The organism is Streptomyces sp. NPDC041135 (assembly GCF_055592085.1).
The window spans coordinates 333112-386871 of the sequence record NZ_JBVIYZ010000005.1; the positions used below are offsets into that span (position 1 = coordinate 333112).

56 protein-coding genes, 2 pseudogenes and 1 riboswitch (2 of these 59 cut by a window edge) are annotated in these 53760 nt (G+C 73.3%); of the genes and pseudogenes, 29 read left to right on the plus strand and 29 right to left on the minus strand.

Going from position 1 to position 53760, the window contains the following annotated elements:
• Positions 1 to 147: the 3' portion of an ROK family protein gene (locus ACZ6CZ_RS15035; RefSeq protein WP_469019936.1), read on the plus strand. 1062 nt of this gene lie to the left of the window's left edge; 147 of the gene's 1209 nt are visible here — the last part of the coding sequence; the start codon falls outside the window, past its left edge; the stop codon is at positions 145 to 147.
• Positions 148 to 169: 22 nt separating this feature from the next.
• Here the strand turns inward: ACZ6CZ_RS15035 and ACZ6CZ_RS15040 are convergent, their stop codons facing one another.
• Positions 170 to 709 (minus strand): DUF4232 domain-containing protein, encoded by a 540-nt coding sequence (locus tag ACZ6CZ_RS15040; protein WP_469019939.1) that lies wholly within the window; start codon positions 707 to 709, stop codon positions 170 to 172.
• A gap of 33 nt (positions 710 to 742) precedes the next feature.
• A complete protein-coding gene (locus ACZ6CZ_RS15045; RefSeq protein ID WP_469019940.1) occupies positions 743 to 1063 on the minus strand; it encodes a hypothetical protein in 321 nt (106 codons plus the stop codon).
• A gap of 455 nt (positions 1064 to 1518) precedes the next feature.
• Between ACZ6CZ_RS15045 and ACZ6CZ_RS15050 the strand changes: the two genes are divergently transcribed.
• Both ACZ6CZ_RS15050 and ACZ6CZ_RS15055 read left to right on the plus strand, forming a co-directional pair.
• A complete protein-coding gene (locus ACZ6CZ_RS15050; protein ID WP_469019943.1) occupies positions 1519 to 2124 on the plus strand; it encodes an N-acetylmuramoyl-L-alanine amidase in 606 nt (201 codons plus the stop codon).
• Positions 2125 to 2185: 61 nt separating this feature from the next.
• Positions 2186 to 2389, plus strand: a complete 204-nt coding sequence (locus tag ACZ6CZ_RS15055; protein WP_469019947.1) for a DUF397 domain-containing protein — start codon at positions 2186 to 2188, stop codon at positions 2387 to 2389.
• A gap of 283 nt (positions 2390 to 2672) precedes the next feature.
• On the opposite strand, the gene ACZ6CZ_RS15060 is transcribed toward ACZ6CZ_RS15055, so the two are convergent.
• Positions 2673 to 3269 (minus strand): TetR/AcrR family transcriptional regulator, encoded by a 597-nt coding sequence (locus tag ACZ6CZ_RS15060; RefSeq protein ID WP_469019950.1) that lies wholly within the window; start codon positions 3267 to 3269, stop codon positions 2673 to 2675.
• Positions 3270 to 3332: 63 nt separating this feature from the next.
• Between ACZ6CZ_RS15060 and ACZ6CZ_RS15065 the strand changes: the two genes are divergently transcribed.
• Positions 3333 to 4211: an SDR family oxidoreductase gene (locus ACZ6CZ_RS15065; protein WP_469019953.1), complete on the plus strand. Its 879-nt coding sequence runs from the start codon at positions 3333 to 3335 to the stop codon at positions 4209 to 4211.
• 61 nt (positions 4212 to 4272) lie between these two features.
• Here the strand turns inward: ACZ6CZ_RS15065 and ACZ6CZ_RS15070 are convergent, their stop codons facing one another.
• The 4 genes from ACZ6CZ_RS15070 to ACZ6CZ_RS15085 form a co-directional block, all read right to left on the minus strand.
• The gene (locus ACZ6CZ_RS15070; protein ID WP_469019957.1) at positions 4273 to 7515 is read right to left on the minus strand and encodes an amidohydrolase family protein; all 3243 of its coding nucleotides are present in this window, start codon (positions 7513 to 7515) and stop codon (positions 4273 to 4275) included.
• Positions 7516 to 7756: 241 nt separating this feature from the next.
• The gene (locus ACZ6CZ_RS15075) at positions 7757 to 8572 is read right to left on the minus strand and encodes a DUF6207 family protein (protein WP_469019959.1); all 816 of its coding nucleotides are present in this window, start codon (positions 8570 to 8572) and stop codon (positions 7757 to 7759) included.
• Positions 8573 to 8583: 11 nt separating this feature from the next.
• Complete coding sequence (locus ACZ6CZ_RS15080) at positions 8584 to 9465, minus strand: SigE family RNA polymerase sigma factor (protein WP_469019962.1); 882 nt, start codon at positions 9463 to 9465, stop codon at positions 8584 to 8586.
• Positions 9462 to 9683 carry a hypothetical protein gene (locus tag ACZ6CZ_RS15085; RefSeq protein WP_469019965.1) on the minus strand — a complete coding sequence of 74 codons (222 nt, stop codon included), beginning with the start codon at positions 9681 to 9683 and terminating at the stop codon, positions 9462 to 9464. The genes ACZ6CZ_RS15080 and ACZ6CZ_RS15085 overlap by 4 nt, the downstream gene beginning before the upstream one ends.
• 592 nt (positions 9684 to 10275) lie before the next feature.
• Between ACZ6CZ_RS15085 and ACZ6CZ_RS15090 the strand changes: the two are divergent.
• Positions 10276 to 10626, plus strand: a pseudogene (locus ACZ6CZ_RS15090) (YhjD/YihY/BrkB family envelope integrity protein); the annotation flags it as partial.
• Between the two features lie 25 nt (positions 10627 to 10651).
• On the opposite strand, the gene ACZ6CZ_RS15095 reads toward ACZ6CZ_RS15090, so the two are convergent.
• Positions 10652 to 11449 (minus strand): SAM-dependent methyltransferase, encoded by a 798-nt coding sequence (locus tag ACZ6CZ_RS15095; protein WP_469019968.1) that lies wholly within the window; start codon positions 11447 to 11449, stop codon positions 10652 to 10654.
• A 446-nt stretch (positions 11450 to 11895) separates the two neighbouring features.
• On the opposite strand from ACZ6CZ_RS15095, the gene ACZ6CZ_RS15100 reads away from it, so the two are divergent.
• Complete coding sequence (locus tag ACZ6CZ_RS15100; protein WP_469020543.1) at positions 11896 to 13080, plus strand: phosphodiester glycosidase family protein; 1185 nt, start codon at positions 11896 to 11898, stop codon at positions 13078 to 13080.
• 27 nt (positions 13081 to 13107) lie between these two features.
• Here the strand turns inward: ACZ6CZ_RS15100 and ACZ6CZ_RS15105 are convergent, their stop codons facing one another.
• The 5 genes from ACZ6CZ_RS15105 to ACZ6CZ_RS15125 form a co-directional block, all read right to left on the minus strand.
• Complete coding sequence (locus ACZ6CZ_RS15105; RefSeq protein WP_469019970.1) at positions 13108 to 13302, minus strand: hypothetical protein; 195 nt, start codon at positions 13300 to 13302, stop codon at positions 13108 to 13110.
• 134 nt (positions 13303 to 13436) lie between these two features.
• The gene (locus tag ACZ6CZ_RS15110; RefSeq protein WP_469019973.1) at positions 13437 to 14519 is read right to left on the minus strand and encodes an acyl-CoA dehydrogenase family protein; all 1083 of its coding nucleotides are present in this window, start codon (positions 14517 to 14519) and stop codon (positions 13437 to 13439) included.
• Positions 14516 to 15700: an acyl-CoA dehydrogenase family protein gene (locus ACZ6CZ_RS15115; protein WP_469019976.1), complete on the minus strand. Its 1185-nt coding sequence runs from the start codon at positions 15698 to 15700 to the stop codon at positions 14516 to 14518. Before ACZ6CZ_RS15115 ends, ACZ6CZ_RS15110 begins: the two co-directional genes overlap by 4 nt.
• Positions 15697 to 16674 (minus strand): NADPH:quinone oxidoreductase family protein, encoded by a 978-nt coding sequence (locus ACZ6CZ_RS15120; RefSeq protein ID WP_469019979.1) that lies wholly within the window; start codon positions 16672 to 16674, stop codon positions 15697 to 15699. The genes ACZ6CZ_RS15115 and ACZ6CZ_RS15120 overlap by 4 nt, the downstream gene beginning before the upstream one ends.
• A gap of 86 nt (positions 16675 to 16760) precedes the next feature.
• Positions 16761 to 17333 (minus strand): helix-turn-helix domain-containing protein, encoded by a 573-nt coding sequence (locus ACZ6CZ_RS15125; RefSeq protein WP_469019981.1) that lies wholly within the window; start codon positions 17331 to 17333, stop codon positions 16761 to 16763.
• Positions 17334 to 17560: 227 nt separating this feature from the next.
• On the opposite strand from ACZ6CZ_RS15125, the gene ACZ6CZ_RS15130 reads away from it, so the two are divergent.
• The 7 genes from ACZ6CZ_RS15130 (at position 17561) to ACZ6CZ_RS15160 (ending at position 24458) form a co-directional block, all read left to right on the plus strand.
• Positions 17561 to 19099 (plus strand): ATP-dependent DNA ligase, encoded by a 1539-nt coding sequence (locus tag ACZ6CZ_RS15130; RefSeq protein ID WP_469019985.1) that lies wholly within the window; start codon positions 17561 to 17563, stop codon positions 19097 to 19099.
• On the plus strand, positions 19096 to 19575 hold the full coding sequence (locus tag ACZ6CZ_RS15135) for an NUDIX hydrolase (RefSeq protein WP_469019989.1): 480 nt from the start codon (positions 19096 to 19098) through the stop codon (positions 19573 to 19575). Before ACZ6CZ_RS15130 ends, ACZ6CZ_RS15135 begins: the two co-directional genes overlap by 4 nt.
• A 129-nt stretch (positions 19576 to 19704) precedes the next feature.
• Positions 19705 to 21090: an NADP-dependent succinic semialdehyde dehydrogenase gene (locus ACZ6CZ_RS15140; RefSeq protein WP_469019991.1), complete on the plus strand. Its 1386-nt coding sequence runs from the start codon at positions 19705 to 19707 to the stop codon at positions 21088 to 21090.
• A 25-nt stretch (positions 21091 to 21115) separates the two neighbouring features.
• Positions 21116 to 21352 (plus strand): DUF6213 family protein, encoded by a 237-nt coding sequence (locus ACZ6CZ_RS15145; protein WP_030967216.1) that lies wholly within the window; start codon positions 21116 to 21118, stop codon positions 21350 to 21352.
• A 253-nt stretch (positions 21353 to 21605) separates the two neighbouring features.
• Positions 21606 to 22718: a type III polyketide synthase gene (locus tag ACZ6CZ_RS15150; RefSeq protein WP_469020546.1), complete on the plus strand. Its 1113-nt coding sequence runs from the start codon at positions 21606 to 21608 to the stop codon at positions 22716 to 22718.
• Complete coding sequence (locus ACZ6CZ_RS15155; RefSeq protein ID WP_469019995.1) at positions 22715 to 23929, plus strand: cytochrome P450; 1215 nt, start codon at positions 22715 to 22717, stop codon at positions 23927 to 23929. Before ACZ6CZ_RS15150 ends, ACZ6CZ_RS15155 begins: the two co-directional genes overlap by 4 nt.
• Before the next feature lie 7 nt (positions 23930 to 23936).
• On the plus strand, positions 23937 to 24458 hold the full coding sequence (locus ACZ6CZ_RS15160) for a cupin domain-containing protein (RefSeq protein WP_469019998.1): 522 nt from the start codon (positions 23937 to 23939) through the stop codon (positions 24456 to 24458).
• 114 nt (positions 24459 to 24572) lie between these two features.
• Here ACZ6CZ_RS15160 and ACZ6CZ_RS15165 read toward each other — a convergent pair whose 3' ends face one another.
• On the minus strand, positions 24573 to 25799 hold the full coding sequence (locus ACZ6CZ_RS15165; protein WP_469020001.1) for an acyl-CoA dehydrogenase family protein: 1227 nt from the start codon (positions 25797 to 25799) through the stop codon (positions 24573 to 24575).
• 171 nt (positions 25800 to 25970) lie between these two features.
• Between ACZ6CZ_RS15165 and ACZ6CZ_RS15170 the strand changes: the two genes are divergently transcribed.
• Positions 25971 to 26615, plus strand: coding sequence for a TetR/AcrR family transcriptional regulator (locus ACZ6CZ_RS15170; RefSeq protein ID WP_469020004.1), 645 nt, complete (start codon positions 25971 to 25973; stop codon positions 26613 to 26615).
• 13 nt (positions 26616 to 26628) lie between these two features.
• Here ACZ6CZ_RS15170 and def read toward each other — a convergent pair whose 3' ends face one another.
• Complete coding sequence (gene def, locus ACZ6CZ_RS15175) at positions 26629 to 27183, minus strand: peptide deformylase (RefSeq protein ID WP_469020007.1); 555 nt, start codon at positions 27181 to 27183, stop codon at positions 26629 to 26631.
• A 151-nt stretch (positions 27184 to 27334) separates the two neighbouring features.
• Here def and ACZ6CZ_RS15180 point away from each other — a divergent pair, with 151 nt between their 5' ends.
• The 5 genes from ACZ6CZ_RS15180 to ACZ6CZ_RS15200 all read left to right on the plus strand — a co-directional run bounded on the left by ACZ6CZ_RS15180 (position 27335) and on the right by ACZ6CZ_RS15200 (position 31909).
• Positions 27335 to 28573 (plus strand): MurT ligase domain-containing protein, encoded by a 1239-nt coding sequence (locus ACZ6CZ_RS15180; protein WP_469020010.1) that lies wholly within the window; start codon positions 27335 to 27337, stop codon positions 28571 to 28573.
• 20 nt (positions 28574 to 28593) lie between these two features.
• Positions 28594 to 29322 (plus strand): type 1 glutamine amidotransferase, encoded by a 729-nt coding sequence (locus ACZ6CZ_RS15185; RefSeq protein WP_469020015.1) that lies wholly within the window; start codon positions 28594 to 28596, stop codon positions 29320 to 29322.
• Between the two features lie 211 nt (positions 29323 to 29533).
• Positions 29534 to 30559, plus strand: coding sequence for a 6-phosphofructokinase (locus tag ACZ6CZ_RS15190; RefSeq protein ID WP_469020020.1), 1026 nt, complete (start codon positions 29534 to 29536; stop codon positions 30557 to 30559).
• 105 nt (positions 30560 to 30664) lie between these two features.
• Entirely contained in the window at positions 30665 to 31615 is a 951-nt protein-coding gene (locus ACZ6CZ_RS15195) for a cytochrome c oxidase assembly protein (protein WP_469020023.1), read from the plus strand.
• A gap of 123 nt (positions 31616 to 31738) precedes the next feature.
• A complete protein-coding gene (locus tag ACZ6CZ_RS15200; RefSeq protein ID WP_469020026.1) occupies positions 31739 to 31909 on the plus strand; it encodes a hypothetical protein in 171 nt (56 codons plus the stop codon).
• A gap of 22 nt (positions 31910 to 31931) precedes the next feature.
• On the opposite strand, the gene ACZ6CZ_RS15205 is transcribed toward ACZ6CZ_RS15200, so the two are convergent.
• The 4 genes from ACZ6CZ_RS15205 to ACZ6CZ_RS15220 are packed head-to-tail and all read right to left on the minus strand — an operon-like array spanning position 31932 to position 36022.
• Positions 31932 to 33137: a sensor histidine kinase gene (locus ACZ6CZ_RS15205; RefSeq protein WP_469020028.1), complete on the minus strand. Its 1206-nt coding sequence runs from the start codon at positions 33135 to 33137 to the stop codon at positions 31932 to 31934.
• A gap of 55 nt (positions 33138 to 33192) precedes the next feature.
• Positions 33193 to 34905 (minus strand): sodium/solute symporter, encoded by a 1713-nt coding sequence (locus tag ACZ6CZ_RS15210; protein ID WP_469020031.1) that lies wholly within the window; start codon positions 34903 to 34905, stop codon positions 33193 to 33195.
• The gene (locus ACZ6CZ_RS15215; RefSeq protein WP_469020035.1) at positions 34902 to 35270 is read right to left on the minus strand and encodes a hypothetical protein; all 369 of its coding nucleotides are present in this window, start codon (positions 35268 to 35270) and stop codon (positions 34902 to 34904) included. Before ACZ6CZ_RS15215 ends, ACZ6CZ_RS15210 begins: the two co-directional genes overlap by 4 nt.
• Positions 35267 to 36022 carry a LytR/AlgR family response regulator transcription factor gene (locus ACZ6CZ_RS15220; RefSeq protein ID WP_469020040.1) on the minus strand — a complete coding sequence of 252 codons (756 nt, stop codon included), beginning with the start codon at positions 36020 to 36022 and terminating at the stop codon, positions 35267 to 35269. The genes ACZ6CZ_RS15215 and ACZ6CZ_RS15220 overlap by 4 nt, the downstream gene beginning before the upstream one ends.
• Positions 36023 to 36143: 121 nt before the next feature.
• On the opposite strand from ACZ6CZ_RS15220, the gene ACZ6CZ_RS15225 reads away from it, so the two are divergent.
• The 3 genes from ACZ6CZ_RS15225 (at position 36144) to rocD (ending at position 38845) form a co-directional block, all read left to right on the plus strand.
• Positions 36144 to 36629 carry an Lrp/AsnC family transcriptional regulator gene (locus ACZ6CZ_RS15225; protein WP_469020043.1) on the plus strand — a complete coding sequence of 162 codons (486 nt, stop codon included), beginning with the start codon at positions 36144 to 36146 and terminating at the stop codon, positions 36627 to 36629.
• 153 nt (positions 36630 to 36782) lie between these two features.
• Complete coding sequence (ddaH, locus tag ACZ6CZ_RS15230; protein ID WP_469020049.1) at positions 36783 to 37592, plus strand: dimethylargininase; 810 nt, start codon at positions 36783 to 36785, stop codon at positions 37590 to 37592.
• Positions 37592 to 38845: an ornithine--oxo-acid transaminase gene (rocD, locus tag ACZ6CZ_RS15235; protein WP_469020052.1), complete on the plus strand. Its 1254-nt coding sequence runs from the start codon at positions 37592 to 37594 to the stop codon at positions 38843 to 38845. The genes ddaH and rocD overlap by 1 nt, the downstream gene beginning before the upstream one ends.
• A 77-nt stretch (positions 38846 to 38922) precedes the next feature.
• Here the strand turns inward: rocD and ACZ6CZ_RS15240 are convergent, their stop codons facing one another.
• Positions 38923 to 40281 (minus strand): beta-1,3-glucanase family protein, encoded by a 1359-nt coding sequence (locus ACZ6CZ_RS15240; RefSeq protein WP_469020054.1) that lies wholly within the window; start codon positions 40279 to 40281, stop codon positions 38923 to 38925.
• A gap of 270 nt (positions 40282 to 40551) precedes the next feature.
• Here ACZ6CZ_RS15240 and ACZ6CZ_RS15245 point away from each other — a divergent pair, with 270 nt between their 5' ends.
• The 4 genes and pseudogenes from ACZ6CZ_RS15245 (at position 40552) to ACZ6CZ_RS15260 (ending at position 43251) form a co-directional block, all read left to right on the plus strand.
• Complete coding sequence (locus ACZ6CZ_RS15245; RefSeq protein ID WP_469020058.1) at positions 40552 to 41922, plus strand: lectin; 1371 nt, start codon at positions 40552 to 40554, stop codon at positions 41920 to 41922.
• Positions 41923 to 42173: 251 nt separating this feature from the next.
• Entirely contained in the window at positions 42174 to 42899 is a 726-nt protein-coding gene (locus tag ACZ6CZ_RS15250; RefSeq protein ID WP_469020063.1) for a lysophospholipid acyltransferase family protein, read from the plus strand.
• 75 nt (positions 42900 to 42974) lie between these two features.
• Positions 42975 to 43112, plus strand: a pseudogene (locus ACZ6CZ_RS15255) (NAD-dependent epimerase/dehydratase family protein); the annotation flags it as partial.
• A complete protein-coding gene (locus tag ACZ6CZ_RS15260) occupies positions 43102 to 43251 on the plus strand; it encodes a hypothetical protein (protein WP_469020566.1) in 150 nt (49 codons plus the stop codon). The pseudogene ACZ6CZ_RS15255 and the gene ACZ6CZ_RS15260, both read left to right, overlap by 11 nt.
• Before the next feature lie 57 nt (positions 43252 to 43308).
• Here ACZ6CZ_RS15260 and ACZ6CZ_RS15265 read toward each other — a convergent pair whose 3' ends face one another.
• From ACZ6CZ_RS15265 to ACZ6CZ_RS15295, 7 genes are all read right to left on the minus strand, one after another.
• Entirely contained in the window at positions 43309 to 44904 is a 1596-nt protein-coding gene (locus tag ACZ6CZ_RS15265) for an alpha/beta hydrolase (RefSeq protein WP_469020069.1), read from the minus strand.
• Positions 44905 to 45076: 172 nt separating this feature from the next.
• The gene (locus ACZ6CZ_RS15270) at positions 45077 to 45838 is read right to left on the minus strand and encodes an urease accessory protein UreD (RefSeq protein ID WP_469020549.1); all 762 of its coding nucleotides are present in this window, start codon (positions 45836 to 45838) and stop codon (positions 45077 to 45079) included.
• Positions 45835 to 46527, minus strand: a complete 693-nt coding sequence (gene ureG, locus ACZ6CZ_RS15275) for an urease accessory protein UreG (RefSeq protein WP_469020076.1) — start codon at positions 46525 to 46527, stop codon at positions 45835 to 45837. Before ureG ends, ACZ6CZ_RS15270 begins: the two co-directional genes overlap by 4 nt.
• 110 nt (positions 46528 to 46637) lie before the next feature.
• Positions 46638 to 47312, minus strand: a complete 675-nt coding sequence (locus ACZ6CZ_RS15280) for an urease accessory protein UreF (RefSeq protein WP_469020080.1) — start codon at positions 47310 to 47312, stop codon at positions 46638 to 46640.
• 10 nt (positions 47313 to 47322) lie between these two features.
• The gene (locus ACZ6CZ_RS15285; RefSeq protein WP_469020083.1) at positions 47323 to 49044 is read right to left on the minus strand and encodes an urease subunit alpha; all 1722 of its coding nucleotides are present in this window, start codon (positions 49042 to 49044) and stop codon (positions 47323 to 47325) included.
• On the minus strand, positions 49037 to 49348 hold the full coding sequence (locus tag ACZ6CZ_RS15290) for an urease subunit beta (RefSeq protein WP_469020086.1): 312 nt from the start codon (positions 49346 to 49348) through the stop codon (positions 49037 to 49039). Before ACZ6CZ_RS15290 ends, ACZ6CZ_RS15285 begins: the two co-directional genes overlap by 8 nt.
• An 11-nt stretch (positions 49349 to 49359) precedes the next feature.
• Complete coding sequence (locus ACZ6CZ_RS15295) at positions 49360 to 49662, minus strand: urease subunit gamma (RefSeq protein ID WP_469020089.1); 303 nt, start codon at positions 49660 to 49662, stop codon at positions 49360 to 49362.
• Between the two features lie 671 nt (positions 49663 to 50333).
• A riboswitch (cyclic di-AMP (ydaO/yuaA leader) is annotated at positions 50334 to 50532 on the plus strand.
• Positions 50533 to 50535: 3 nt separating this feature from the next.
• On the opposite strand from ACZ6CZ_RS15295, the gene ACZ6CZ_RS15300 reads away from it, so the two are divergent.
• Positions 50536 to 51009 carry a C40 family peptidase gene (locus ACZ6CZ_RS15300; RefSeq protein WP_469020091.1) on the plus strand — a complete coding sequence of 158 codons (474 nt, stop codon included), beginning with the start codon at positions 50536 to 50538 and terminating at the stop codon, positions 51007 to 51009.
• Between the two features lie 117 nt (positions 51010 to 51126).
• On the opposite strand, the gene ACZ6CZ_RS15305 is transcribed toward ACZ6CZ_RS15300, so the two are convergent.
• Entirely contained in the window at positions 51127 to 51615 is a 489-nt protein-coding gene (locus tag ACZ6CZ_RS15305) for an ATP-binding protein (RefSeq protein ID WP_469020094.1), read from the minus strand.
• 222 nt (positions 51616 to 51837) lie between these two features.
• Between ACZ6CZ_RS15305 and ACZ6CZ_RS15310 the strand changes: the two genes are divergently transcribed.
• Together ACZ6CZ_RS15310 and ACZ6CZ_RS15315 are read left to right on the plus strand one after the other, a co-directional pair.
• Entirely contained in the window at positions 51838 to 52698 is an 861-nt protein-coding gene (locus tag ACZ6CZ_RS15310) for a helix-turn-helix domain-containing protein (protein ID WP_469020099.1), read from the plus strand.
• Between the two features lie 9 nt (positions 52699 to 52707).
• A complete protein-coding gene (locus ACZ6CZ_RS15315; protein ID WP_469020103.1) occupies positions 52708 to 52932 on the plus strand; it encodes a DUF397 domain-containing protein in 225 nt (74 codons plus the stop codon).
• An 83-nt stretch (positions 52933 to 53015) separates the two neighbouring features.
• Here ACZ6CZ_RS15315 and ACZ6CZ_RS15320 read toward each other — a convergent pair whose 3' ends face one another.
• Positions 53016 to 53760, minus strand: the 3' portion of a protein-coding gene (locus ACZ6CZ_RS15320; RefSeq protein WP_469020106.1) for an 8-amino-7-oxononanoate synthase. 383 nt of this gene lie beyond the right edge of the window; only the last 745 of its 1128 coding nucleotides appear in the window; its start codon lies off the right edge, out of view; it ends in the stop codon at positions 53016 to 53018.

Sequence of the window (53760 nt, forward strand, 5' to 3'; positions counted from 1 at the left end):
GAGACCGAGCTGGCAGGGCGCACCGCCGGGCCGGCCTGCCCGGTCTCGGTGTCCCGGCTGGGACCTCAGGGGCCGCTGCTGGGCGCCGCGCACTCGGTCGTACGGGCCGTCCTGGACGACCCGGCCATGGTGGCGCAGCGGGCCTGACTCCCCCGCGCCACCGTCGCCGTCACGTGTCCTTCTTCCAGGGACCGACGGCGAGCTTCCCCGTCGTGCCCAGGTCCAGTTCCGGGGTCACCGTCACCGGATCGGCTCCGGGCCGGGCCCACACCCTGACGTAGGGCGCGTCGACCGGCGTGCCGCCGAGGACCGTGTTGCGCCACACCAGTCCCGCGTGCGCGCGTTCGCCCGGCGCGAGGGACAGCAGCCGCGGCGGACCGTCGGCTCCGGTGCCCGTGGCGACGGCGGAACCGCCGTGCGGCGTCCGTATGCCGGTGACGGGGGCGTGGTCCTCGCCGAGGACGCTGATCCGGGGATATCCGTCGAGCCGTTGAGCGGCTCTGCCGCAGTTCTCCAAGTGCAGGGAGACCACGCGCAGCCCCATCGCGGCGTCGCCGTCGTCGGCGTACACACGGATTCCCGAGCGCGGGCAGGGACCGCCCGGGGCGGGGGCCTCGGCGGACGGGACGCTTCTCACCTTCAGGATCTTCACCCGCGTCCAGGCGGATCCACCGGCGGACTGCTCGTCCGCGCCGAGGGTCCGCGTCACCGTCCGGCCGGGCTTCAGGTCGGCGACGACCTCCTACCCGGTGGCCTGAACGGCTCCGGAGCCGGACTGGAAGGCGACGGTGACGGTGTAGGTGAAGGGCACGCTCTCGCGGTTGGTCACCTGGAAGCGAGCGCACCGGCGGGAGCCGTCACCGGAATCGGTCATCCGCACCCCGCTCGTCTCCTCGGCGGTGGGCGTCCTCGGTGACGGTCGGTCGGCGCAGGTGCGATCACCGGTGGGCGCGGCAGCCGGGACGGTCTCCTGGCCGCAGGCGGTCAGGGTGAGCAGCCCGGTGAGAATGACGGCGGCAGCGAGTGCGGTTGCCGGGGACGGGCTGGTGCGGAAGTGACGCATGCGCCGAGTGGATCAGGCTGCGCTCCGCACGGCCATGTCGGAGCCCACCCTTCCGGTCACAGGGCTGTCACAACGGCGGTTCGACGGATGTCATATCTGACGTCGCGTCATGGCGATGGGCCGTCAGGTAGCGCATGGGAAACTCCAGTTCGTCCGATCGGGTGAGCGAGTTGTCCACAACACACGCCCCGTCCACGGAACCGCGCCGCGTCCTTCTGCCCAACCCGTCAGCGCCGTACCGTGATTCACGCGAGGCATTCGCCGGACGTCGGACCGGTGCCGCGGCCGGGATCCGGCCGGCGGGCCGGCACCTCGCGCCGCGGATACCGCGCGACCTCCGCACCGCCCGGCTCCGCCCCCACCGCCCAGCTCCACCCACCTGTGCACCGCCCAGCCCCTCCCCCATTCACGTCTCCCCCCACGCACTCTCCCCCACTCCTGAAAGGCACAAGCCGATGGACATGGACCGGGCCGAACGGCTTCTCAGCAGGCGACGCATCCTCAAGGGCGCGGCACTCGCCGCCGTGCCGTACGCGCTGTTCACCGATGTCCGCGCCGACGCCCGGGCCCAGGCCGTCGACTATCCCGCCGCCGAATGGCAGCCGGCGACCACCTCCAACTACACGGCGTCCAGCAGGCCGGACACCTACACGATCGACCGGGTGATCATCCACGTCACACAGGAGACCTACAGCGACACGCTGGCCATCTTCAGAAACCCGCAGAGAGCGGTGTCCGCGCACTACGTGGTCCGCTCGGCCGACGGACACGTGGCCCAGTGCGTGCGGGAGGCCGACGTCGCCTGGCACGCGGGGAACTGGGACTACAACACCCACAGCATCGGCATCGAGCACGAGGGCTGGGTGGACCAGCCCGCCTACTTCACCAACGCCCTCTACGAGCAGTCGGCGAAGCTGACGGCGGCCGTCTGCGCCGAGTACGGCATCCCCAGAGACCGGGAGCACATCATCGGGCACTACGAGGTGCCCGGCAGCGACCACAGCGATCCGGGGCCGAGCTGGGACTGGGTGCGCTACATCAGACTGGTCAACGTCGCCTAGGGCGTTGCAGGCCCTGGCCGACCACTGCCCCGACGTTTGTCCAGGCGAAGGAGGAAACCCCGTGCCGCTTCCGTCGACCGGATGGCACAGGAGCAGCCATAGCGGCGACTTCCAGAACGCCTGCGTGGAAGTCCGGGCAGTCGGCGCCGGCGCGCGTGTGCGCATCCGTGACTCGAAGGACCGGTCACGCCGCCCGCTGACGCCGGTCCCAGGACTGGGTCGTTGTCCCCACGGCCACGCCATGGGGCGGCCCGGCCCCGTGTGATGACGTGACGCGGGGCCGGGCCCGGGGCAGCGGCGGGCACGCTCGGGCCAGGAGGCCGTTCCGGGGCGGGAGCGTGCCCGCGCGCCCACACCCCTTCCTTCGCGCGTTCCGGGTTCCCCGGATGCACCGTGATGCGGACCTTCGCGGCCCGCCGGCCGCCCACTGACCACCGACCGGTTCGAACGCACAGGGGACGACGCCTACCTCACCACCGAACGGAACAGCTGTCTGGCCGTTCCTGCACTGGGGCCGCGAAGCCTTCTACGACGGGGAGCGTCGCCTGTCAGGGCAGTTGGGTGAACGCCTGGTCGGCATCGGCTACGGCTTCGGGGTGGACTTCGTGGGCGGTGCGACCGTCGGCGATCTTCTGCCAGTTGGTCCGGGCGAGCACCCGCTGGACCGCGAGTACCTGGGCGGCGAGCAGGCGTGCCTGGATGCCCCCGCCGAGGGCGTCCGCCAGTGCTTCCTCGTCCTCGAGCTGGTACCGCGTGAGCCGTCCGGCCAGGCTCGGTGTGCTGAACACCAGCCGGTGGAACGCCACCACCTCGGGGTGATCGCTGAGGCCGGTGACGGGGTCGTGCCGATCCAGGCCGGCCTGGAAGTGCCGGTGCAGCGCCGTCACCGGCTTGATGCCGGGCTCACGGTCCCGTACGACGCGTGCCGACTCGCCCTGGTGGTCCGCGAAGCGATACAGCACCAGGTCTTCCTTGGTGGGGAAGTACCGGAAGAGGGTCGGCTTGGAGATCTCGGCTGCCGCGGCGATGTCGTTGACCGAGACGCGGTCGAAGCCGTGCTCCAGGAACAGCGAGACGGCCGCGTCGCCGATGGCGTCGCGCGTCCGCTCCTTCTTGCGGGCACGCAGTCCCGTCGACTCGCTCATCCGACCATTGTAACAGTCATAACCGAGTTGCTTTTTTAACCCAGTAACGTTTTCATGGGCGGCATGAATCAGCTGGACATTCCTCCCGTGCTCGTCACCGGGGCGACGGGCCGGGTCGGCCGCCTCGTCATCGACCAACTCCTCGACGCGGGCGTACCGGTCCGCGCTCTCACTCGTCGCCCTGAGGCGGCGGCGACGCTGCCGGCGAAGGTCGAGGTCTTCGCCGGTGACCTCACGGTGCCCGAGTCACTCGACCCGGCGATGAAGGGCGCCGGCGCGGTCTTCCTCGTCTGGACCGCCCCACCTCGGACCGCGGAGGCAGTCGTCGAGCGGCTGGCAGCCCGCGTGCGGCGGATCGTCCTCCTCTCCTCCCCGCATCAGACGCCGCACCCCTTCTTCCAGCAGCCCAATCCCATGGCCGTGCTGCACGCCGGCATCGAGCGGCTGATCGCGGCCACCGGAGTCGAGTCGACGATCATCCGGCCGGGGATGTTCGCGTCGAACTCGCTGGCCTGGTGGGCGCCCGCGATCCGGGCCGGCGAAGTCGTCCGGTGGCCCTACGGCGCTGCCGAGTCGGCACCGGTCGACGACCGGGACATCGCAGCCGTCGCGGCGCGGACGCTCTACCGGGACGGATACGTCGGAGGCGACTACGTCCTCACCGGCCCCGAATCGCTGACCCAAGCCGCGCAGGTGGACGCCATCGGCGACGTCCTGGGGCGCCGGATCGCGTTCGAGGAGATGACGCCGGACGAGTTCCGAAGCCTGTGGGAGGGCACGGTGCCCAGGTCGGCCGTCGACATGCTGCTCGCCGCGTGGGGTGCGGCGGTCGGACAGCCCGCGTACATCACCACCGCGGTGGCCGACATCCTCGGGACGGCGCCGCGAACGTTTCGCCAGTGGGCCGTTGACCATGCCATCGCGTTCGCGGAGGCTTCGTGACCTCGCCGACCGCGACGTGCGCCCCATGCCGCGGTCCTCGGTCCGCCGCCGCCCGGCCGGTTCACTCGCCGGCGCAGCAGGAACCGCGCCGGAAGGCGTGGGCGACGTCCAGCCAGGACCCGTCCGCGGGCGCGGGGTGCGCGCGTTCCTGGTGGGCGGCGGTCAGGTCGGACAAGTGGTGCGGGATGCCGTCGCGCACGGTCAGCGGGATGTCGACGAGGGTGCCGAAGTCGGTGAAGGGGTCGCCGTCCACCACCGTGAGGTCGGCGATCTTCCCCGGCTCGGCGGTGCCGAGGTCGGCGTCGAGGCCGAAGACGCGGGCGGGGACGCTGGTCGCGGTGTGCAGGGCCTGGGCGGGGCTGAAGCCGTGGTCGTGCAGGGCGCGCAGCGCGAGGTGCAGGGACAGGCCGACGGGGACGAGCGGGGAGTCGGTGCCCAGCGCGAGGACGGCACCGGCGTCGGCGAGTCGCCGGTAGTCGGCCATCTCGACGGCGACGGCCCGCAGTTGCTCGGGCGTCGGCTCGGCGCGCACGCGTTCCCCGACGGCCGCGACGTCCCAGGGCGGCATCAGGGTGCGTACCCGGGGGTCGTCGGCGAGTTCGGGGTGGCCGCCGAGCAGGAACTGCGCGGAGAACGGCGTCATGATCAGGCTGAAGGCGCCGTCGGCGTAGTGCTCGACAAGGTCCTGGCGGACGTGGCCGAGCAGGGTGGTGGCGTGTCCCTGCGGCAGGCGCTGGGTCGCCTGGAGGTGGGTGGTCAGGTCCTGGCCGGACACCCGGCCGGGGAAGCACAGATGGCTGCCGCAGGGCACGCCCAGCCGGTGCGCCGCGGTCGCCGCCCGGGCCATGACCTCGCTGTCCGCCCGCACGTACGTCTTGACGAAGTCGACGTCCAGGGCGGTGGCCCGGTCCAGGGTGCGGCGCACACCGGAGCGGGTGCGGTGGGCCCGGCCCATGCTGTAGGCGGTGCGGGCGCCGTCGATGAGTTCGGCGCAGGCCAGCTGACGTGGGCCGAGCAGCTGTCCGGCCGCGGCCGCCTCCCTGAGCCGTACCGCTTCGTACAGCGGTGAGCCCAGGCAGGCGGTGGTGGTGATGCCGTAGGCCAGGGCGGTGAGGCTCTGCCGGGCTCCGTAGGTGGCGGCGTAGGGGTGGGTGTGGCTGTCGAAGAGGCCCGGGAGGACCGTGGACGCGGAGGCGTCGACGGTGCGGTGGCCGGGGCGGCGCCGGCGGTGGGGTTCGACGGCGGTGATGCGGGTGCCGGTGATGAGGATGTCCACGTCCGCGCGGGGTGCGGTGCCGGTGGCGTCCCAGAACTGCCCGGCGTGGATGCGCAGCCTGTCCCGGCTGCCGGTGGGGCGGCCGGTGGCGGGGCGGGGTGGGGGCAGGGTGCGGGTCCGGCCGTGGGCGGCGCCGGTTCCGTCCAGGGTGAGCAGGCGCAGTTCGCCGCGGGACAGGTACAGCAGGCTGCGGGCGTCACCGGCCCAGCCGGGGTGGTCGGCGGGTTCGTCGGTGACCCTGCGGGCAGGACCGCTGGGCGTGCCGTCGGCGGTGACGGGCAGCAGCCACAGGGCGGATTCGGCGACCAGGGCCATCCAGCGGCCGTCGGGCGACCAGACGGGCCCGGAGGCGACGCGGTCCGAGAGGGACTGGTGGGCGGCGGGCAGGTGGCGGCGTTCTTGGCCGGTGCGGGTGTCGATGACGCGGATGAGGTTGTAGCCCTCGCGGAAGCGCTGGTTGAGCCGGTTGCGGTCGCAGAAGGCGACGTGGCGGCCGTCCGGTGACCAGCTGGGCGCCCCCGGTGGTCCGTCGGCCGCCAGCGGCCGGGCCAGCAGCCGTTCCTCGCCCGAGGCCAGGTCGCGCAGCAGCAGGTTGCCCGCGATGTCGTGGCAGGCCAGCCGGGTACCGTCGGGTGCGGGAGCCGGGTGCAGGCGTCCGCCGCCGGCGACCGGGTGGTCGCCGCCGTCGTCCGGGCCGAGCCTGCGCACGGCCATCAGGCCGTCCCGGTCGGTGCAGTAGTACAGGCTGCGGCCGTCCGGGCTCCAGGCGGGCATCTGCACGTACTCGACCGGGGTGCCTTGCAGGAGCCGCCGGGCGGGGCCGCCGCCGAGGGGTGCCAGCCAGAGGGCGTTGAGGGCCGCGTAGGCCACCGCGGTGCCGTCCGGGGAGGGGGCCGGCAGGTGGATGCCGCGCACCGGCGCGGGGTCACCGGAGCCGGGTACCGGCCGGCCGGGCCGGGCGCGGGGCAGGGGCACCGGCATGCGGGCGGTGAAGGCGATCTCCTCCACGGCGGCCTTGGCGGCGCCGACGGTGCGCACGCGGGGGCGGCCGTCGCCCAGGTACAGCAGCCGGTCCTCGCCGAGCCAGCACGGGGGCGCGGCCGCGATGTCCTCGTCGTCGCTCAGGACCTGGCCGTCGACCATCAGCGCGACGCGTCCGGCGGGCAGGGACGCCGCGTCGGAGGCGCCGGTCAGGTGCAGGTAGGCGATGCGGCCGCCGGGGGACACGGACGGGCACAGCAGACGGCCCTCGGTGACGGTGCGGACCACCCGCGCCGCACCGCCGGTGGCGGGCACCCGCACCAGGGTGCGGCCGCCGTCGGTGCCGCCGCCGGGCGTGTGGGCGGCCCGGACGCAGACCAGTGAGCGTCCGTCGGGCCACCAGGCCGGGTCGAAGTCCTCGAAGGCGCCGCCCGTCAGCCGCACCGGGCGTCCGCCGTCCGGCGCCAGGGTCCACAGGCCGAAGGCGCTGCCCGCGGCCGGGTCGGTGCCCCGGTCGGAGGAGAAGGCCAGGCGGGTGCCGTCCGGGGACCAGGCGGTGCCGCGGTCGTCCCAGGGCCCGTCGGTGAGCTGCCGCAGGCCGCCGCCGTCCGGCCGCATCAGCCACAGGTGGAACCCGCCGCCGCGGTAGCCGCAGACGGCCACCCGGGTGCCGTCCGGTGACACGGCGGGCCGGGTCGCCTCCAAGGCGGGGTCCGTGAGCCGACGGGCCTCACCGCCGGTGCGGTCGATCCGCCACAGGACGCCCTGCACCTCCGCGATCAGCACCTCGCCGTCCCGGCAGGCGGTGACCGACCCGCCCGTCGCCTCGCGGTACGTCAGGACCCGGTGCTCCGCGCCGGCCCCGGAGCCGTGCTCCCCCACGCCCTCTCCTCCCGCACCCGCCGCACCCTGGCCCGCCGCGCCCGGGCCCGCTTCCGCCTCGGCCGTGCCGGTCCGGGCGGACACCGCGGCGGCCACCGTGGCGGAGACCGCCAGGAAGCCGCGCCGACCCAGGAATCCGCGCCGACCCACGAATCCGAAACCCACTGTGGCGTTCCCCTCTTCCTGTCGTGAGATCTTCCCGTCGTGAGAGCCGGGCGGTGCCGGGCTCGTGCTGCTGAACACCGCCGGTGACGGCCGGGTGACGCACCGGCGGCGTTCCGGTCCCCGAACGGAGCACACTCCCGTGAAGCACACTCCCGTCAAGGACACGTCCGCGCAGGACACTCACGAAGAACGGCCGGACCCCGCCGTACCGTGGCCCGGTCATGCCGTGCTCACGCCGCGCTCACCCCTTGGCGCCTTCCACGGCCGTGTCCCGGACGCGGCCCCGGTTGCCGCGCGGGCCGCGCCTGCGGCTGGGCAGGGCGGGGTTGAAGACCTGGGCCATGCGGCGGCTCCAGGGCGGCGTGGTGGCGAGGATGAAGCTGACGCGGTCGGCGAAGCGCGGTTCGGGCACCGGGATCTCGACGGTGGGGTGGCGCAGCCGGCCGTGGGTGACGGCGTGTGCCACGTAGTTGGTGATGGCGTCGGCCCGGTGGGTGCGCGGCCGCGGGCCGGGCGCGGTGAGGTGGCTGAGGATGCGCAGCACGGTGGGGATGCTGGCGTCGAAGCGGAAGCGGTGCAGGGGCGGGCAGACCCCGGTGACGGCGAGGGTGTCGCCGTCGGTGGCGGCGTCGAGGCCGGTCTGGTCGTACCAGAAGGCGGCGGCGTGGGTCTCGCCGCGGGCGTGGTGGTGCAGGGAGAGGCAGTAGGCGGCGGCGACGTGCCCGGCACCGGCGGCGTACTGCCACCAGAAGCGGGCGCCGTCCTCCACCCCGGCCAGGTGCAGCGCGCAGCCCAGCAGCCAGGCGCCGGGCGGTTCGGGGAGCTGGTCGGTGAGGAACTCCAGCGCGCCGGGGGCGACCGCGGTGACGACGACCTCGCAGAGGTGCTCCAGGTCGTCGGCGGCGGCGTCGTCACCGGCCGGGGTCTCGGGCGGCGGGGGCGCGGAGTCGGGCGTGAGGTCGAGGTAGGCGAAGTCCTCGTAGGCGACGGTGTCGGCGGGGACGTACGGGTGGTCGTGGAGGCGGGCGCGGGCGAGGAGGGCGTCGATGGGGGTCATGGCGGCTGGATTCACTCCCGGGGTGCGTGGAGGAGGCGGTGGAGGGCGGCGCGGGCGTGGTGGTCGACGGCGTGGGCGATGGCCGGGCTCAGGCCGAGGACGTCGGGGATCTGTTCCGGGGACATGGCGCACAGGTAGCGCAGGACCGCCACGTCCATCTGGTCGTGCGGGAGGCGGCCGATCGCGTCGAAGAGGTCCACCAGTTCACTGAGGACGATCAGGTGGCCGGGCTCGCCGTCGTGGACCTCGGCGGTGGAGAAGACGGCAGCGCGCAGGTCGGGGTGGCCCTCGTGGTGGCGCTGGGCGCGTGCCATGACGCGGGAGCGCAGCAGCCGCCAGGCGTAGCGGCGGATGTTCTCGCTGTGGGCGGCCTCGCTCCAGCACAGCCAGAGGATGTCGAAGGTCTCGGTGACGACCCAGCGGGCGCGGTGGTCGGTGAGCAGGAAGGCGCGGGCGTAGCAGGTGTAGGCGTCGGCCATGGCCTCGGTGAACGCCTGGTGGGCCAGGGGCGGGTGTTCGGGCTGGAGGGCGACCTGCTGTATGCAGTGCTCGATCCAGCCGGGTTCCTTGCGCGCCTCGCGGGCCGCCGCGGTCCACAGCCGGCGCATCGGCTGCACGGGCAGTCCCAGGGCGCGGATCACGCTGAAGGTGATCTCCCAGGCCGGGTAGTAGCCGTTGCCGCGCAGGAGTTCGCTGATGCGGGTCTTGGAGTAGCCGGAGCGGCCGACGAGGTCGTTCAGGGTCATACCGCTGGCGAAGAGGAAGCCGCGGACCGGTTCGAGCCAGGCCCGGTGCGAGAGGCCCGCGGTCTCGCAGATCGGGGCCGGTTTGCGGCCCCGCCGGCCGTAGGTGTCGGGTGGGGGCGGCTGGTCGGCGTCGGGGGACCAGATCATCGGGGCGGCTCCTGTCCGCCGGCGGCAGTGGGGCCGGGGGTGGCGGGTGGGCGGGAGCCGTCGGGCGCGGTCAGGGCCTGGACGATCTGCTGCACGAGCAGGCCCAGGGACGGGAGCAGGGCGGCCACGGCCGCGACCTGTCCCAGCACGGTCATCACCGTGCTCCACGTGAGGACCATCGCCAGGACGGCCATGGTCACCACCTTCTTACTCGACATCGCACTCGGTTTCTGTGAGCGGTTCACACACCAACAGCCCGTCCGTCCGGCGGTGCTGAAGCGCCGTCAGGTGGGCGACGCCAGCATGGCGCGCCCGTGGTGCGGGCCGCCACGTGATCAGGGGGTTGCGGAACAATGCCGGCGGTGGCGGTGGTGCGGCAGTGGTTCATCCCTTTGAGGGGGATCCATCACGTCTGCCCCTGCCCGGTGGCGCGTGCCCCATGATGGGAACCGAGGCGCCACTCGACGCCGCACCGGACCGTGCGGCCCCCTGTGCTGAAGAGTCATCCAAGAGGGGGCCGCACGGCTCGCCCGGCGCCGGGCGGACGAGGCGCCGCCCCCAGCTCCGGAGCAGGCTTCCGGCTCCCCCGTGTCCGGGACGGTGCGGGCACCGGTCGCGGGCAGTCGTACAGCAGCGGAGCGCCCGTACGAGCCCGGGCGGAGCAGCGGAAGGAGCCTGTGCGCGAGGGGAACCGCCGTCCACGTCCCGCAGACCAGGGACATGATCGGGGACGAACTCTCCGGCGACGAGGCGCTGACGGCGCTGCGCCGGTACGGGGGTGTGCGGCTGCTGACCGACTCGTTGGCCCCGCGGTGGTGGGCCGTCCTGGAGGTGCCCGTCGGCCTGGCGCCGGCCTGGATCGCCTCCGCGGTGATCCTGCGCCGGTCGCCCCGGCGCCGCCGGCCGGGCTGCACCTGGCCGGCGTTCGGCTCCGCCGTCCACCTGGTGCTGTGGGTGTCCGCGACCTGGCTGCCGGCGCTGTACGTCGGCATGAGCGGGGCGTTCGGCCCGGCGTACGGGCCGCTCACCGCCGTCGTGGCGCTGCTGCTGTGGGCGAACGTCACCGGTATCGCCCTGTTCCTCGGCATCGGCTTCGCCGCGCAGCTGGACGCGGCCAGGGCCGGTCTCGCGTCGGCGGTCCGGCCGGACCCGGGGCCGGGCGCCTGGGGACGCGGCCGCCCGCGGCTCAGCGGGTCTTGCGGGCCACGCCGCCGTAGAAGCCGATCTCGCCGGAGCGGGCCGGCGGTTCGGTGTCGGGGCGCCAGAAGGGAACCTGGGCCAGGCCGGGCTCGACGAGTTCGAAGCCGTCGAAGAACCGCTCGACCTCGGCGCGGGAGCGCAGGTTGAGGGTGGCGGTGGCCTTGGTGTAGACGGCCTGGGCGGCGCTGCGGTCGGCGAAGTCGTCGGTGGCGTGCGACAGCACCAGGAAGCTGCCGGCCGGCAGTGCGTCGCGGAGGGTGGCGACGACCTGCCCGGGCTTCTCGGCGTCGGTGAGGAAGTGCAGGATGGCGACCAGGAGCAGGGCGACGGGCCGGTCGAAGTCGATGACCCTGCGGACGTCGGGGTGTTCGAGGACGGCCCGCGGGTCGCGCAGGTCGGCGAGCACGATGCTGGTCGCGCCGGTGCGGCTGAGCAGCGCGTTGGCGTGGGCGTTGACGATCGGGTCGTTGTCGACGTAGGCGATGCGCACGTCCGGTGCCACCTGGTGGGCTATCTCGTGCACGTTGGGCGAGGTGGGCAGCCCGGTGCCGATGTCCAGGATCTGGCGGACGCCGCTGCGGACCACGTACCGCACGGCCCGCTGCATGAAGGCCCGGTTGGCCCGCACGCCGATGCGCACCTCGGGGGCGGCGGCGGCGACCTCGTCACCGGCCCGGCGGTCCACGTCGTAGTTGTCCTTGCCGCCCAGCAGGTAGTCGTAGATCCGCGCAGGATGCGGCCTGCTGGTGTCGATCTCCTCGGCGCCGAAGCCGTCCCGTCCCACGCTGCGCTCCTTTCCGCGGCCGTCACGGCCCCTGACCGTGCCCGGCTGCGAACAGCTTCGCACATCAACTTTTGTGCTCGTGACCGCAGTTGTCACAGCGGTCGCCGTCCCGAGCGGCCCGGCCGCGGACCCGGGTGCCGGACGCGGCCCTGAGCAGCCGTGGCGGCGGACCGTCCGGACGGCCGGCGGGCAACGGCGGAAGCACCCGAGGGGGTACGTTTCCTCACCCGTTCTCGCGTTGTCGGCGCCCGCGCACCCCGGAGGCCACCGCCGTCTGCTGCACTGGCCCCGGGTCCTGATGTGACGGGACATCAGACGGGACATCAGACAGGACATCGGACGAGACATCAGGGGGAGCGGTGACACGTCACGGACACCCGGCGGCGGGCGCGGCGGGCGCGGTGCGCCCCGGCAGGGCGGTGTGCCGGATCCTCGCGGCGCTCGGCGTGCTGGCCGGCGCGGCCCTGACCGGGGCGGCACCGGCCGGCGCGGCACCGGACGGCGCGGCGGGAGACACCCGGATCGCGCCCGGGGTCGGCTACCGGCAGCTGGACATCCCGGCGGCCAAGGGGGTCACGCACGCCCATGTGCTGAGCGTCGACCTCGGCAATCCCCACGTCCGCCTCGACCTGCTGCACCCGGGCGCGGTGGCCGCCCGGGCAGCGGTCTCACGGCTGGCCGACTCGGCGGGCGCGGTCGCGGGGGTCAACGGCGACTTCTTCGACATCAGCGAGACGCAGCACCCCGGCGTGGAGGCCACCGGCGCCCCCGTCGGACCGGCCGTCGCACACGGCCGGGTGCTCAAGGCGGCGGTGCCCGGCGGCCAGCGGTTCGGTCCCCCGATGCCGCCCGGCGCGACCACCGAGGACGTCTTCGGCGTCGGCACCGACCGCCGGGCCCGCCTGGACCGCCTCTCCCTGGCCGGCTCGGTCCGCACGCCGGAGGGGGCGCTGCCGCTGAGGGGGCTCGACCAGTACGCGCTGGCGCAGAACTCCGTCGGCGCGTTCACCGCCCGCTGGGGCAGCGTCTCCCGGGCGCGGGCCGTGTGCGGCACGGACACCGACCGGGCGGCCGCGTGCAGCACCGACACCTACGAGGTGACGGTCCGCCACGACCGGGTCGTCTCGGTCTCCGCCACCCCGGGCAGCGGCCCGATCGCGGCCGGCACCACGGTCCTGGTGGGCCGCGAGGCGGGCGCGCGGCAGCTGCGGAAGCTGACGGCGGGCGAGCGGGTGACGGTGCGCGCGCGACTGGTGGCGTCCGCGTCCAAGGTCGCCTACCGCTTCGCCATCGGCGGCTACCCGGTGCTGCGCGACGGGCGGCCGCTGCCCGGGCTCGACGACCGCACCTCCGCCGTCCGCACCGCCGTGGGCTACGCGGACGGCGGACGGCGCGTGCTGCTCCTCGCGCTGGACGGCGCCCCCGCCTACCGCAGCGGCCTGACGGTCGCCGAACTGGCCGCCGCCATGCGGAAGCTGGGCTCGGTGAACGCGTTCAGCCTGGACGGCGGCGGCTCGACGGAGCTGGTGGCCCGGGAGCCGGGCGCCGCCGCGGTGTCGGTGCGCAACCACCCGAGCGGCGGCGCCGAGCGCCCGGTGCCGAACGGCATCGGGGTGTTCTCGGCGCCGTGACCGCGTACGTCCCGTGACCTCCGTGCCTCAGGGCCGCAGGCTGCTCACCAGGTCGGCGGTCGCGGTGAGCCCGCTGTGGATGGTGGGCGCCATGCTCGTGCTGGCCAGGTAGAAGCCGAGCAGGATGCAGACCAGGGCGTGGGAGACCTTCAGCGCGCCGTTGCGCACGAAGACCACGGCCAGGATCGACAGCAGCAGCACCACAGAGATGGAAATGGCCATCGCGAACCTCCTCCGCCACGCCCGGATCGCGGCGTTCGGCCGCAAGTGTGGCGTAGCGGAGGGTTCGTCCGGGCGGCTGAGCCGTCCCCCGTTCGTGTGGTGTCGCGGCGGGACGGGCTCTCAGGGGGTGTGCGTCAGGGTGCCTGGAGGCCGACCAGCGCGGCCAGGGCCTCCCGGTGGGCGCCCGCGGTGCCGTAGGCGATGGAGTCGGCCTTGGCCCGCTTGAGGTACAGGTGGGCCGGGTGCTCCCAGGTCATGCCGATACCGCCGTGCAGTTGCAGCGCCTCCTCGGCGGCCCGGACGGCGACGGGCGCCGCGTAGGCCTGGGCGACGGCCACCCGGACGTCGGTGTCCTCGCCGGTGGCGAGCGCGTCGGCGGCGGCCCGGGCGGCGGCGCGCAGGTGGACGGCCTCCAGCCACAGCTGGGCGAGCCGGTGCTTGAGCGCTTGGAAGCCGCCGACCGGCCGGTTGAACTGGGTGCGCTCCTTCAGGTAGCGCACCGTCTCGGTCAGGGCCCAGTCGGCCAGGCCCAGTTGCTCGGACGCCAGCAGTCCGGCCCCGGCCCGCAGGGCGCGCCGTACGGCGGGTTCGGCCTCGCCGAGGCGGCGGCCCTCCGCGCCGTCGAGGACCACGCGGGCGACCGGCCGGGTCAGGTCGAGGGACACCTGCGGGCTGACGGTGGCGGCGGAGGCGGCGACCGCGTAGAGGCCGCCGTCGTCGGCGGGGACCAGCAGCACGTCGGCGCCCGTGGCGTCGGCGACGCCGGTCAGCTCGCCGTGCAGCCGGCCGCCGTCCACCCGTACGACGGGGACGGGGGCGCCCGGCGCGGTGTGCAGGCCGACGGCGAGCGCGCCGACCGAGGTGGCGGAGGCCAGGTCGGCGAGCAGGTCGTCGGCGCCGCACGCGAGCAGCGCCTCGGTGGCGACGACGGCACTGGTCAAATAGGGCACGGGGGCGACGGCACGGCCCAGCTCCTCCAGCACGACGGCCGCCTCGCGGTGGGTGGCGCCCTGGCCGCCCAGTTCCTCGGGCACCAGCAGCCCCGCGAGGCCCATCCCGCCGGCGAGCGCCTTCCACAGCGGTACGTCGTGCGGGGTGCCGGACTCGGTGCGGGCGATCACACCGGCCGCGTCGCAGTGGTCCGTGAGCAGGTCACGGACGGCGGCGCGCAGCGCCTCTTCCTCCTCCGAGTAGAGGAGATCCGGTTCGGTGCTCATCGGGCGAGGTCCTTCCAGGCGACGTCCTTGTCGGTGCGCGGCTCGGCGGGCAGGCCCAGGACGCGCTCGGCGACGATGTTCAGCAGGACCTCGCTGGTCCCGCCCTCGATGCTGTTGCCCTTGGAGCGCAGGTAGCGGTACCCGGCGTCCCGGCCGGTGAAGTCGACCAGCTCCGGGCGGCGCATGGTCCAGTCGTCGTACAGGAGCCCTTCCTCGCCCCGGAGTTCCACCTCCAGGCCGCTGATCTCCTGGTTGAGGCGGGCGAAGGCGAGCTTCATGCCGGCGCCCTCGGGGCCGGGCTGGCCGGCGACGAGCTGCTGGCGCAGGCGTTCGCCGGTGAACCGGGCCACCTCGGCCTCGACCCACAGCTTCAGCAGGCGCTGGTGCAGGTCGTGGGTGCGCAGCTCGGGACGCTCGCGCCAGGTCCGGGCGACGGGGCCGATCATGCCGCCCTCGCGGGGCAGCCGCATGCCGCCGATGGCGACGCGCTCGTTGTTGAGGGTGGTCTGCGCGACCCGCCAGCCCTCCCCGACGGCGCCGAGCCGGCGGGAATCGGGAATGCGCACGCCGGTGAGGAAGACCTCGTTGAACTCGGCCTCACCAGTGATCTGGCGCAGCGGCCGGACCTCCACGCCCGGGTCGGTCATGTCGCAGAGGAAGTAGGTGATGCCCTGGTGCTTGGGGACGGCCGGGTCGGTGCGGGCGATCAGGATGGCCCAGCGGGCGACGTGGGCGCTGGAGGTCCACACCTTCTGCCCGTCGACGACCCAGTCCCCGCCGTCCTCGCGGACCGCCCGGGTGCGCAGCGCGGCCAGGTCGGAGCCGGCGCCCGGCTCGCTGAACAGCTGGCACCACACCTCCTCGCCCGTCCACAGCGGCCGCAGGAAGCGGCGCCGCTGCTCGTCGGTGCCGTACTTGAGGATGGTCGGCGCGGCCATGCCGAGGCCGATGCCGATGCGCCGGGGGTCGTTGTCGGGGGCGCCCGCGGCCTCCAGCTCGGCGTCGACGACCGCCTGGAGGGAGCGCGGGGCGCCGAGTCCGCCGAGCCCCTCCGGGTAGTGCACCCAGGCGAGCCCCGCGTCGAAGCGGGCCCTGAGGAAGTCCAGGCGGGCGGTGCCGGCCGGCGGATACGCGGCCAGCAACTCGGCCGTGCGGCGCCTGAGTTCGCTCGCGTCGGTCATGCGGCGGCTCCGTTCTGCGACGAGGGGACGACGGCCACCCGGCCGGTGGTCACGCCGTCGGCGACCCGCTGCACCGCGGCCGGCGCCTCCTCGAGGGGCACCCGCTCGCTGACCAGCGGCTTGATGGCACCCCGGGCGGCCAGCTCGGTCAGCTGCTCGTGGCAGTGCCGGACCAGCTCGGGGTTCTTGGTGTTGTACAGGCCCCAGTGCAGGCCGAGGATGGCGTAGTTCTTCACCAGGGCGTGGTTGAGCGCCGGGCTGGGGATGGTGCCGCTGGCGAAGCCGACGACGACGATCCGGCCCTCGAAGGCGACGGTCTTGGCGGACTGCGCGTAGGCGGCGCCGCCGACGGGGTCGTAGACGACGTCGGCGCCCCGGCCGCCGGTGGCCTGCTTCACCGCGGCGACGACGTCGTCGGCCCGGCGGTCGATGACCACGTCGCAGCCCAGCTCGCGGGCCACCGCGGCCTTGTCCGCGCCGCCCACGACCCCGATCACCGTGGCCCCGGCCGCCTTGCCGAGCTGGACGGCCGCGCTGCCGACCCCGCCGGCGGCGGCGTGCACGAGCAGCGTCTCGCCCGCTTCCAGGCGGGCCCGGCGGTGCAGGCCGAACCAGCCCGTCTGGTAGCCGATGTGCAGCGCGGCGGCCTCGGCGTCGTCCAGCGATCCGGGCGCGCTCAGCAGGGCGGCGGCGTCGGCGACGGCGTACTCGGCGAAGCCGCCGTGGGGCAGCGCCGGGGTGGCGATCACGCGGCGTCCGTCCTCGGTCTCGCCGCAGATCTCCACGCCCGGCGTGAAGGGCAGCGGCGGCCGCACCTGGTACTGGCCGCGGCACAGCAGCGCGTCGGGGAAGTTGATGTTGGCGGCGCGCACCCGGAGCAGGACCTGGCCCTCGCCGGGCGTCGGCCGCTCCACCTCCGTCAGCCGCATCACCTCGCTCGGCTCGCCGTTCTCGAACACCTGCCATGCCTGCATGCGGGGCCTCCACGGGACTGCGTCGTCTGACCGGGGTCCCCCGCATACTAAGCGGTCGCTTGCCCATCCGGGAACAGTAGCGTGGGTCACTTCCGGGCGGGGCGCGCCCGTACGTGCATCCGCTCGCCCTGTGCACCGAACAGACTCAGGAACTCCACCGGCCCCTCCCCCGTCGACCCGAACCAGTGCGGCACCCGGGTGTCGAACTCGGCCGCCTCCCCGGCCGCCAGCACCACGTCGTGCTCGCCGAGCACCAGCCGCAGCCGCCCGGAGAGCACGTACAGCCACTCGTAGCCCTCGTGGCTGCGGGGGTCCGGCTCCTGGCTGCGCCGCGGCTCCAGCACCTTGAAGGCCTGGAGCCCGCCGGGCTGGCGGGTCAGCGGCCAGAAGGTCCGCCCGTGCCGTTCGAGCGGCTTGGCCCGCACCCTCGGGTCCCCGACCGGCGGGGCGCCGACCAGCTCGTCGAGCGGCACCTGGTGGGCCTGGGCGATGGGCAGCAGCAGTTCCAGGCTCGGTCTGCGCAGTCCGGACTCCAGCCGGGAGAGGGTGCTGACCGAGATGCCGGTCGTCTCCGACAGCGCCGCCAGGGTCACCTCCCGGTCCTTGCGGAGCCGGCGCAGCCTCGGGCCCACGCCCGCGAGAACGTCGTCGGTGGTCATCGCCCCATTGCAGGTTCGGCAAACCGGTTTGTCAACGCGGCAGCGGCGGGCGGTCACCGCGGCCTCTGGGCGACGGCCGCCGTGCGGGACCGGCGGGCGGCCGCCGTGCGGGACGGGCGTGCGGCCGCTGCCTTCGGCCGCACGTGGCCGGGCACGCGCGGCGCACGCGGAGGGGCCGGTGCCGTCGTGCGGGTGTAGGACCGGCGCCCGCGGTGCACCATGACTGCATGCTGCTGACCCGGCTCGCCCACGTGTCCCGGGAGGTGGCCGCGACGGCGGCCCGGTCCCGCAAGACCGACCTGCTCGCGGAGCTGTTCCGGGAGACGGAACCGGCCGACGTGCCGATCGTCATCCCCTATCTCGCGGGACGGCTGCCGCAGGGACGGCTGGGCGTCGGCTGGAAGGTGCTCGGCCGGCCCGTCCCGCCCGCCGCCGAGCCGACGCTGACCGTCCGCGAGGTCGACGCGGCGCTCACCGAGCTGGGCACGGTCGCCGGACCCGGCTCGCAGACGGAGCGGACCCGGCTCGTCGGCACGCTGATGGGCGCCGCCACGGAGGAGGAACAGCGCTTCCTGCTCGGCCTGCTCACCGGCGAGGTGCGGCAGGGCGCCCTGGACGCGGTCGCCGTGGAGGGCCTCGCCCGGGCGACCGGGGCGCAGGCGGCGGACGTCCGGCGGGCGGTGATGCTGGCCGGGTCCCTGCAGTCGGTGGCCGAGGCGCTGCTCGCCGACGGACCGGGAGCGCTGGACCGCTTCCGTCTCACCGTCGGCCGGCCGGTGCTGCCGATGCTCGCGCACAGCGCCTCCTCCGTCGCCGAGGCGGTGGAGAAGCTCGGCGCGTGCGCGGTCGAGGAGAAACTGGACGGCATCCGGGTGCAGGTCCACCGGGACGGCAGCGCCGTACGGGTCCACACCCGCACCCTCGACGACATCACCGACCGGCTGCCGGAGGTGACCGCCGCCGCGCTGGCGCTGACGGACGACCGGTTCATCCTGGACGGCGAGGTGATCTCCTTCGACGCGACCGGACGGCCCCGCTCCTTCCAGGAGACGGCGGGCCGGGTCGGTTCCCGGGTGGACGTGGCCCGCGCCGCCGGGGAGGTGCCCGTCGCCCCCGTCTTCTTCGACGCGCTCGCGATCGGCGGCCGGGACCTGCTGGAGCTGTCCTTCGCCGAGCGGCACGCCGAGCTGGCCCGGCTGGTGCCGGAGCCGATGCGGGTGCGCCGCGCCCTGGTTTCCGGCCCCGGTGACCTCGAACGGGCGGAGCGCTTCCTCGCCGACACCCTCGACCGGGGGCACGAGGGCGTGGTCGTCAAGGCGCTGGACGCCCCCTACAGCGCGGGCCGGCGCGGCGCGTCCTGGCTGAAGGTCAAACCCGTGCACACCCTCGACCTGGTCGTGCTGGCCGCCGAGTGGGGCCACGGCCGCCGCACCGGCAAGCTCTCCAACCTGCACCTGGCCGCCCGCAACGCCGACGGCACCTTCGCCATGCTCGGCAAGACCTTCAAGGGCATGACCGACGCGATGCTCACCTGGCAGACCGAGCACCTGCGGACCCTGGCCGTCCGGGAGCACGGCTGGGGGGTGACCGTACGCCCCGAACTCGTCGTGGAGATCGCCTACGACGGGCTCCAGCGCTCCACCCGCTACCCGGCCGGCGTCACCCTGCGCTTCGCCCGCGTGATCCGCTACCGCGAGGACAAGCGCCCCGAGGAGGCCGATACGGTGGAGGCCCTGCTGGCAGCACACCCGGAGGTCGCCCCATGACGGTGCGCAGGGCGAAGCGCAGTGCGGGACTGCTGCTGCACCGGCGCGGCGAGGACGGCACCGAAGTGCTGCTCGGCCACATGGGCGGTCCGTTCTTCGCCCGCAAGGACGCCGGGGCGTGGACCGTCCCCAAGGGCGAGTACGAGCCCGGCGAGCCCGCCTGGGACGCGGCCCGCCGCGAGTTCCAGGAGGAGCTGGGGCTGCCGCCGCCCGACGGGGAGGCCGTACCGCTGGGTGAGGTGGTGCAGCGCAACGGCAAGATCGTCACGGCCTGGGCGGTCGAGGGGGACCTCGACCCGGCGGCCGTCTCGCCCGGCACCTTCTCCATGGAGTGGCCTCCCCGCTCCGGGCGCACGCAGGAGTTCCCCGAGCTGGACCGGGTGGCCTGGCTGGGCCTGGACCGGGCCCGTGCCGTGATCGTTCCGGCCCAGGCCGCGTTTCTCGACCGGCTGGCGGAGCACTCGGACGGAGCGTGAGCCCGAGGACGCGCCGGGCACCGGCCCGGGGCGTCCCCGGACGCGCGCCGCCCCGCACGGCCCACGCGTTGCGGCCGGACCGGCCGCGCGCGAAGGTCGTAGCACAGCCCGCTTTGACGGAGGTCGGCCATGCCCATCGCGACGGTGAACCCGGCGAACGGCGAGACGCTCAAGAGTTACGAACCCATGGACCAGCAGGAGCTGGAGCGGCGGCTCCAGCTCGCCGAGGCCACCTTCCGCACCTACCGGACGACCTCGTTCGACGAGCGCGCCCGGCTGCTGAACCGGGCCGCCGACCTGCTGGAGGAGGACCAGCGGGAGATCGGCCGGGTGATGACCACCGAGATGGGCAAGCCCGTCCGGCAGGCCCGGGCCGAGGCCGCCAAGTGCGCCAAGGCGATGCGCTGGTACGCCGAGCACGCCGAGGCCCTGCTGGCCGACGAGGAGCCCGCCGAGGCGGACGTGCGCGACTCGGGGGCGTCCCGGGTGCGGGTGCGCTGCCGGCCGCTGGGACCCGTCCTCGCGGTGATGCCGTGGAACTTCCCGCTGTGGCAGGTGGTGCGCTTCGCCGCGCCCGCGCTGATGGCGGGCAACGTCGGCCTGCTCAAGCACGCCTCCAACGTCCCCCAGACCGCACTGTACCTGGAGGACCTCTTCCACCGCGCCGGCTTCACCGAGGGCTGTTTCCAGACCCTGCTGATCGGCTCGGGCGCGGTCGACGACCTGCTGCGCGACGAGCGGATCAAGGCGGCGACCCTCACCGGCAGTGAGCCCGCGGGCCGGGCGGTCGCCTCCACCGCCGGCGAGATGATCAAGAAGACGGTGCTGGAACTGGGCGGCAGCGACCCGTACGTCGTGATGCCCTCCGCCGACCTCGACCGGGCCGCGCGGACCGCGGTGACCGCCCGGGTGCAGAACAACGGGCAGTCGTGCATCGCCGCCAAGCGGTTCATCGTCCACACCGACGTGTACGACGCGTTCGTGGAGCGCTTCGTGCGGGGCATGCAGGCGCTCACGGTGGGTGACCCGCTGGCCGAGGAGACCGAGGTCGGGCCGCTCGCCACCGAGCGCGGCCGGGCGGATCTGGAGGAACTGGTCGACGACGCCAGGCGCGGCGGGGCGCGGGTGCTGTGCGGCGGGGAGCGGCCCGACGGGCCGGGCTGGTACTACCCGCCGACGGTGCTGGCGGGGATCACCCGGGAGATGCGCGTCCACCGCGAGGAGACGTTCGGGCCGGTCGCCACGGTGTACCGGGCCGGTGACCTGGACGAGGCGCTGCTCATCGCCAACGACTCCCCGTTCGGGCTCAGTTCCAACGTGTGGACGCGCAAGGAGAGCGAGGTGGACCGGTTCGCCCGGGACCTGGAGGCGGGCTCCGTGTTCGTCAACGGGATGACCGCCTCGCATCCGGCGTTCCCGTTCGGTGGCGTGAAGGCGTCGGGGTACGGGCGGGAGCTGTCCGGGCACGGAATCCGGGAGTTCTGCAACATCACCACGGTTTGGCACGGTGCGTGACCGTCACGCGGCTACCATCCCGTTTGTGAACCGCGAAGTGACTCTCCCTCTGATCGTCGACGACCGCGGTACCTTGCAGGTGGCCGCGGCCGATGTCAGCAAGCTGCTGCGGACCGTGGGCGGCCGGTGGCTGCATCTGGTCGAGGCCGGGGAGGAGGGGCTGGACGAGGACACCGTCGCCGCTCTGACCATCGAGCTGGCGAAGCTCGCGGACCGGATCGACGTGGCGTGCATCGCGCACAGCAGCGGGACCACTCCGTAGGACGGTGACGTTCCGTGTGCGGGTCCCTCGGGCCGGCCGTCCGGGTTCCACGGCGGGCGGCTCGCGCGAGTTGCCCGCCGGGCTCCGCTCCAGCGGCCCGGCGACCGTTCCCGCCTCGGTGTTCTTCTCCCTGCGGGCCCGCCGGCCGCCGTTCCGGCCTCGCTCGGGGGTCCCCGAGTTGGAGTAACCCGACGCGAGATCTTCGCCCTCCCGGGTGATCGTGGACGAACCACCCCTTGAGGTGAACCACCTTCTGACCGGCGGGCACCAGCCCGCAGGACGGCGAAAGCAGGCACGGTTCATGGCGACTTTGTGCAGACCCTCGGTGTCGGTTCCGGAGCACGTGATCACGATGGAGGAGACGCTGGAGCTGGCGCGCTCCCACCACGAGGACCACCCACAGCTGCCGCTCGCCCTCCGGCTGATCGAGAACACGGGCGTGAAGACCCGGCACATCGTGCAGCCGATCGAGGAGACCCTGAAGCACCCCGGCTTCGAGGACCGCAACAAGCTCTACGAGGCCGAGGCCAAGGCCCGGGTCCCCGCGGTGATCCAGCGCGCGCTCGACGACGCGGAACTGCTCACCACCGACATCGACGTGATCATCTACGTGTCGTGCACGGGCTTCATGATGCCCTCGCTCACGGCCTGGCTGATCAACGAGATGGCCTTCGACAGCACCACCCGGCAACTGCCCATCGCCCAGCTGGGCTGCGCGGCCGGCGGCGCCGCGATCAACCGCGCCCACGACTTCTGCACGGCCTATCCCGAGGCCAACGCGCTGATCGTGGCCTGCGAGTTCTGCTCGCTGTGCTACCAGCCGACCGACCTCGGCGTCGGCTCGCTGCTCTCCAACGGCCTGTTCGGCGACGGCATCGCCGCCGCCGTGGTCCGCGGGCGCGGCGGCACCGGGGTCCGGCTCGAGCGCAACGGCTCGTACCTGATCCCGAAGACGGAGGACTGGATCGCCTACGACGTGCGGGCGACCGGGTTCCACTTCCTGCTGGACAAGCGGGTGCCCACGACCATGGAGCCCCTCGCCCCGGCGCTCAAGGACCTCGCGGGCACCCACGGCTGGGACGCCTCCGACCTGGACTTCTACATCATCCACGCCGGCGGCCCCCGAATACTCGACGACCTGAGCACGTTCCTGAAGGTCGAACCGCAGGCCTTCCGGTTCAGCCGGGCCACGCTCACCGAGTACGGCAACATCGCCAGCGCCGTCGTCCTGGACGCGCTGCGCCGGCTGTTCGAGGAGGGCGGCGCCGAGGACAACGCGCGCGGACTGCTCGCCGGGTTCGGACCGGGCATCACCGCCGAGATGACCGTGGGCCGCTGGAGCCGTCAGGACGGCAGGGCGTCATGACGGACGAGACGCTCACCGAGACCCTGCCCCCCATCCGGCTCTGGCCGGCGCTCGACCTGGCCGGGGCCGACTTCGACCCGGTGCTGACCGAGCTGATCCGGGAGGGCCCGGTCACCCGCATCCAGCTGCCCAACGGCGAGGGCTGGGCCTGGCTGGTCACCCGGTACGACGACGTGCGCTCGGTGGCCAACGACCCCCGCTTCAGCCGCGAGGCGGTCATGGACCGGCCGGTCACCCGGCTCGCGCCGCACTTCATTCCGGACCGCGGCGCGGTCGGCTTCCTCGACCCGCCCGACCACACCCGGCTGCGCCGCTCGGTGGCCGCGGCGTTCACCGCCAAGGGCGTCGAGCGCGTCCGGGACCGGGCCCGCGCCATGCTGGACGAGCTGGTCGGCGAACTCCTGCAGGACGGGCCGCCCGCCGACCTGACCGCGGCGGTGCTCAGCCCCTTCCCGATCGCGGTGATCTGCGAGCTGATGGGCGTCCCGGCCGGCGACCGGCACAGCATGCACAGCTGGACGCAGCTGATCCTGTCCTCCGCGCACGGCAAGGAGGTCAGCGAGCGGGCCAAGCGGGAGATGAGCGCCTGCTTCCGCGAGCTGATCGGGGCGCGGGCGGGCAGTACGGGCGAGGACGTCACCTCGCTGCTCGGCGCGGCCGTCAGCGGCGGCGAGGTGACCCTGGAGGAGGCCGTCGGGCTCGCCGTGCTGCTCCAGATCGGCGGCGAGGCGGTGACCAACAACAGCGGGCAGATGTTCTACCTGCTGCTGAGCCGTCCGGAGCTGGCCGAGCGGCTGCGCGCCGAGCCGGCGATCCGCCCCCGCGCCATCGACGAGCTGCTGCGCTACATCCCGCACCGCAACGCGGTCGGCCTGGCCCGGATCGCCCTGGAGGACGTGGACATCGGGGGCGTGCGCATCCGGGCGGGCGATCCCGTCTACGTGTCCTACCTCGCCGCCAACCGCGACCCGGACGTCTTCCCCGACCCGGAGACGATCGACCTCGCCCGCGGCCCCAACCCGCACGTGGCGTTCGGCTTCGGCCCGCACTACTGCCCGGGCGGCATGCTGGCCCGGCTGGAGTCGGAGCTGCTGGTCGACGCCCTGCTGGACCGGGTGCCGGGTCTCCGGCTCGCCGTGCCGCCGGATCAGGTGCCCTTCCGCAAGGGCGCGCTGATCCGGGGGCCCGAGTCCCTTCCGGTGACGTGGTGAGCGCCCCGTGACCGGGACCGAGGGGCTGCTGGTGCCGCCGGGGCACGGCCGGGTCGTCCGGACGCCGGCCCAGCGGGTGACGTACAAGGTCACGGGCGCGCATTCGCGGATGGCCTCCACCTTCGAGGTGGAGGTCCCGCCCGGCTTCGACGTGGGCGCCCATGTGCACACGCGCAGCGAGGAGCTGTTCTACGTGCTGGAGGGCGAGCTGGACGTGCTCGCCTTCGAGCCCCGCATCCGCACCCCCGACAACTGGCAGGAGTGGGAGTCCAGTTCGGGCAGCCGCGTGGTCCGGGCGACTGCGGGCACCGTCATCGTGGTACCGCCGGGGTGCCCGCACGCGTTCGCGAACCCGACGCGGAGCACGGCGAAGATGTTCTTCCAGGCGTCTCCCCCGCCGGACCACGAGCTGTACTTCGAGGAGCTGCTGGCGCTCCTGGCCGACGGCGGGCCGCCGGACCAGGAGGCGATCGAGGCCCTGCGGGCCAAGTACGACATCGAGCAGCTCACCCCGCTGAGACACCGGTGACCGTCCCGGCCCCGGCCGGGGGGGGAGACGCGTGATCCGGTCCGCGGTGAGTCCGCGGACCGGATCAGGCATGCCGCTTCCGCTGGCGTTTCCGGTGCGGCGGGCGGCGGGCGGCTAGCGGATCGGCATGCCGGCCAGGGTGCGGGCGATGACCAGGCGCTGGATCTCGCTGGTGCCCTCGAAGATCGTGTAGATCGCGCTGTCGCGGTGCATCCGCTCGACCGGGTACTCGCGGGTGTAGCCGTTGCCGCCGAGGATCTGGATCGCCTGCGCGGTCACCTTCTTCGCCGTCTCGCTGGCGAACAGCTTCGACATCGAGCCCTCGGCCGCGGTGAACGGCTTGCCGTTGACCGCCATCCAGGAGGCCCGCCACACCAGCAGCCGGGCGGCGTCGATCTGCGTGCGCATGTCGGCGAGCTGGAAGGCGATGCCCTGGTTGTCGATGATCGGGCGCCCGAACTGCTCGCGGGTGCGGGCGTAGTCGAGGGCGACCTCGTAGGCGGCCCGGGCGGTACCGACGGCCATGGCTCCCACGGCGGGCCGGCTCGCCTCGAACGTGGCCATCGCCGCGTTCTTCACACGCTCGCCGCCCGTCCGCGCCCGCTCCCGGGCCCGGGCCAGGCGCTCGTCCAGCTTCTCCTTGCCGCCGAGCAGGCAGGAGCCGGGCACGCGGACGCCGTCCAGGACGACCTCGGCGGTGTGCGAGGCGCGGATGCCGTGCTTCTTGAACTTCTGGCCCTGCGCCAGTCCCGGGGTGCCCGGCGGGACGATGAAGGAGGCGTGGCCCTTGGAGCCCAGCTCCGGGTCGACGACGGCGACGACGACGTGGACGTTGGCGATGCCGCCGTTGGTCGCCCAGGTCTTCGTGCCGTTGATCACCCACTCGTCCGTCGCCTCGTCGTAGACCGCCCGGGTGCGCATGGAGGCCACGTCGGAGCCGGCGTCGGGCTCGGAGGAGCAGAACGCGGCGACCTTGACGTCGTTGGCGTCGCCGTACATCTGGGGGATCCAGGTGCCGATCTGTTCCTCGGTTCCGTTGGCGAGAACGCCCACGGCGGCCAGACCCGTGCCCACAATGGAGAGGGCGATGCCCGCGTCGCCCCAGAACAGCTCCTCCATGACCATCGGGATACCGAGGCCGGTGGGGTCGAAGTACTGCTGCGCGTAGAAGTCGAGGGAGTAGATGCCGACCTTCGCGGCCTCCTGGATGACCGGCCAGGGAGTCTCCTCACGCTCGTCCCATTCGGCGGCCGCGGGGCGGATCACGTCGGCCGCGAAGCCGTGCAGCCAGTCCCGGACCTCCTTCTGTTCGTCGTTGAGCTCCATGGTGAACTCGGCCATGTCCCCTCCAGCGGCGGAACGTGCGATGTTACTAGCGGTAACCTGAGTCTGTTACCGACCGGTAGGAAAAGTCAACTCCCGATGAGCCCTCGGCATCCCGTTCGATCCGGCGGGCGGGGTCAGTGTTAGTTTGCGCAGGCGTCACCGAATCAGCACGGGTGGGGAGAGCACATGGACACCACGCAGCGGACCGATCAGCAGCGGTCCGCCGACCGCCGACGGCGGGAGCTGCTGGAGGCCGCCGACCGGGTGGTGCTGCGTGACGGCCCCCAGGCCTCGATGAACGCCATCGCGGCCGAGGCGGGCATCACCAAGCCCATCCTCTACCGCCACTTCGGCGACAAGGGCGGCCTTTACGCGGCCTTGGCCAAGCGGCACACCGACGCGCTGCTCGACTCCCTGCGGGCCGCGCTGGACGCCCCGGCCGAACGGCGGCAGCGGGTCGAGGCCACCCTCGACACCTACCTCGCGGCGATCGAGGCCCGCCCCCAGGTGTACCGCTTCCTGATGCACCCGGCGGAGGGCGGCGGCGGCCCGGACCAGGGGTTCGACGTCGGCAAGCACTCGGCGCCGCTGCTGCGGCGGATGGGCGAGGAGCTGGCCCAGGTCATCGGGGAGCGGCTGGACCTCGGGCCGGGCAGCCAGCAGCTGGCCCGGGTGTGGGGCCACGGGATCGTCGGCATGATGCACGCGGCCGGCGACTGGTGGCTCGGCGAGCGGCCGTGCTCGCGGGCCGAGTTGGTGCGCTCCCTCGCCGACCTGCTGTGGGGCCGGCTGGCCGCCGCCGGTGACCGGACGGGCGGCCCCGGCTTCTGACTTCGGGACCCGCTCAGGCGGGCCCGCTCCCCCGGTGCCAGCAGGCCCGCCGCACCTGGCGTGCGAGGCGGCGCCGGCGGCCGCCGGTGAGGCGGTCGGAGTAGACCGTGCCCGCCAGGTGGTCGCACTCGTGCTGGAGGCACCGGGCGAAGAACCCCGTGCCCTCGACGGTCACCGGTTCCCCGGCCGCGGTGAACCCCTCGACGACGGCGTGGTCGTGGCGCTCGGTCCCCGCCTCCAGACCCGGCAGGGACAGACAGCCCTCGGGGCCCCGCAGCACCAGGCCGTCCGCCGCCACCAGGCGGGGGTTGACGACGTGGCCCAGGTGCCGTACATCCTCGTCGTCGGGACAGTCGAAGACGAACACCCGCAGCCGCTCGCCGACTTGGTTCGCGGCCAGGCCCACTCCCTGCGCCGCGTACATCGTGGCGAACAGGTCCTCCACCAGCCGGGCGAGGGCGGGACCGAAGTCGGTGACCTCCGCGCAGGGCGCGTGCAGCGCCGGGTCGCCGAGCAGGGTGAGGGGCCGGACCCGCCCGCGGGCGCCCGGGATGGAGCGGTGTCGCATGACCGTAAGGGTACGGTTCCCTCGGCCCCACGCCCGCCGCGCTGGCGTGGGCCGGGATTCGGGTGTGCGAATGGATCTCGATAGGCTGAGGTCCACACCACGTTGCCGGATGGCTCAGGCGCGGCGCGTACGCAAGGAGGAGCGAGAACTGATGGCAGGCAACTCGGACCCGCTCACGCCGCGGGCCAAGCTCGCCGTGACCGCGGGCAAGGCGGTGGCGGCCGCTTCGCGCGCCGCGGGGCGCGGCAGCGGATCCGTGATCGGTGGCCGGGTGGCGCTCAAGCTCGACCCCGACCTCCTCGCCCGGCTCGCGCAGAACCTGGACGTGATCCTGGTCTCCGCCACCAACGGCAAGACCACGACCACCCGGCTCATCGCGGAGGCGCTGGGCGCCGCGGGGCCGGTCGTGTCGAACGCGCTCGGCGCCAACATGCCGGCCGGGATCACCTCGGCCCTCGCGGGCGGTTCCGACGCGAAGTTCGCGGTCATCGAGGTCGACGAGAAGTACCTCGCCGGGGTGGCCCGCGACACCGACCCCAAGTGCATCGCCCTGCTCAACCTCTCCCGCGACCAGCTCGACCGGGCCGCCGAGACGCGGATGCTGGCCGAGAACTGGCGCGAGGGCCTGGCCGGCTCCAAGGCCGTCGTCGTCGCCAACTGCGACGACCCGCTGGTGGTGTGGGCGGCGTCCTCCTCCCCCAACGTGATGTGGGTGGCGGCCGGTCAGATGTGGAAGGACGACGCCTGGTCCTGCCCGTCCTGCGGCGGTGTGATGCAGCGCCCCGGCGAGGACTGGTTCTGCGGCGAGTGCGGCTTCCGCCGGCCCACCCCGACCTGGGCGCTCTCCGGCGACCACGTCCTGGACCCGCACGGCTCCGCCTGGCCGATCCACCTCCAGCTGCCCGGCCGCGCCAACAAGGCCAACGCCGCCTCCTCGGCGGCCGTCGCCGCCGTCTTCGGGGTGCCGCCGCAGGTCGCCCTGGAGCGGATGTACCAGGTGCAGGCGGTCGCCGGACGCTACGACGTGGTGCAGTTCCTGGAGCGCGACCTGCGCCTGCTGCTGGCGAAGAACCCGGCCGGCTGGCTGGAGACGTTCTCCCTGATCGACCCGCCGCCCACCCCGGTGATCCTCTCGGTGAACGCGCGCGGCGCCGACGGCACCGACACCTCCTGGCTGTGGGACGTCGACTACACGCGGCTGACCGGCCACCCGGTCTTCGTCATCGGCGACCGGAAGCTGGACCTCGCGGTCCGTCTGGAGGTCGCCAACCAGCACTTCCAGGTCTGCGAGAACCTCGACCAGGCCGTCCAGGCGGCCCCGCCGGGCCGTATCGAGGTCATCGCGAACTACACCGCGTTCCAGGACCTGCGCCGCCGCGTCGGCAACTGACCCCGAAGGACCATCACGTGATGAGTGACAACCAACTGCGGCTGGTGTGGATCTACCCCGATCTGCTGAGCACCTACGGCGACCAGGGCAACGCCCTCGTCGTGGAGCGCCGGGCGCGGCAGCGGGGCCTGGACGTGGCCCGGCTCGACGTACGCAGCGACCAGCCCATCCCGACCTCCGGCGACATCTACCTGATCGGCGGCGGCGAGGACCGGCCGCAGCGGCTGGCCGCCGAGCGGCTGCGCCGTGACGGGGGCCTGCACCGGGCGGTGGAGAACGGCGCCATCGTCTTCTCCGTCTGCGCCGGCTACCAGATCCTCGGCCACGAGTTCATCAACGACCTCGGCCAGCGCGAGCCGGGTCTGGGCCTGCTGGACGTGGTGTCGGTGCGCGGCGAGGGCGAGCGGTGCGTCGGTGACGTCCTCGCGGACATCGACGGGCGCCTGGGCCTGCCCCAGCTGACCGGTTTCGAGAACCACCAGGGCGTCACCCACCTCGGCCCTACCGCGCGCCCGTTCGCCCAGGTCCGACTGGGCCGGGGCAACGGCACCGGCGACGGCACGGAGGGGGCGTACAACGACACCGTCTTCGGCACGTACATGCACGGCCCCGTGCTGGCCCGCAACCCGCAGATCGCGGACCTGCTGCTGAAGCTCGCCCTCGACGTGAACGCGCTGCCGCCGGTCGACGACCGGTGGTACGAGGCGCTGCGCGGCGAGCGCATCGCCGCCGCCCAGCAGCCCGCCTGACGTGCGCGTCCAGGGTCGCTGAAGCGGCCTTCTAGCGCCCTCCGGCAGCTTGGTCCCGGGCCCGCCTGACGACTCTGCCGCTCACATGGGCGGACGCGTCCAGCAGGCGGACGCCCGGTACGGAGCCACCCCCACACGCCGGTAGGGTGGCCGGGTTCCAGCCGGACAGCGTGGTCCGGTCCCCGGCCCACGTCGAGAAGGTTTTCGGGCTATGCGCATTGGTGTCCTCACGTCCGGCGGCGACTGCCCCGGCCTGAACGCCGTCATCCGGTCCGTCGTGCACCGTGCCGTCGCCGACCACGGCGACGAGGTCATCGGCTTCCGGGACGGCTGGAAAGGTCTCCTTGAGTGCGACTACCTCAAGCTCGACCTCGACGCCGTGGGCGGCATCCTCGCCCGTGGCGGAACGATCCTCGGTTCCTCCCGGGTCCGCCCGGAGCACCTGCGCGACGGGGTGGAGCGGGCGCGCGGCCACGTCGCCGAGCTGGGTCTCGACGCGATCATCCCGATCGGCGGTGAGGGCACGCTGAAGGCGGCCCGGCTGCTGTCGGACAACCGCCTGCCGATCGTCGGTGTGCCGAAGACGATCGACAACGACATCGCGGGCACGGACGTCACCTTCGGCTTCGACACGGCCGTCACCGTGGCGACCGAGGCCCTGGACCGGCTGAAGACCACCGCCGAGTCGCACCAGCGGGTGCTGATCGTGGAGGTCATGGGCCGGCACACCGGCTGGATCGCGCTGCACTCGGGCATGGCGGCCGGCGCCCACGCCATCGTCGTACCGGAGCGGCCGTTCGACATCGACGAGCTGACCGCGAAGGTCGGCGCGCGGTTCGAGGCGGGCAAGCGGTTCGCGATCGTGGTCGCCGCGGAGGGCGCCAAGCCGAAGCCCGGCTCGATGAACTTCGACGAGGGCGGCAAGGACGTCTACGGCCACGAGCGCTTCGCCGGCATCGCCCGCCAGCTCTCCGTGGAGTTGGAGCAGCGCCTCGGCAAGGAGGCACGGCCGGTCATCCTCGGCCATGTGCAGCGCGGCGGCACGCCGACCGCGTACGACCGGGTGCTGGCGACCCGGTTCGGCTGGCACGCGGTGGAGGCCGTGCACCGCGGCGAGTTCGGCCGGATGACCGCGCTGCGCGGCACGGACATCGTGATGGTGCCGCTGGCGGAGGCCGTGGAGACGCTGAAGACGGTGCCGCAGGAGCGGTACGAAGAGGCGGAGTGCGTGCTGTAGGACCGCCCCGCGCGAAGCCGCCCCCGGTCACCGCCGTGACCGGGGGCGGCTCTAGTCTTGGGGGCGGACAGACACGTACAACCCCCACGAATCAGGAGCCGGCGGATGGATCACAGCGGGCACGGCACGATGACGGATCTGCCGCCGTTCACGCTGGGGCGAGGGCTGGTGTGGTCCGCGGACCCGTTCTTCCTGGTCGCCTGTCTGGTCGGTCTCGGCCTGTACGCCTGGGGTGTGGTGCGGCTGCGGCGGCGCGGTGACGCCTGGCCGGTGGGCCGCACGGTGTCGTACACCGCCGGCGTGCTGACCGTGGCGCTGATGATGTGCACCCGGCTCAACGACTACGGCATGGTCATGTTCAGCGTGCACATGGTGCAGCACATGGTGATCAGCATGCTGTCGCCGATCCTGGTGCTGCTGGGCGCGCCGGTCACGCTGGCCCTGCGGGCGCTGCCGGCCGCGGGCCGGGGCCGCACGGGGCCGCGGGAGCTGCTGCTGGCCCTGCTGCACAGCCGCTACATGCGGATCGTCACGCACCCGGCGTTCACGATCCCGCTGTTCATCGCGAGCCTGTACGCGCTGTACTTCACGCCGATCTTCGACTTCCTGATGGGGTCCAGGACCGGACACCTGGCGATGATGGTGCACTTCCTCGCCGTGGGCGTGGTGTTCTTCTGGCCCATCATCGGCGTCGATCCGGGCCCGCACCGGCCGGGGTACCTGATGCGGATGCTGGAGCTGTTCGCGGGCATGCCGTTCCACGCGTTCTTCGGCATCGCGCTGATGATGGCGTCGACGCCGATGGTGGAGACGTTCCGCGACCCGCCCGGCTCGCTGGGCATCGACGCGCTCACCGACCAGAACGCGGCCGGCGGCATCGCCTGGGGGTTCAGCGAGATCCCGTCCGTGCTCGTGCTGGTCGCCCTGCTGTTCCAGTGGTACCGCTCCGAGCAGCGGCAGGCCCGGCGCACCGACCGGGCCGCCGACCGCGACGGCGACCGGGAGCTGGAGGCGTACAACGCCTACCTCGCCTCCCTCAACGCCCGCGAGGGCTGAGCGCCCCGCTGACCGGCCGGTCGCGAGCTGTCTCACCCGTCCGGTGCCGTGCGGGCGCGGATCGGGGCACCATAAGGGGGGACGCACCCTGCGGAGGGTGCCGTCCTTGAGGAGGGTGTCGCGATGCCCGGTTCGACGGACGGATCGACCAGGACCATGGGGGTGCTCACCCTCGGCGGCCTGGTGGCGGTCACCGCCTACACGGTGGCGCTCGGCAGCAACGGCTGGCTGTGGTTCGGCTGGGTGGTGCTGGGCCTGATCACGCTGGCCATGGTGATGACCCGGACGACCTGAGCCGGCCGCCCCCCCCGGCCCGTCAGCCCGGTGCGAGCCGGGTGCCGGAGTGCACGCCGGGCTGGTACTTGGGGAGCCGGACGGTGATCCGCATGCCCGCGCCGACCGCGGTCTCGATGACGAGGCCGTGGTCGTCGCCGTACACCTGGCGCAGCCGGTCGTCGACGTTGGACAGGCCGATGCCGCCCGAGGGGCTGGCCTCGCCGGCGAGGATGCGGCGCAGCTGGCCGGGGTCCATTCCGGCGCCGTCGTCCTCGATGACGACCACGGCCTCGGCGCCCGCGTCCCGCGCGGTGATCTCGATGTGGCAGGTGCCCGCCTTGCCCTCCAGACCGTGCTTGACGGCGTTCTCGACCAGCGGCTGGAGGCACAGGAAGGGCAGCGCGACCGGCAGTGCCTCGGGCGCGATCTGGAGGGTGACGGCGAGACGGTCGCCGAAGCGGGCGCGGACCAGGGCCAGGTAGTGGTCGATGGCGTGCAGTTCGTCGGCGAGGGTGGTGAAGTCGCCGTGCCTGCGGAACGAGTAGCGGGTGAAGTCGGCGAACTCCAGCAGCAGCTCGCGGGCGCGCTCGGGGTCGGTGCGCACGAACGAGGCGATCACCGCGAGCGAGTTGAAGATGAAGTGCGGGGAGATCTGTGCGCGCAGGGCCCTGACCTCGGCCTCGATCAGCTTCGTCCGGGACCGGTCGAGGTCGGCCAGCTCCAGCTGGACGCTCACCCAGCGGGCCACCTCACCGGCCGCCCGGGCCAGCACGGCGGACTCGCGCGGGGCGCAGGCGACGAGCGCGCCGTGCACCCGGTCGTCGACGGTGAGCGGGGCGACCACCGCCCAGCGGGCCGGGCAGTCGGGGTCGGCGCAGGCCAGCGGGAACGCCTCGCCGCGGCCGGTGTCCAGCGGGGCGGCGAGCCGGTCCATGATCTCCGCGCGGTGGTGGCCGCCCACGCCGTCCCAGACCAGCACCTCCTCGCGGTCGGTCAGGCACAGCGCGTCCGTGCCGAGCAGGGTGCGCAGCCGGCGCGCCGACTTCCGGGCGGTCTCCTCCGTCAGGCCCGCCCGCAGCGGGGGCGCGGCGAGGGAGGCGGTGTGCAGGGTCTGGAAGGTGGCGTGCTCGACGGGCGTGCCGAGCCCGCCGAGGCTGCGCGGCCGTGCGGTGCGCCGGCCGAGCCAGAATCCCGCGGCGAGCAGCGGCAGCACGGCGACGCACAGGCCCGCGAGGAACCCGGTCACGCGGCCGCCCGGGCGGGCTCGGGGAGCGCGGGGGGCGAGGGTGCGCGCCGGGGTGTCACGCCGGTACCTCCGCGCGCAGTTCCTCCGGGAGGTGGAAGCGGGCCAGGATCGCGGCCGTGCCGGGCGGCACCCGGGCGGGGGTCGCCAGGGACACCACGACCATGGTGAGGAAGCCGAGCGGCACCGACCACAGCGCCGGCCAGGCGAGCAGGGCGTGCAGCGGGCCGGTACCCGGCAGGCCCGCCATGGTCGCGGCGACCGCGAGGAAGGCGCAGCCACCGCCCACCAGCATGCCGGCGGCCGCGCCGGGCGGGGTCAGCCCGCGCCACCAGATGCCGAGGACGAGCAGCGGGCAGAAGGACGACGCCGAGACGGCGAAGGCGAGCCCGACGGCGTCGGCGACCGGCATCCCGCCGACCACCGCGCAGGCCGCGAGCGGCACCGCCATGGCCAGCACCGTGCCGAGCCGGAAGTGCCGTACGCCGCGTGCGGGCAGCACGTCCTGGGCGAGGACGCCGGCGACCGCCATGGTCAGCCCCGACGCGGTGGACAGGAACGCGGCGAAGGCACCGCCCGCCACCAGCGCCCCGAGCAGATCGCCGCCGAGCCCGCCGACCAGCCGGTCCGGCAGCAGCAGGACGGCCGCGTCGGCGTCGCCGGTGAGGGCCAGGTCGGGGGTGTAGAGGCGGGCGAGGGCGCCGTAGGCGGGCGGCAGCAGGTAGAACGCGCCGATCAGGGCCAGCACGGCGACCGTGGTGCGGCGGGCGGCGACCCCGTGCGGGCTGGTGTAGAAGCGGACCACGACGTGCGGCAGGCCCATCGTGCCGAGGAAGGTGGCGAGGATCAGGCCGTACGTGGCGTACAGCGGGCGTTCCTCGCGGGCCGCGGCGAGCGAGGTGGACATGCCGCCGCCCGTGCCCCGGTCGGCGGCCGGGACGGGAGCGCCCGCGGCGAAGGCCAGGCGGGTGCCGGCGGCGACGCGGTGGGTGCCGGCGGGCAGCCGCAGCCGGGTGCCGTCGTGCGGGCGGCCGTCGACGGTGCCGGTCACGTCCACGGTCAGCGGGCGGTCCAGGCGCAGGTCGACGGTGTCCTGGACGCGGACGGCACGGCGTTCGCGGAAGGCGGCCGGTTCGTCGAAGGCGTGCCGGGGCGCGCCGTCGCCCTGCCAGGCGAGGACCAGGAACAGCGCGGGCACCAGCAGGGCGGTGAGCTTGAGCCAGTACTGGAAGGCCTGCACGAAGGTGATGCTGCGCATGCCGCCCGCGGCGACGGTGGCCACCACCACGACGGCGACGACGATCCCGCCGAGCGGGCCGGGGGCGCCGGTGAGGACGGCCAGGGTCAGTCCGGCGCCCTGGAGCTGGGGCAGCAGGTAGAGCCAGCCGACGCCGACGACGAAGGCGCCCGCGAGCCGGCGCACCGCCCGGGAGGCCAGCCGGGCCTCGGCGAAGTCGGGCAGGGTGTACGCGCCGGAGCGGCGCAGCGGGGCGGCGACGAACAGCAGCAGCACCAGGTAGCCGGCGGTGTAGCCGACCGGGTACCAGAGCATGTCGGGGCCCTGGACGAGGACCAGCCCGGCGATGCCCAGGAAGGAGGCGGCGGACAGGTACTCGCCGCTGATGGCGGCCGCGTTGAGCCGGGGGCCGACGGTGCGCGAGGCGACGTAGAAGTCGGAGGTGGTCCGGGAGATGCGCAGGCCGAAGGCGCCGACGAGCACGGTCGCCACGACGACGAGGGCGACGGCGGGCACCGAGAAGTTCGGGTTCACCGGTCCTCGACCAGCCGGACGAAGTCGCGTTCGTTGCGTTCGGCGCGGCGCACGTACCAGCGGGCGAGCAGGATCAGCGGGCCGTAGAGGCAGCAGCCGAGCACCAGCCACTCCAGCCGGCGGGCCTCGGGGGCGGCGGCGAAGACCAGCGGGAGCGGGCCGACGAGCAGCACGAGGACCGCGAGGACGGCGAGGGCGGCGCGCAGCTGGGTGCGCATGAGGGAGCGGACGTAGGTGTGTCCCAGGGGGGTCTGCTCGTCGATCTCGGTGCGCGGGCGGTGGTGGCCCGGGGTCCGCCGGGTGCGGCGGGGCGGTCCGGTGACGGTGACGCGGCGTTCGGCGGGCCCGGCGGGCTGTCCCCTCATCCGGCGCTCCGGCGCAGCAGCAGGTCGCGCAGCTCGCGGGTGTGGCGCCGGCTGACCTGGAGTTCCTCGCCGCCGATGAGGACGCTCACGGTGCCCGCGTCCAGGCGGAGTTCGCCGATGTGGCGCAGGGCGACAAGGTGGCGGCGGTGGATGCGGACGAAGCCGCGGGCGCGCCAGCGGTCCTCCAGGGTGGACAGCGGGATGCGCACGAGGTGGCTGCCGCGGTCGGTGTGCAGGCGGGCGTAGTCGCCGCGGGCCTCGACGTGCGTGATGTCGTCGACGGCCACGAAGCGGGTGACGCCGCCGAGTTCGACGGGGAGGTGGTCGGGGTCGGGTTCGTGCACGGGTATCGGCGGTGCGGCGCCGCGCAGTTCGGCGGCCCGCCGGACGGCCTCCGCCAGGCGCTCCTTGCGGACCGGTTTGAGGACGTAGTCGACGGCCTTCAGGTCGAAGGCGCGGACCGCGAAGTCCTCGTGCGCGGTGACGAACACGACCAGCGGGGGCCGGGCGAAGCCGGTGAGCAGCCGGGCCAGCTCCAGGCCGTCGAGGCCGGGCATCTGGACGTCGAGGAAGACGACGTCGACGGCCTCGGGACCGGCCGGCCCGGACTCCAGGGCGCGGGTGATGCGGCGCAGGGCCTCGGTGGCGTCCCCGGCGCCCTCGACGCTGCCGACGCGTGGGTCGGCGCCGAGCAGGTAGAGGAGTTCCTCCAGCGAGGGGCGTTCGTCGTCGACGGCGAGGGCGCGCAGCATGAGGCTGGAGTGTAGGAGCAATCGGCGGCGCGGGACATGGCGCTGCACGGGTACCGGCCCTGCGCCACGCGGCCGGCGGCACGGTCCGGGTGCGGGCGCCGGCGCTGGATACAGTGCCCGCATGAACAGCAGGGCCGCCCCTTTCGACGACCTCGACCGGAAGATCGTCACCGCGCTGATGGCGAACGCCAGGACCAGTTTCGCCGAGATCGGCGCGGCCGTCGGGCTGTCGTCCACGGCGGTGAAACGGCGGGTGGACCGGCTGCGGGAGGCGGGTGTGATCACCGGGTTCACGGCGACGGTGCGGCCGTCGGCGCTGGGCTGGCGCACGGAGGCGTACGTGGAGGTGTACTGCGAGGGCGCGGCCCCGCCCCGGCGCCTGGCCGAGGTGGTGCGCAACCATCCGGAGATCACGGCGGCGATGACGGTGACGGGCGGCGCGGACGCGCTGCTGCACGTGCGGGCGCGGGACGTGGAGCACTTCGAGGAGGTGCTGGAGCGCATCCGCGCCGAACCGTTCATCCGGAAGACGATCAGCGTGATGGTGCTGTCCCATCTCCTCCCGGAAAGCCCGGAGGCGGGCGCGACGCACCCGGCGCCGGAGTAAACCTCGCGGCGCGCAGCACTGCTGCGTCGTCGCCGCGGACAACGCAGCGATCATGCGCACACGCGCAGCTCTGCGTCCTTGTCGGCCGTCGTCACCGCTTCCTACGGTGGTGGCACCCTCAGTGACACCGCAGGAAAGCGGAGGAACCCCTCTGTGCCCGACACCCGTGTGCCGCGCCCCCGGCGCTTCCTCGTCTGCGAACCCAGACACTTCGCCGTGCAGTACGCGATCAATCCCTGGATGCGTCCCGACACCCCCGTCGACGTCGACCTCGCCCGGGAGCAGTGGCAGGCGCTGATCCGCGCCTACCGCGCCCATGGGCACACCGTCGACACCCTCGATCCGGTGCCCGGCCTGCCGGACATGGTCTTCGCCGCGAACTCGGCGTTCGTCGTCGGCGGCCGCGTCTTCGGCTCCCTGTTCCACGCCCCCGAGCGGCGCCCCGAGTCGGTCCACTACGACACCTGGTTCACCCGGGCGGGCTACACCGTGCACCGCCCCGCGTCGGTCTCCGAGGGCGAGGGCGACCTGGTGTGGACCGGGCGGTACGTGCTCGCCGGCACGGGATTCCGCACCACCCGGGAGGCCCACCGGGAACTGCAGGAGTTCCTCGGCCACCCGGTGATCAGCCTGACGCTGGTGGACCCGTACTTCTACCACCTGGACACGGCGCTGTTCGTCCTCGACGACGACAACATCGTCTACTACCCGGAGGCGTTCACCCCCGGCAGCCGCGAGGTGCTCGCCCGGCTGTACCCGGACGCGGTGCTCGCCGGCCGCGAGGACGCGATGACGTTCGGCCTCAACTCCGTGTCCGACGGCCGCCATGTCTTCATCGCACCCCGGGCCGAGGCGCTCGCCGCCCGGCTCACCGACCACGGCTACGTCCCCGTCCCCGTCGACCTCTCCGAGTTCCACAAGGCCGGCGGCGGCATCAAGTGCTGCACCCAGGAGATCCGCTGATGACCGCACCCGCCCGCTCCCGCACCTCCGCCGACCTGATCCGCGCGGAGGAACCGGTCCTCGCGCACAACTACCACCCGCTGCCGGTGGTGGTGGCGCGCGCCGAGGGCACCTGGGTGGAGGACGTCGAGGGCCGCCGCTACCTCGACCTGCTGGCCGGCTACTCCGCCCTCAACTTCGGCCACCGCCACCCGGCGCTCATCGAGGCCGCGCACCGCCAGCTGGACCGGCTGACGCTCACCTCGCGGGCGTTCCACCACGACCGGCTCGCCGGGTTCGCCGAGCGGCTCGCCGCGCTGACCGGCCTCGACATGGTGCTGCCGATGAACACCGGCGCGGAAGCGGTGGAGAGCGGCATCAAGGTCGCGCGGAAGTGGGCGTACGACGTCAAGGGCGTCCCCGCCGACCGGGCCACCATCGTCGTGGCGGCGGACAACTTCCACGGCCGGACGACGACGATCGTCAGCTTCTCCACCGACGAGACGGCCCGGGCGGGCTTCGGCCCGTTCACGCCCGGCTTCCGGATCGTGCCGTACAACGACCTCGCCGCGCTGGAGGCGGCGGTCGACGAGACGACGGCGGCGGTGCTGCTCGAACCGATCCAGGGCGAGGCGGGCGTCGTCATCCCCGACGACGGCTATCTGGCCGGGGTGCGGGAGCTGACCCGCCGCGCGGGCTGTCTGTTCGTCGCGGACGAGATCCAGTCGGGCCTGGGCCGCACCGGCCGCACCCTGGCCGTCGAGCACGAGGACGTCGTCCCGGACGTGCTGCTGCTGGGCAAGGCGCTGGGCGGCGGGATCGTGCCGGTGTCGGCGGTGGTGGCCCGGCGGGAGGTGCTGGGTGTGCTGCGGCCGGGCGAGCACGGGTCGACGTTCGGCGGCAACCCGCTGGCGGCGGCGGTCGGCACGGCGGTGGTCGAGCTGCTGGAGACCGGTGAGTTCCAGCGCCGGGCGGCCGAACTGGGCGTGATCCTGCGGGACGGGCTGACCGCGCTGACCGGCCGGGGCGTGGTCGGCTTCCGCTCGCGCGGTCTGTGGGCGGGCGTGGACGTGGACCCGGCCCTCGGCACCGGCCGGGAGGTCAGCGCGCGGCTCATGGAGGAGGGGGTCCTGGTCAAGGACACCCACGGCTCCACCATCCGGCTGGCGCCGCCGCTGACCATCACCGCCGACGAGCTGCGCTCCGCGCTGGGCGCGCTGGAGAAGGTGCTCGGTGAGGCGGACAAGGGGGACGGGGTGAGCGGGGGGAGCTGAGACACGGTCCGTGCGGGGCCGGCGACACCGTCCGGTGCGCCGGCCCCGCGGTCAGCCTCGCGGCCCCGGTGGGGTCGTCACCAGCCGACGGCGACCAGCAGCCACTGCGGGCTGCCGTGGGACACGAAGGAGGACTGACCCGCCACGTCGTCGTAGGGGAAGCCGTACGCGAGGTGGTTGATGGCGTTGTCGTGCCAGAACTTGGCGTAGTAGTTCGCCGGGGCGGCCTTGTAGTACTGGCTCGGGTCGGCCTGCTGGGAGGCCGGCAGCGTGGCCACGTGACGGTTGAGGGCCGCGCACATGTCCGGGTTGCCGGCCAGGGAGGCGGCGCAGCCGAAGATGTCGGAGGTGGCCGCGTTCACGCCGACGGACTGGGCGTAGGAGGTGAAGTAGCCGGCGTTGGCCCCGCCCGCTCGGAAGCTCGGGTCGCTGCCGGGGGCGATGATGCGATACGGGGCCTGGGTCTGGGCCAGCACCTTGAACTGGGACGGGACCGCGTCGGTGAAGCGCTGGAACGTGGTGGCGCGGTCCTCGGCGAAGGTCTGCCGGTTCTCGCCCACCTCGACGTCGTAGCCGTCCTTGGCGTGCAGCCGCATGGCGAGTTTCAGGCCGAAGGCGTCGACGCGTGTGGTGTTGCCGTTGAAGACGTTGTTGCCGACCGTGAACTCGATGAAGTCGTAGTAGGGACTGTTGGGCGAGCCCAGGTAGAAGTACATGCGGCCCGCGGAGTTCGCCGGCATGTCGAGGTAGGGCTGTTCGGCGATGGAGTGCGTCTGGCCGTTGAAGCTCCAGTAGACCTGGCTGTCGGGGTACTTGCCGTTGGTGCGGTTGAGGATCTTCACCTCTACGGCGTTCTGCGCGGGCGGGATGTCGCTGGTGCCGCCCCAGAAGTCGTCCGGCGGGGTGGTGCCGCCGCCGGGACCGTAGACCTGGAACTCCCAGAGGGAGTAGCCGTACGGGGTGGCCCGGGCGGTCCCGTAGAGGCGCACGTACCGGCCGCTGCCGGTGACGGTCAGGTTCTGGGTGCCGCCGGTGGCGTTCGTGGTCGAATAGGCCGTCGTCCAGGTGGCCCCGTCGGTGGAGGTCTGCAGCTGGTAGGCCTTGGCGTAGGCGGCTTCCCAGGTGAGCGTGACGCGAGTGATCTGCTGGACGGAGCCGAGGTCCACCTGGAGCCATTGGGGATCGGCGAAGGCCGAGGACCAGCGGGTGCCGGAGTTGCCGTCGACAGCCGCGGTCGCGGGGAAGGACGCGTTCTCGGTGGAGGACGCGGTGGCGGGGCGCCCTTGGGACAGCAACTGGTCGGCGGCCCGTGCGGGCGAGGGCGTCACGGCGAGGAAGCAGGCCGCGATCAGGGCGATCACCAGGACCGCCACCGTGCGGGGGCGCGCCGGGCGGGCTGCCGGTCTGCGCCTGAGCGCAGGGGAGGAAGACTGCATGGGGGATCTCCGGATGCCGGGTGGGCGGGCGTGAGGGCTGGCGGAGCAGCAGGGGCGAGAGCGCTCTCAGGGTTTGTACTCCGACCTCTACCAGGCGTCAACAACTCGGCGGGCGGACGGACTTACTTCCTGCACGTCTTACTTCATGGCTTGACGGAACTGGTCCGTACCTTTAGTTTCTCCGGGCGACCCCACTCCCCCCATGCGCTCGGCCGTTCGCGAGGCGAACGCGGCCCGAGCACCCCACCCCCCACGGAAGGCCGCCCCGCCATGGCCAGAGCCAGGTACTTCCCCGCATGCGCCGCCCTGTCGGTCTCCGCGCTCACCCTGTCCGCCGCGCTGCTCAGCGCTTCACCCGCCCAGGCCGCCACCGGCGCCATCACGGGCCTCGCCGGCAAGTGCCTCGACGTCGCCGGCGCCAACTCCGCGGACGGCACACCCGTCCAGCTCTACGACTGCAACGGCACCGGCGCCCAGCAGTGGACGGTCGGCGGCGACGGCACGATCCGCGCCCTCGGCAAGTGCCTCGACGTCACCGGCAACGCGACCGCCGACGGTGCCAAGGCGCAGCTGTGGACCTGTACCGGCGGCCCCAACCAGAAGTGGACCGTCAGCGCCGCCCACGACATCGTCAACCCGCAGGCCGACAAGTGCCTGGACGTCACCGACAACAACTCCGCCAACGGCAGCCGCGTACAGATCTGGACCTGCGGCGGCGGCGCCAACCAGAAGTGGAACGCCCCCGCCTCGGACACCACCCCGGCGCCCGCCGCGCCGATGGCCGTGGCACCGTACCTCTACAACGGCTGGGGCAGCCCGCCCAGCCCGACCACGATCACCAACGCCACCGGCGTGAAGTGGTTCACCCTCGCCTTCGTGCTCAGCAACGGTTACTGCAACCCGCAGTGGGACGGCAGCCGCCCGCTGACCGGCGGGGTCGACCAGCAGACGGTCGCCACCGTGCGGGCCAACGGCGGTGACGTGATCCCGTCCTTCGGCGGCTACAGCGGCAACAAGCTGGAGAGCTCCTGCTCCAGCGCGGGCGAACTCGCCGGCGCCTACCAGAAGGTCGTCAACGCCTACGGTCTGAAGGCGATCGACATCGACCTCGAGGCCGACGCCTACGGCAACGCCACCGTGCAGCAGCGCACCGTGGACGCGCTGAAGACGGTGAAGGCCAACAACCCCGGCCTGAAGGTGTACATCACCATCGGCACCGGGCAGTCCGGCCCGGACACCGGCCTCATCAACCGGGCCGCCGCGTCCGGGCTGAGCGTCGACGCCTGGGCCATCATGCCGTTCGACTTCGGCGGCGCCGGACAGAACATGGGCAACCTCACCACGCAGGCCGCCGAGGGCCTGAAGAACGCGCTCAAGAACGCCTACCACTACAGCGACGACCAGGCCTACCGCGACATGGGCATCTCGTCCATGAACGGAATCACCGACAACAACGAGACCGTCACGGTGAACGACTTCCGCACCATCCTCGCCTACGCCCAGCAGCACCACCTGGCCCGGCTGACCTTCTGGTCCGCCAACCGCGACCGCCCGTGCACCGGCGGCCCGGCCGACAGCTGCTCCGGCGTCTCCCAGTCCAACTGGGACTACACGCGGGTCTTCGCCTCCTACACAGGCTGACACCCCGGCCGTCCCGACCTCCGCAGCCCGTCCGGGCACCGGTGGCGGTCAGAGATCCGGCCCCGTCCGGCGACGCCGGACGGGGCCGGATCTCTGACGTGCCCTCAGCCGACTCGGCGCCGGGGCAGCATAGGACCGCCCGAACACGGTTACAGATGACGGCAGGCGCACATCGGTCCACGCCCGTGATCCCCGTGTCGGCCTGGGGAAACGCCGGTCTCCTACGGAGCCGGTCGAGTGAGGAGAGAGCCGTGTTCTACTACCTGCTCAAGTACGTCCTCCTGGGGCCCCTGCTGAGGCTGCTGTTCCGCCCCCGGATCGAAGGGCTGGAGCACGTCCCCGCGACGGGCCCCGCCATCGTCGCGGGCAACCACCTGTCGTTCTCCGACCACTTCCTGATGCCGGCGATCCTGAGGCGCCGGATCACCTTCCTCGCCAAGGCCGAGTACTTCACCGGCCCGGGGATCAAGGGCCGGCTGACCGCGTTCTTCTTCCGGGGGGCCGGGCAGATCCCGGTGGACCGGTCGGGCAAGGACGCGGGCCGGGCGGCGATCCGCGAGGGCCTGTGCGTGCTGGACAAGGGCGAGCTGCTCGGCATCTATCCCGAGGGCACCCGCTCCCACGACGGCCGGCTGTACAAGGGCAAGGTCGGCGTCGCCGTGATGGCCCTGAAGGCCGGCGTCCCGGTCGTGCCCTGCGCGATGATCGGCACGTTCGAGGCGCAGCCGCCCGGCAAGGTCGTCCCGCACATCCGCCGCGTCGGCATCCGCTTCGGCGAGCCCCTCGACTTCTCCCGCTATGCCGGCATGGAAGGCGAGAAGACCGTCCTGCGTGCCGTCACCGACGAGATCATGTACGCCGTCCTGGCGCTGTCCGGGCAGGAGTACGTGGACCGGTACGCGGCCGACGTCAAGGCGGAGCAGGCGGCGGCCAAGGGCGCGCGGGAACGCCGGTTCCCCCGGACCCCCCTCGGCTGACCCGGGGCCCGTGCGGCCCCGGCCGTCGGCAGAACAGCCCCGGCCCCCGGGAGGCGGTCACCGTACGGTCGGCGCATGAGGCGCGCTGTGGTGATCGGGGCGACCGGACAGGTGGGGCGGCCGGTGGTGGACGCGCTGGTGCGGGACGGCCGGGAGGTGACGGCGGCGTCGCGGAGCGGGGGCCGGGACGCGGCGTGGGGTCGTGTCGTACGCCCGCGGCCTGCCGCAGACCGTGGACTGGCCGCGCGGTGAACTCACCGCCCGGGACCGGCGCTCCCGCTTCCCGGTGCCGGCGCGCGCCTGTCCCGCCCTCGTCGACTACGCGGCCGAGGACGCCTGGCCGGGGGCATGAGGAAGGGGCGGCCGTGGAGCACGGCCGCCCCTTCCTCACCGCTTGCGGACCGGCCGGTTACGGCTGGGGCGTCGCGTGCGGCGCGCAGGTCACGTCGGCGGTGTCCAGCTTGCCGGTGAGCAGGTAGGTGTCCACCCGCTCGTTGATGCACGGGTTCACCAGACCGGTGACGCCGTGCGAACCCGCGCCCTGCTCGGTGATCAGGCGGGAGCCCTTGAAACGGCGGTGCAGGTCGACGGCGCCCGGGTACGGCGTGGCGGCGTCCCGGGTGGACTGCACGATCAGCACCGGCGGCAGGCCCCGGTGCGTCCCGACCTCCACGGGCGACTGCTGCCTGACCGGCCAGGTGGCGCAGGGCAGGTTCAGCCAGGCGTTGGCCCAGGTCATGAACGGGTAGTCCCGGTTGAGCCGGGTGTTGTCGCGGTCCCAGGTGCGCCAGTCGGTGGGCCACTTGGCGTCGGTGCACTCGACGGCGGTGTAGACGGCGTTGCCGTTCTCCGCGGAGATGTTGCCCGCCGTGTCCGACAGGTCGGGAGCGGCGGCGTCGACCAGGGCCTGGGTGTCGCCGGCGACGTACTTGGCGAACACGGTGGCGACCGGCACCCACGAGGAGTCGTAGTACGGGGCGCTCTGGAAGAAGGAGATCAGCTCGGCCGGGCCGACGACCCCGCCGATCGGGCTCTGCTTCGCGGTGGCGCGCAGCCGCAGCCACTGGGCCTGGACGGCGGCGCGGGTGGTGCCGAGGTGGAAGGCGGCGTCGTTCTTCGCGACCCAGTCCTCCCAGTCCTTCCAGCGGCCCTCGAAGGCGACGTCCTGGTCCAGGTTGGCCTCGTACCAGATCTTCTCGCGCGAGGGGTCGACGACGCTGTCGACGATCATGCGGCGGACGTGACCCGGGAACAGGGTGCCGTAGACGGCGCCCAGGTAGGTGCCGTAGGAGACGCCGAGGTAGTTGAGCTTCTTCTCGCCCAGCGCCGCCCGGATGACGTCCAGGTCACGGGCGCTGTTGGGCGTGGTCATCTGCGCCAGCATCGCGCCGCTGCGCTCGTGGCAGCCGTCGGCGTACTCGCGGGCGAGCTTGCGCTGCGCGCGCTTGTCGGCCTCGGTGTCGGGGACCGGGTCGGCCTTGGGCGCCTTGACGAACTCCTGCGGGTCGACGCAGGAGATGGGGGCGGAGTGGCCGACGCCGCGCGGGTCGAAGCCCACGAAGTCGTAGGCCTTGGCCGCGTTCGCCCACAGGGCGTTCTTGGTGGTGACCCGGCGCGGGAAGCGCATGCCGGAGGCGCCCGGACCGCCGGGGTTGTAGACCAGGGCGCCCTGGCGCTCGCCCGCGGTCCCGGTGCTGCCGACGCGGTCCACGGCGAGCTTGATCTGCTTGCCGTTCGGGTGGGCGTAGTCCAGGGGTACCGAGACCCAGCCGCACTGGATGGGCTTCTCCAGTCCCCAGTCGGCCGGGCAGTCCTGCCAGTCGATCCCGGCCCGGGCGGCCCGGGCGGCGGCGACCTCGGCGCCCCGGGCTTCGCGGTCCCGGCCGTGCCGGCTGTCCGCGCTGGCCGCGGGCGCCGTCACCGCGCCGGCTATCAGCGTGGCCGTGACCAGCGCTCCCGCCGAACCGAGCGCCAGCAGGCGGCTTTTCGGTCTGTTGTCCCTCAAGTGGGCTCTCCCCGTACGTCGTTGCGAATGGCCAGGGGGCATCCTCGCGGCTGTGAGCCGCCTGAGAACAGGGGTCGTGGCCCTTCTTTGCCAATCCGATAAGCGGACGGTCGGGTACCGCTGAGCGGAGTGCCGCGGAGTGCCGCGGAGCGCCTCGGATCACCGGCCCGGATCACCCGCCCAACTGTGCCAGTGCCTCGTCCAGGGCGCGGCGCAGCCGCAGGGCGTCGGGTGCCACGCCGCTCACCAGCACGGCGGGCCCCGCGAGCGGCATGACCGAGACGGACTCCCCCAGCATCCGCGCCGCCACCGGCTCACCTGAGAACTCGGGCCGCAGGACGAGCAGTTGCCCGACGGCCCGGTGTCCCGCGAGCACGGCGGGACCGTCCCAGCCGCCCGGCGCGCCGGGCCCGCAGGCCAGCTCCTGGTCCAGCACGGTCCGTCCGCCGACCCGCACGGTGAGCCTGCCGGCGAGCCGCCCGGGCTGCTCCCCGGCCCGGCCCAGCACCTGTTCCTCGCGCAGCACCAGCCGCGCCGCCGGGCCGGCCTCGACGCGGGTGACGACCTTCAGGTCGCTCCCGGCCGCGCAGATCAACTGCTCAGGCAGCCAGTGCAGTTCGCCGCCGTCCGCCACGGTGAGCCGTACGTCGTAGCGGGCGCCGCCCTTGGCCTGGCCCGGCAGCGCGATGGTGGCGGCCGCCGACCCGACGTGCAGCCGGGCGCCCGGTCCGGCCTCGGCCTCCAGGGTGAAGCGGTCGCCGCCGAGCGGGCCGCTCATCGCCCCGACGACCATGACCCGTGCCTCGCCACCGGTGGCCCGGGTGCGGCGCGGCGCCAGCGGGCCGGCGCCGTCCAGCACGGGCAGCGCCGTACCGCCGCGTCCGTCGGCCCGGGCGACGATCCGGGCACTCGCCCGTACCCCGGTGGCCGTCATGCCGTCCACGCGGCGAGCCGCTCCCGCACCCAGGCGGCCACGTCGGCGACGGTGCCCCCGCCGCGCAGCGACTGGAGGACGACGGGCAGTTCGGCGCGCTGCGCCTTGGCGTCGGCGGCCATCCGGGCGAGGTCGGAGCCGACGTACGGCGCGAGGTCGGTCTTGTTGACGACGAGCAGGTCGGCGGTGGTCACGCCGGGGCCGCCCTTGCGCGGGATGTCGTCGCCGCCGGCCACGTCGATGACGAAGATCTGCGCGTCCACCAGGCCCTTGGAGAAGGTCGCGGTGAGGTTGTCCCCGCCGGACTCGACGAGGATGAGGTCCAGCGGTCCGACGGCGTCCTCGAGGTCCTCCACCGCTTCGAGGTTGGCGGAGATGTCGTCCCGGATCGCGGTGTGCGGGCAGGCTCCCGTCTCCACGGCCGTGATCCGCTCCGGGGGCAGGACGGCCTCCCGCAGCAGGAACTCGGCGTCCTCCCGGGTGTAGATGTCGTTCGTGACGACCGCGAGGGACAGCTCCTCGCGCAGGGCGCGGCAGAGGGCGGCGACGGTCGCGGTCTTCCCGGAACCCACGGGGCCGCCGAGCCCGATACGGAGGGCGCGGCGGGAACCGTCGGGACGGCGCGCGTCCGCGCCGACGGCGGCGGGGCCGTGGGGGTGGGCGGTGGTGTGGCTGTGGTCGAGGTGCATGTACGGCTCCTGACGGCGGGGGGAGTCACGGGGACGCGAAGGTGAGGGGGTGAGAGATGGCGGACCCTGGTGGAGGGCGGGGTGGGTGGGCACCGGGAGGCGGCGCCCCCTTACGAGGCGAACAGCCGTACGGGCCAGTCGGCGTGCCACTGCGCGCCGATCTCCAGCAGGGGCGCCGAGGCGGCCGGCAGTGCGTCGAGGTCGCCGTCGGCCGCCTCCCGCGCCGCCTCCACCGCCCGGTCCGCCACCAGGTCCAGCTCCGGGGCCAGCCGGGCCAGCACGGCGGTGGCGTCGAACGGATCGAGGCTCAGCAGCCGCACGGTGGCCGTCGCCGGGCCGCTCACGCTCTCGTACACGGCGCAGTGGGCGGCATCCTGCGGCCCGAGTCCGGCCGCCCGGGCGGCGAGCCCGAGCACCACCGGCTGATGCGCGCCCTTGGGGAACGCCCGACCCAGCGCCTCGAGTTCGGCCGACGGCCACGCGGTGCGGGCGGCCCGCAGCAGCTGCCGTCCGAGCCGGCGCGCGGCGGCCCGCAGGGCGGGTGACGGGGTCCGCGCGTCCGCCGCCGCGTCCAGCTCCGCCGGGGAGGCGCCGAGTGCGGCGGCCGCGGCCAGCGCCGCGGCGACCAGACCGGCCGTGTGCAGCCGTCCCCGGCAGAACTCCTCCAGGCTCGCGGCCCCGGTGATCCGTCCCGCCCTGACCGCGGCCTCGGCCCCGCCGGAGTGCGCGTGCCCTCCGGCGGGGAAGCGGCCGTCGGCCAGGACGAGCAGCGCCGCGCGTGTCATCGCCGCCACCTCAGAAGAGGAAGTAGCGCTGGGCCATGGGCAGTTCCGCGGCCGGGACGGCCTCGACCAGTTCGCCGTCGATGTGCACGGCGAAGCTGTCGGGGTCGATCCGGACGTGCGGCCGGGCGTCGTTCTCCCGCATGTCCGCCTTGGTGACCCCGCGCGTCGACTCGATCGCCACGAACCGCTTGCCGAGCCCGAGCCGCTCGGGCAGTCCGTCCTCGACGGCGAGGGGCGCCACGAAGTTGACGGAGTTCGCGGCGGGGGCCCGCCCGATCGCCCCGTACATCGGCCGGGGCAGCACCGGCTGGGGTGTCGGGATCGAGGCGTTGGCGTCGCCCATCTGCGCGTACGCGATCTGGCCGCCCTTGAGCACGAGGTGCGGCTTGACCCCGAAGAACGCGGGCTCCCACAGCACCAGGTCGGCGAGCTTGCCGGTCTCGACGGAGCCGATCTCCCGGTGCAGGCCCTGGGCGAGGGCCGGGTTGATCGTGTACTTGGCGACGTAGCGCCGTACCCGCAGGTTGTCCGCGCGCCCGTCGCCCGGGAGCGGCCCGCGCCGCCCCTTCATCACGTGGGCGGTCTGCCAGGTCCGCATGATGACCTCGCCGACCCGGCCCATGGCCTGGGAGTCGGAGGAGATGATGGAGATGGCGCCCAGGTCGTGCAGGACGTCCTCCGCGCCGATCGTGGACGGCCTGATCCGGGACTCGGCGAACGCCAGGTCCTCCGGTACGGCCGCGTTGAGGTGGTGGCACACCATCAGCATGTCGAGGTGTTCCTCGGCGGTGTTGACGGTGAACGGCCGGGTCGGGTTCGTCGAGCTGGGCAGCACGTGCGGCTCGGAGACGACGGTCATGATGTCCGGGGCGTGGCCGCCGCCGGCGCCCTCCGTGTGGTAGGCGTGGATGCCGCGGCCGCCGATCGCGGCGAGCGTGTCGTCCACGAACCCGGCCTCGTTGAGGGTGTCGGTGTGGATGGCGACCTGGATGCCGGTGCGGTCGGCGACCGTCAGCGCGGCGTCGATGACGGCCGGGGTGGAGCCCCAGTCCTCGTGCAGCTTCAGGCCCAGCGCGCCGCCGCGGATCTGGGAGAGCATGGCTTCGTGCGAGACGGTGTTGCCCTTGCCGAGGAAGCCGATGTTCAGCGGGTAGGCCTCCATCGCCTCCAGCATCCGGGCCAGGTGCCAGGGGCCCGGGGTGACCGTGGTCGCCTTGGAGCCCTCGGCCGGGCCGGTGCCGCCACCGACCAGGGTGGTGATGCCGGAGGCCAGGGCCTCGTCGGCGATCTGCGGGCAGATGAAGTGGACGTGCGCGTCGATCGCGCCGGCCGTGAGGATGCGCCCGTTGCCCGCGATGACCTCGGTCTCCGGGCCGAGGACCAGGTCGGGGTGGACGCCGTCCATGGTGTCGGGGTTGCCGGCCTTGCCGATCCCGGTGATGCGGCCGTCGCGGATGCCGACGTCGGCCTTGACGACGCCCCAGTGGTCGACGACGACGGCCCCGGTGATCACCGTGTCGGGGGTGCCCTCCGCGCGCGTGGCACGCGACTGGCCCATCGACTCCCGGATGACCTTGCCGCCGCCGAAGACCGCCTCCTCCCCGGCGCGTCCGGGCCCGCCGCAGCGGTCCTCCTCGACCTCGATCAGCAGGTCGGTGTCGGCGAGCCGGATGCGGTCGCCGGTGGTGGGGCCGAACAGGTCGGCGTAGGCGGCGCGGGAGATCTCAGGCATCGAGGGCACCTCCGGTCTCGCCGCGCAGCCCGGGCACGACGCGGGCGCCGGTGAGCGGGACGAGTTCGACGTCGACGGGGATGCCCGGCTCGAAGCGCACGGCGGTGCCGGCGGGGACGTTCAGCCGCTTGCCGCGCGCGGCGGAGCGGTCGAACTCCAGGCCGGGGTTGGCCTCGGCGAAGTGGTAGTGGGAGCCGACCTGGACGGGGCGGTCGGCGGCGTTCAGCACGGTCAGCCGGGTGGTCGCGCGGCCCTCGTTGTACACGACCGGGCCGTCGGCGAAGAGGATCTCTCCGGGGATCACGGCGCGCCCCCTCAGACGATCGGGTCGTGGACGGTGACGAGCTTGGTGCCGTCCGGGAAGGTGGCCTCCACCTGCACGTCGTGGATCATCTCCGGCACGCCCTGCATGACGTCGTCCCGGGTGAGGAGCTTGCGGCCCGAGGACATCAGCTCGGCGACGCCGCGGCCGTCGCGGGCGCCCTCGAGGATGTGCGCCGTGATGAGGGCGACCGCTTCCGGGTGGTTGAGCCTGAGCCCGCGGGCCCGGCGCTTCTCGGCCACGTCGGCCGCCACATGGATCAGCAGCCTCTCTTGCTCGTGCGGGGTCAGTTGCACGTCCCACCTCACAGTCCTTGCTCCGGACCGTGCGGGGTCCGGCTGCCGCAGCCACCACGACGGGATAGATGTAACACACAGACAGATTGGGCGATCCCGCTCCATCCGTAAGAGAAAAACCCCTGGTGGCGTGGATCGGCACGCTAGTTCGTCGGAGTTTCGCCGACGTTAACCAGCCCTTGATCCCTTCATGACCACGACATGGCCCCACCCATACCGACCCGGACCGCCGGGCACCGCCCCCAGGGACACCGCCCCCAGGGGCAGCGCCCGGCTCCGGGACACCCCCTCCGACGGCACCGGCCGATCCGCGCGGCTGACGGTCCGGCAGCGGCGCGGCTGTCGACCCGACACTCCGGGCGCGGCCGAAACGCCCCAAACGACGTACCCCCGTACGGAGTAGCGGCAGAACGTTCTTCCAGCCTCCGACGACCGTGCGGGGGTGGTCACCGACCTGGGACGGGAGGTGCGTTCTCCCAGGTCCGGGGCTATGAGCGGCAGTTGACGGTCACTCGGACGTACTAACGTTCACCCGAACGGGTGAGTGGTGAGTAACACCACAAATCCCCGATTCCGTTGGGATTTTCTGACTGGAGTGAGTGAAGATCCCTGACTGACGACAAGACCCCGCCACAACGGCGGGGCGATCCGGGCGGACGCCGAGTCCTGCCGCCGCCCGGGTGCCCGGTCGACAGAAGTGGATCGGCAGGAGTGGAGGACCCAGGCAAGACGGGTCGCCGGAACGGACGTTCGAATCTTTCGACGCCCGGTTCGAGCAGCCCTTGGGGTGAAGCCGCGGCAACGCGGCCGGGCAACTTCGCCAGCCCGAATCCGACAGGTCATCCTTCACAGGCGGCTGACGAAGGGTTGCGCATGACTGCGCTCAATCGTGTCCCGTCGCTGATGGTCCGGGCCGGCACCGCCTCGGCCCTCACCATCGCCGCCGTCGGCGGCTCCATCGTGGTTCCCGGCCTCTCCACCGATGCCTCGGCCGCGACCACCGCGACGAAGGCACTTCAGATCGCGGCCTCCAAGAAGGGTTCCCCCTACCGGTACGGGGCCACCGGACCACGCAGGTTCGACTGCTCCGGGCTGACGCTGTACTCGTTCAAGAAGGCCGGCAAGAAGCTGCCTCGAACGGCCGCCCAGCAGTACAACAAGACGCACCACGTCTCGGCCAAGCACCGCAAGGCCGGGGACCTGGTGTTCTTCCACTCGGGCTCCAGCGTCTACCACGTCGGCATCTACGCCGGTAAGGGCAAGATCTGGCACGCCCCCAGGACCGGGGACGTGGTGAGGCTGCAGAAGATCTGGACCAGGAGCGTCTGGTACGGCCGGGTCAGCTGACCCGTAGCGCGGCGAGGGCGATCCCCTCGTGCGGTCCCCTCGGGCACCGAGGGGACCGTCGGCGCGCTCCACGCCCCCTGGGGCCGGGCCCGCTCCGCCCGCGCCCCACAAGGGCCCTCAGGGCGCCCTCCGGCCGCCGGGCAGACCCTGGGCCCGCTGCTCGCCCGCCGCGGTCACCGGGTGGGCCGGGACGGTCCAGGGCAGCTCGATGAGGACCGTCTTGCCCCCCTCGCGGGTGCGGCGGACCCGCAGCCGCCCGCCCCGCTCCGAGGTGAGCCAGCGGATGATCACCATGCCGCGTCCGTTGTCCTGCTGGACGGCGGCCGGGAGTCTCCTGGGAAGACGCGGATGACTGTCCGTGACGCCGATGCACAGCCGTTCGTCCCGCACCAGGGCGAGGTCGACCGTGAAGGTCGGCGACTGCCCGAAGGTGTGCTGCACGGCGTTGGTGGCGAGTTCCGAGACGATCAGGCGCACCGTGTCGGCCGCCTCCGTGTCCGCCGGCAGTCCCCACTCCGCCAGGGTTCCCACCGCGTACGAGCGGGCCGCGGACACCGAGGCGGGATCGCTCGGCAGAGTGACGGATGCTTCCAGAAGGTCTGCCATGGCGAGGTCGCCCCTTTCCCACGGGACCGCGGTCCGACACGGAGCGGTTGGTTCGAGTACGGTCCCGGACTGGTGCTTCGTCGCCAGACTGTCATCACCCGGCCGGTCACGGGAGCGATCCACCAAGTTATGCATATATCTGTCGCTCAAAGCGGTGAACGCTGCGACGGCAGACCGTATTCGGGCGGCGCATATGGAGTATTGGCGAGTGAGGAGCGGCTCATGCAGAACGGTCCCGCGGTGCGCCGCCGGAAACTGGGCGCCGAACTGCGCGCCCTGCGCACCGGTGCGGGTCTCACGAGCGGGGAGGCGGCCCGGCTCGTGGGCTGGCACCAGTCGAAGGTGAGCCGCGTCGAGACGGGCGCCAGTGGTGTGAAACCGGCCGATGTGCGGTTACTCCTGGACGCCTACGGAGTGCGGGACGCCCAGTTGCGCGAGTTGCTGCTGATGCTGGCGGGCTCGGAGGAGCGCGGGGGACGGCACCACTGGTGGCACGCCTACCGCGGGGTACTGCCGCCCACCTACCGGGACTTCATCAGTCTGGAGTCGCAGGCCAGCCGGATGCGCACCCTGGAGACCACGGTGGTGCCGGGCCTGCTGCAGACGCCCGAGTACGCCCGGGCGGTGACCCGGGCCGCGGTCGAGGGACTGGACGAGGAACGCCTGGACGCGCTGGTGGAAGTGCGGCTGGCCAGGCAGGACGTCCTGCGGTCCGATCCGCCGCTGGAGCTGAGCGCGGTGCTGGACGAGGCGGTGCTGCGGCGCGAGGTGGGCGGCGCCGAGGTGATGGCCCGCCAGCTGGAGCGGCTGACGGAGGCGGCCCGGCTGCCCCAGGTGCGGCTGCAGATCCTGCCGTTCGCGGCCGGCGCCCATGTCGGCCTCACCGGGCCTTTCGTTATCTTCTCATTTCCGAGCACTTCTGATCTGGATGTCGTCGTTCTCGACCAGTTGACGAGTAGCCTCTACCTCGAACGGAAAGAAGACCTCCGGGCTTACTCGGAGGCCTTCACGACCCTTCAGGGCAAAGCCCTTTCGACCGAGGATTCACTGGATTACCTCGCCGCGATAGGTGACGGCGCGTAAGGAGGCACCATGACAGCACTGCCTCGGAACGTCCTTTCCAGTACCGATCTGCCATCGGTGCGCTGGCTGCGCAGCAGCTACAGCACCGGGGCGAACAACTGCGTCGAGACGGCCCGGCCGCACCGCGGCAGCGGGACCGGACTGCTCGCCGTGCGCGACTCCAAGGACCCGGCCGGACCCGCGCTGCTCTTCTCCCCCGAGAGCTGGACGGGCTTCCTCGCCGCGCTCCGCTGACCCGGCCGGCCCACACCCCCGGCCCACACCCCTCGCCTGCGATCAGCGCCCACGCGTGCGACGTACGGCCGTGTCACGCCGACTCATGGCCGTGTCTCGCCGATCACCCGTACCGCGTGTTCGATCTCGGCCCCGGAGAGGTCCGCGCGGGCGGTCAGCCGCAGCCGTGAGATGCCGTCGGGCACGGAAGGAGGACGGAAGCAGCCCACGGCCAGGCCCGCCGTACGGCAGTCGGCCGCCCACCGCACCGCCGCCTCCGGGGACGGCGCGCGCACGGAGACCACCGCGGCGTCCGGAGCCACCGCCTCCAGGCCCGCGGCGGTCAGCCGCGCGTGCAGTTCGGTGGCGACCGCGCGGGCCCGCGCCGCGCGTTCCGGCTCGCGGCGCAGCAGCCGCAGCGCCGCCAGGGCCGCTCCCGCCGCCGCGGGGGCGAGCCCGGTGTCGAAGATGAAGGTCCGGGCGGCGTTGACCAGGTGGTCGATCACCCGGCGCGGGCCCAGCACCGCACCGCCCTGGCTGCCCAGCGACTTGGACAGCGTGACCGTGACGACCACGTCGTCGGCGCCCGCCAGCCCGGCGGCGTACGGCGCGCCCCGGCCGCCGTCGCCCAGGACGCCGAGTCCGTGGGCGTCGTCCACGACGAGTCCCGCGCCGTGCCGCCGGCCCACCGCGGCGTGCGCGACCAGCGGAGCCGCGTCGCCGTCGACCGAGAACACCGTGTCGGAGACGACGAGCGCGGGTCCCTCGTGCGTGCTCAGCGCCTTGTCGACGGCGTCGGGGTCCGCGTGGGCGACCACCTGGGTGGTGCCCCGGGCAAGCCGGCAGCCG

What these genes read in the sequence shown, in the direction of transcription:
- ACZ6CZ_RS15085 (WP_469019965.1), bottom strand. Translation starts at nt 9,683, where the DNA reads ATGTCGAGTAAGAAGGTGGTGACCATGGCCGTCCTGGCGATGGTCCTC.
- ACZ6CZ_RS15285 (WP_469020083.1), bottom strand. Translation starts at nt 49,044, where the DNA reads ATGCCTGAGATCTCCCGCGCCGCCTACGCCGACCTGTTCGGCCCCACC.
- rocD (WP_469020052.1), top strand. Translation starts at nt 37,592, where the DNA reads ATGACCGCACCCGCCCGCTCCCGCACCTCCGCCGACCTGATCCGCGCG.
- ACZ6CZ_RS15195 (WP_469020023.1), top strand. Translation starts at nt 30,665, where the DNA reads ATGGATCACAGCGGGCACGGCACGATGACGGATCTGCCGCCGTTCACG.
- ACZ6CZ_RS15220 (WP_469020040.1), bottom strand. Translation starts at nt 36,022, where the DNA reads ATGCTGCGCGCCCTCGCCGTCGACGACGAACGCCCCTCGCTGGAGGAA.
- ACZ6CZ_RS15140 (WP_469019991.1), top strand. Translation starts at nt 19,705, where the DNA reads ATGCCCATCGCGACGGTGAACCCGGCGAACGGCGAGACGCTCAAGAGT.
- def (WP_469020007.1), bottom strand. Translation starts at nt 27,183, where the DNA reads ATGCGACACCGCTCCATCCCGGGCGCCCGCGGGCGGGTCCGGCCCCTC.
- ACZ6CZ_RS15240 (WP_469020054.1), bottom strand. Translation starts at nt 40,281, where the DNA reads ATGCAGTCTTCCTCCCCTGCGCTCAGGCGCAGACCGGCAGCCCGCCCG.
- ACZ6CZ_RS15190 (WP_469020020.1), top strand. Translation starts at nt 29,534, where the DNA reads ATGCGCATTGGTGTCCTCACGTCCGGCGGCGACTGCCCCGGCCTGAAC.
- ACZ6CZ_RS15105 (WP_469019970.1), bottom strand. Translation starts at nt 13,302, where the DNA reads ATGGCCATTTCCATCTCTGTGGTGCTGCTGCTGTCGATCCTGGCCGTG.
- ACZ6CZ_RS15280 (WP_469020080.1), bottom strand. Translation starts at nt 47,312, where the DNA reads ATGACACGCGCGGCGCTGCTCGTCCTGGCCGACGGCCGCTTCCCCGCC.
- ACZ6CZ_RS15110 (WP_469019973.1), bottom strand. Translation starts at nt 14,519, where the DNA reads ATGAGCACCGAACCGGATCTCCTCTACTCGGAGGAGGAAGAGGCGCTG.
- ACZ6CZ_RS15245 (WP_469020058.1), top strand. Translation starts at nt 40,552, where the DNA reads ATGGCCAGAGCCAGGTACTTCCCCGCATGCGCCGCCCTGTCGGTCTCC.
- ACZ6CZ_RS15310 (WP_469020099.1), top strand. Translation starts at nt 51,838, where the DNA reads ATGCAGAACGGTCCCGCGGTGCGCCGCCGGAAACTGGGCGCCGAACTG.
- ACZ6CZ_RS15130 (WP_469019985.1), top strand. Translation starts at nt 17,561, where the DNA reads ATGCTGCTGACCCGGCTCGCCCACGTGTCCCGGGAGGTGGCCGCGACG.
- ACZ6CZ_RS15315 (WP_469020103.1), top strand. Translation starts at nt 52,708, where the DNA reads ATGACAGCACTGCCTCGGAACGTCCTTTCCAGTACCGATCTGCCATCG.
- ureG (WP_469020076.1), bottom strand. Translation starts at nt 46,527, where the DNA reads ATGCACCTCGACCACAGCCACACCACCGCCCACCCCCACGGCCCCGCC.
- ACZ6CZ_RS15115 (WP_469019976.1), bottom strand. Translation starts at nt 15,700, where the DNA reads ATGACCGACGCGAGCGAACTCAGGCGCCGCACGGCCGAGTTGCTGGCC.
- ACZ6CZ_RS15215 (WP_469020035.1), bottom strand. Translation starts at nt 35,270, where the DNA reads ATGAGGGGACAGCCCGCCGGGCCCGCCGAACGCCGCGTCACCGTCACC.
- ACZ6CZ_RS15060 (WP_469019950.1), bottom strand. Translation starts at nt 3,269, where the DNA reads ATGAGCGAGTCGACGGGACTGCGTGCCCGCAAGAAGGAGCGGACGCGC.
- ACZ6CZ_RS15050 (WP_469019943.1), top strand. Translation starts at nt 1,519, where the DNA reads ATGGACATGGACCGGGCCGAACGGCTTCTCAGCAGGCGACGCATCCTC.
- ACZ6CZ_RS15065 (WP_469019953.1), top strand. Translation starts at nt 3,333, where the DNA reads ATGAATCAGCTGGACATTCCTCCCGTGCTCGTCACCGGGGCGACGGGC.
- ACZ6CZ_RS15180 (WP_469020010.1), top strand. Translation starts at nt 27,335, where the DNA reads ATGGCAGGCAACTCGGACCCGCTCACGCCGCGGGCCAAGCTCGCCGTG.
- ACZ6CZ_RS15135 (WP_469019989.1), top strand. Translation starts at nt 19,096, where the DNA reads ATGACGGTGCGCAGGGCGAAGCGCAGTGCGGGACTGCTGCTGCACCGG.
- ACZ6CZ_RS15165 (WP_469020001.1), bottom strand. Translation starts at nt 25,799, where the DNA reads ATGGCCGAGTTCACCATGGAGCTCAACGACGAACAGAAGGAGGTCCGG.
- ACZ6CZ_RS15045 (WP_469019940.1), bottom strand. Translation starts at nt 1,063, where the DNA reads ATGCGTCACTTCCGCACCAGCCCGTCCCCGGCAACCGCACTCGCTGCC.
- ACZ6CZ_RS15170 (WP_469020004.1), top strand. Translation starts at nt 25,971, where the DNA reads ATGGACACCACGCAGCGGACCGATCAGCAGCGGTCCGCCGACCGCCGA.
- ACZ6CZ_RS15185 (WP_469020015.1), top strand. Translation starts at nt 28,594, where the DNA reads ATGAGTGACAACCAACTGCGGCTGGTGTGGATCTACCCCGATCTGCTG.
- ACZ6CZ_RS15270 (WP_469020549.1), bottom strand. Translation starts at nt 45,838, where the DNA reads ATGACGGCCACCGGGGTACGGGCGAGTGCCCGGATCGTCGCCCGGGCC.
- ACZ6CZ_RS15200 (WP_469020026.1), top strand. Translation starts at nt 31,739, where the DNA reads ATGCCCGGTTCGACGGACGGATCGACCAGGACCATGGGGGTGCTCACC.
- ACZ6CZ_RS15080 (WP_469019962.1), bottom strand. Translation starts at nt 9,465, where the DNA reads ATGATCTGGTCCCCCGACGCCGACCAGCCGCCCCCACCCGACACCTAC.
- ACZ6CZ_RS15305 (WP_469020094.1), bottom strand. Translation starts at nt 51,615, where the DNA reads ATGGCAGACCTTCTGGAAGCATCCGTCACTCTGCCGAGCGATCCCGCC.
- ACZ6CZ_RS15075 (WP_469019959.1), bottom strand. Translation starts at nt 8,572, where the DNA reads ATGACCCCCATCGACGCCCTCCTCGCCCGCGCCCGCCTCCACGACCAC.
- ACZ6CZ_RS15300 (WP_469020091.1), top strand. Translation starts at nt 50,536, where the DNA reads ATGACTGCGCTCAATCGTGTCCCGTCGCTGATGGTCCGGGCCGGCACC.
- ACZ6CZ_RS15225 (WP_469020043.1), top strand. Translation starts at nt 36,144, where the DNA reads ATGAACAGCAGGGCCGCCCCTTTCGACGACCTCGACCGGAAGATCGTC.
- ACZ6CZ_RS15155 (WP_469019995.1), top strand. Translation starts at nt 22,715, where the DNA reads ATGACGGACGAGACGCTCACCGAGACCCTGCCCCCCATCCGGCTCTGG.
- ACZ6CZ_RS15125 (WP_469019981.1), bottom strand. Translation starts at nt 17,333, where the DNA reads ATGACCACCGACGACGTTCTCGCGGGCGTGGGCCCGAGGCTGCGCCGG.
- ACZ6CZ_RS15120 (WP_469019979.1), bottom strand. Translation starts at nt 16,674, where the DNA reads ATGCAGGCATGGCAGGTGTTCGAGAACGGCGAGCCGAGCGAGGTGATG.